Source organism: Peribacillus sp. FW305-BF15, from assembly GCF_058783805.1.
In genome coordinates this window covers 1-56997 of sequence record NZ_JBYSYV010000031.1, presented here as the reverse complement: position 1 = coordinate 56997, position 56997 = coordinate 1, and the positions used below count along the sequence as shown (strand labels likewise).

Sequence of the window (56997 nt, the reverse complement as noted above, 5' to 3'; positions counted from 1 at the left end):
AGTTGGGGGTTTCCCCCTGTGAGAGTAGGACGCCGCCAAGCCATTTAAAAAGATCAGCCATCCGGCTGGTCTTTTTTTTGCTTAATGCAAAGAAAAATCATTGGATATAAAGGGATTATCAATTATGGAAACTTTTATGAAGACATACACGTATTGAAATTCTTCATCATACATTGTTAAAAGCATCCCCGGGTTCTCTTAAACTATTTAAATCAATGTATGCGAACAATGGTTTTTGGGGAGAATGCAGGTATGGAGGTGGAGATGTTGGGGACAACAACAACCAAAACAACGGCAGGGGAAACGTGCGCGGTTTGTGAACAAGTAAAAGGGATGGGTATACATCTATATACGACTTTTATTTGTGAGGAATGCGAAAGGGATATGATCGGGACGGATACGAACGATCCCAAGTACCAATATTACTTAAAGAAATTAAGAAAAGTCACTAATCCTGAAATATTATCATGAAAAAATAGTTTGTGGAAAGTTAAAGAATCAGAGATAAAAGAAATGTGTGTTTCTTTAGTCTCTGATTCTTTTTTTGGTACTTTAGAAGAATGCTTGGCAACATGCTCCCATGTTTCTGTAAGTTCCCTCCAAACAGACTGTTCAGAGATGCATAATTGCCTTTCTGTCGACGCAATATGAGATAAAATTATACTTATTTGATAAAATGAAAAAATACTATGATATGAGGGAAGAGAAAAATGAATCAATCACAGACACCATTGTTCGATGCAATGAGTGCTTTTCATAAAAAAAGCTCCATATCCCTGCATGTCCCAGGGCATAAAAATGGACGGGTGTTTAATAAAAAGGGCCAAGCCTTATACAACCCCCTGCTTGGTATTGATGCCACGGAAATAAGCGGCTTAGATGACCTGCATGCTCCAGAGGGGGCCATTCTAAAGTCCGAGCAACTACTCGCTGATCTATATGGGGTAAAGCGGAGTTATTTTCTCGTTAATGGGTCCACAGTAGGCAACATTGCCATGATTCTTGCTGCCTGCCGGGAAGGTGATAAAGTCCTTGTCCAAAGAAACTGCCATAAATCAATTTTACATGGATTGATGTTAGCGAATGTACAACCGATCTTTTTGCAACCGGATTATTATGAGAAATGGGGCATTGCCGGCGGTGTGGGATCAAATTTAATTGAAGAAGCCTTGAGTGTACATCCAGATGCAAAAGCCATCATTATTACCTATCCTAATTATTATGGAATTGGTGAAGACTTGACGGAAATGGTAAGACTAGCACATCAAAGGGGGATCCCAGTGCTGGTGGACGAGGCACATGGCGCTCACTTTCAGTTAGGAAGTCCGTTTCCCAAGTCGGCTATTTTGGCAGGGGCAGACGCCGTTGTCCATTCAGCGCATAAAACACTGCCGGCCATGACGATGGGGTCATTTCTTCATGTGAATTCATCCTTAATTGATGTTGGCCAAGCATCATTCTATTTACAAATGCTTCAGTCCAGCAGTCCATCTTACCCAATTATGGGTTCGCTCGACTTGGCCAGGGCCTATTTAGCCGCTTATACATCAGAAGATAAAAAATTCCTTATTGAAAAGATATCGGACTTCAGAGGAAAACTGGGTGCCCTGCAGACAGTAAGGGTGTTGGAGGCGCCGCCAGGCACCTTGGCAGACCCGCTAAAAGTAGTCATTCAATCAACAAATGGTTTAAGTGGATTTGAGTTACAGCAGCTATGTGAAGCCAAAGGCATTTTTACGGAGTTGGCTGATCCTGATAATTTATTAATGATTTTACCCTTGTTAAAAAGGGGTACCGATTTTCCTTTTCATGAAATCATACAAACTATAAAAAGTGCCACTCAAGACAGAACTGGAAACAAGGAAGCAGATCTTCGGGTCCTCTGGCCTGATGGAAGGTCAATGGCAGGGCTTGAAATGCCCTACTCCGTCATGAAGCATAGCAAAGCAAGACCTGTCCCATTACGGAAAGCAGTCGGAGAGGTATCCGCCGAGATGGTCATTCCTTATCCGCCGGGCATCCCTTTAATTATGTCCGGGGAAATGATTACTCCTGAACATATATCCAATTTGCGGAGACTGCTGGAAATGGGATCAAGGTTTCATGGTGGTTCCTCCCTTTCAAATGGAGAATTAATCGTTTATGAAAGCGGGCAGACGGGTTAAAATGATATACTACATACAAAGAACCTTGGAGGTACATCGATGAAACGTGGTATTTTTATAACAATGGAAGGGCCAGAGGGTGCCGGGAAAACAACCATTACCCAAATGCTTGGCAAGGCTCTGCAACAAGAAGGCTATCAAGTTCTATTAACCCGTGAGCCAGGGGGAGTTCCCATTTCGGAGCAAATTAGGGAAGTGATCCTTAATAAAGATAATACAGCCATGGACTCGAGGACAGAGGCTTTATTATACGCAGCAGCAAGGCGTCAGCATTTAGTGGAAGTGGTCATGCCTGAGCTGGCACGAGGGGGAATTGTCCTCTGTGACCGGTTTATAGATAGCTCGTTAGCCTATCAGGGTCATGCAAGAGGTTTGGATATAGAAGAAGTTTACAATATCAATAAATTTGCAATTGGAGATATGATGCCAGATGCCACGCTCTTTTTTGATATCGACCCAGAAGAGGGATTGAGACGCATCCAGTCCAATGGGGAACGGGAAGTGAACCGGCTGGATCTTGAAGCCCTCGACTTTCATAAAAAAGTTTGTGAAGGGTATCAGTTCATTATAAATAGATGGAAAGAACGTTTCATTATCGTGGATGCAGGCCGGTCAATAGATGAAGTCTTTGAGGAAACGAAAGCCGGCCTATTGGATTTTTTAGCGAAGGCGGGAAACTGATTATATAGGTTTCCATATTATTCAACCAATACTATTTGATATAATGTAGTTAGTAAAAATTCAGAGTAACCGGAGGATGATGAGAATGAAAATGATCATTGCTGTCGTTCAAGACAAGGATAGTCATCGCCTGCTGAATCAATTAGTGGAAAATAATTTCGGAACGACCAAGCTAGCCAGCACTGGCGGGTTTTTAAAATCAGGTAATACGACTTTTATGATTGGAACAGAGGACGAACGTGTTGACCAAGCCATCCAGATCATCAAACAGAATTGTCAGTCACGATCCCAATTAGTTTCACCGGTTTCACCGATGGGCGGGAATGCCGAGTCATATGTACCTTACCCAGTGGAGATTCAAGTGGGCGGTGCGACCATTTTTGTTCTGCCGGTTGAAAACTTTTTACAATTTTAACGGTTAGTTTCAGGGAGGTTCATTATGAAAATCAACCATGATATCCCTATTAAGCCGGATAAATCGCGTCAGGATGCCAAACAGTTTCAAACCGGAAATGGAAGGTTTCAACAAATGGTCCAGACACAGGATCAAAAGATGCAAATCCAAACATTAAACCGTTTGATAGGCGATATTGAAGGGGCGGGTCAGCGTTTAGTAAGGTCACGTACTTTTAGGGAATTGGCAAAATATAAAGCATTGGTGAAACGATTTGTTAAAGAAGCGGTTGAATATGGACTGGAACTGAAGCAATCAACGAGCTGGAATGAATATGGACAGAGCCGGCCATTGAAAACCGTGGAAACGATAGATGCAAAATTAGTTGAGTTAAGCGAGGAAATTCTTAATAAAGAGAAAAGTTCGCTTGAAATATTGGAAATGATTGGTGAGATTAAAGGTCTTCTGATTAATTTATATACCTAAGTGAGTTGATGGTTTTGGATAAAACATGGCAGGACATGAGTGAAATTCAGCCGCAGGTAATGACGATGCTGCAAAATAGCATAACGAAGAACAGGGTGGCTCATGCGTATTTATTTGAAGGAGAAAAAGGGACAGGCAAGCAAGAGATAAGCTATGCCTTTGCCAAAAGCTTACTATGTGAAGCCCCGACAGCAGGTTATGAGCCATGCGAACTTTGTCGGAATTGCAAACGGATTTCAAGTGGGAATCATCCAGATGTCCATTTGATAGAAAAAGACGGTCTCTCAATAAAGAAAGAGCAAATCAAGGGGCTTCAGGAAGAATTTTCGAAAAAGAGCGTAGAGGCAGATCGGAAGGTTTATATGATTGCCGATGCTGACAAAATGTCGGTGGGGGCAGCCAACAGTCTATTGAAATTTTTAGAAGAACCTTCGGCTGATACTGTAGCAATATTGATGACCGAACAGCTTCAGAGGATTCTGCCGACTATATTATCAAGGTGCCAAGTGATTTCGTTCAAGCCATTATCTCCGGAGAATGTGAAACGGAAGTTGATAGAACAGGAGTTAGAACCACAGCTGGCCTCAGTTATTGCCCACATCACACAGAATGTGGAAGCTGGAATCGAGCTTAGCCATGATGAATGGTTTGTACAAGCTCAAAAAATAGTGGTAAAATTATATGAAGTGTTAAAACTTAATTCCTTGAAGGCAATGCTGTACCTTCAGACGGATTGGTTCACACACTTTAAAGAAAGAGAACAGGTTGACAGAGGTCTTGATTTGTTACTTCTTATATATAAGGATTTATTATACATTCAGTTGGACAAAAAGGACTTCGTTGTGTTCCAAAATAAACTGAAGGAATTTGAAACTCACGCTCTTCATCTTTCCCCAAGACGCCTTGCTGAACATATGGGTTGCATTTTGGAAGCAAAAAGGAAGCTGATGTCCAACACGAATCCACAGCTGTTGATGGAACAGCTTGTGCTGAATTTGCAGGAGGGATCATGATTTGTATGATGTTGTAGGTGTCCGTTTTAAAAAGGCGGGCAAAATATACTACTTCGATCCGGGTGAATTCGCAATTCCTAAGGACGATTTTGTAATAGTGGAGACTGTCCGCGGTGTTGAATTCGGTAAAGTCGTTACAGCCCGTAAACAAGTAGATGAAAACGATGTTGTCCTGCCATTGAAAAAAGTACTTCGGGTCGCTGATGCAAAAGATAAGCTGATTGTAGACGAGAATAAGGCGGCTGCAGAAGAGGCTTACACTATATGTTGTCAAAAGGTTGTGGAACATAAGCTGGATATGAAGCTGGTTGATGTGTCATATACTTTCGACAGAAATAAAGTCGTGTTTTATTTTACAGCGGATGGTCGCGTGGATTTCCGTGATTTAGTCAAAGATTTAGCTGCCATATTCAGAACTCGCATAGAACTGCGCCAAATCGGGGTAAGGGATGAGGCAAAGATGCTTGGTGGCATCGGACCTTGTGGCAGAATGCTTTGTTGCTCCACATTTCTTGGAGATTTTGAACCGGTTTCCATCAAAATGGCGAAGGATCAGAATTTATCATTAAACCCTACAAAAATCTCAGGTTTATGCGGTCGATTGATGTGCTGTCTGAAATATGAAAATGATGAGTATGAAAGTGCGAAGGAAATGCTTCCTGATTTAGGTGAAATGATTAATACGCCTGGTGGCAAAGGCAAGGTAGTGGGGCTTAATATTCTAGAACGCGTACTTCAGATTGAACTAATCGGGCAAGAAAGAGTATTAGAGTATACTCTAGATGAGATTCTAAAAGAGGGAGCCGTTTCTATTCAAGCCACAGATTATTAAGGTGGTGGGAGAGCGTGGATAAGAAAAATATTTTTGATTCGGTGACCAATATGGAAACCCAGATAGGCCAATTATATAAGCAGCTTGGAGAATTGAAGCAGAACTTAGCTGAAATCCTTGAGGAAAATCAGTCGGTCAAGCTGGAAAACGAGCATTTGCGCCATCGGTTGGGCCTTGTGGAAGTCGAAAGTGCGCCTGCTGCAGTTAAGGTCAAACAAAAAGTGAAAAACCGTACTCCAAGTGCGGAAAAGGTTATGGATATCGGGGAAGGCTATGATAACTTAGCCCGTATCTATCAAGAAGGCTTTCATATTTGCAATCTGCATTTTGGCAGTTTACGAAAAGAAGGGGATTGCCTGTTCTGTTTATCTTTTTTAAACAAGAAGTGATAATGGATAATATAAAAGATGTTCCATCTCTTTTACGTGATAGATAGACCGTTTACAATATATAGTGATTCGGGGTCTGACGCATACTATGAGTCAGGCCCCTTTTTGTACGACAGTAACTTAGAAGCATGGTCCCTAAACATGCTTTTTCATACATGATTAGGAGGGTAACAGCAATGGTAGAACTTAATGGAGATGAGCGCCTGGATTATCTTTTGGCTGAGAATTTAAGGATCATCCAGAGCCCATCGGTGTTCTCTTTTTCATTAGATGCCGTTTTATTATCAAGGTTCGTGAATGTACCGATTCAAAAAGGGAAAATCGTCGATCTTTGCTCAGGCAATGGGGTCATACCTTTGCTGCTGAGTACAAGAACAAAAGGGACAATTACCGGTGTTGAAATTCAAGAGCGGTTATATGACATGGCCCAGAGGAGCATGGACTATAATGGCGTGACCTCCCAAATCGAGATGATTCATGGAGATATAAAAGAAATTCCAAAGCAGATAGGGTATAGCAAATATGATGTCGTTACTTGCAATCCACCCTATTTCCCGACGCCATCCATCGAGGAAATTAACAAAAATGAGCACTTTGCAATTGCCCGACATGAAATCATGTGTAATCTTGAGGACGTCATGCGGGTTTCAAGCCAATTGCTGCGTCAAGGTGGGAAAGCTGCATTCGTTCATAGACCGGGCCGTCTTATGGATATCCTGCATTTCATGAGGATGTACAGAATTGAACCGAAGCGACTGCAATTCGTTTATCCTAAGAGTTCAAAAGAAGCAAATACGATTCTTATTGAAGGGATAAAGGACGGCAACCCTGATTTAAAGATTCTTCCCCCGCTTGTTGTATATAATGATCAAAATGAGTATAATCCCGAAATTAGAAGGATTCTATATGGAGAGGAATAAGCATTATTTTTATGTTTTAAAGTGCAGGGACGGCAGTTATTATGCTGGGTATACCAATGATTTGCACCGCAGGATTGATGTTCATAATCAAGGCAGGGGCGCTAAGTATACACGTGGCCGGACACCGGTTGAACTGATTTATCATGAAATATTCGAAACACGGACATTGGCCATGCAGGCTGAATATAAATTTAAGCAATTAACAAGAAAACAAAAGGAAAAGTGGATGGCAAAGGAGGATACATGATATGTGGCAGCAAAAGAGTTTTGAAAAAGAAGGATTGGAGCCGGCTCTATATCTGGTTCCTACACCAATAGGAAACCTTGAGGATATGAGTTTCCGGGCTTTAAGAATCTTAAAGGAAGCGGATGTCATTGCTGCTGAGGACACGCGAAATACGAAGAAATTATGTAACTACTTTGAAATTTCGACACCTATCGTCAGCTATCATGAACATAATAAGGAATATAGCGGGAAGCAAATGCTTGAGAGGCTTCGATCTGGAGAGGTCATCGCATTAGTAAGTGATGCTGGCTTGCCGACGATATCCGACCCGGGATACGAACTGGTCAAAGATGCCATTGCCGAACAGTTTAAAGTCATTCCGTTGCCGGGGGCAAATGCTGCATTAACTGCATTGATCGCATCTGGACTGGTTCCCCAGCCTTTTTACTTCTATGGTTTTTTACAAAGGGGAGCAAAAGAAAAAAAGCAGGAACTGGAAAAATTAAAAAAATTGGAATCAACTTGGATCGTTTATGAATCGCCACATCGATTGAAAGAAACATTGAAACATATGCATGAAATTTTAGGTGACCGTCGTATAGTATTATGCCGGGAGTTAACCAAGAAATTTGAAGAGTTCATTCGAGGGACTGTGAGTGAGGCCTTGACATGGGCGGTGGAGTCCGAAATTCGCGGTGAGTTCTGTCTAATAATAGAAGGCGGGCAATGGTCGGAGGATGAATCGGAAGAAGCTTGGTGGATGGCCCTAGATATCGTCGGTCATGTTAATCATTATATAGAATCCAAGCAGTTCACTTCAAAGGACGCAATCAAGCAGGTCGCAAAAGATCGCAATATGCAAAAACGCGATGTATATCAAGCGTTTCACATTGATATACAATAATAATAAGCATAAAAAAACTTCCGAAGAACGGAAGTTTTTTTATCATTTATTTAGAAGCAGTGAAGCTTTGTTGAATTTCTTGAATAAGTAATTCTGCACCTTCACGACTAAGAATCAATTTACCATTAGCAAGTGTAAGGTTGTTATCGGAAACTTCACCTGTAACTTGGCAAGTCATGTTTGGTTTGTATTTTTTCAAGATGATGCGCTCATCATCCACATAGATTTCAAGAGCGTCCTTCTCAGCGATACCCAATGTACGACGAAGTTCGATTGGAATAACCACCCGGCCTAACTCATCAACTTTACGAACAATACCTGTAGATTTCATTTAAAAAATTCTCCTCTCAGTTACAATCTAGTACCCTATTTCTATTTTTTTCGCCATTATTCGACAAATTTTTTTATAAATTTATAATACCAGCCATTCCCAAATTCGTCAATGATTTATTTTCATTTTTTTGTAAGAAATAGCAGGGCCCATTTCGTGTGACAAAATGGCTTTTAAAGAGAAAAAATCGGTTATGCCTTTAAAAGTAAAGAAATGCAGGATACAAAGAACTGCTCCCTTCACCACATTTCGACAAAGTATGCATAAGAAAACATACTTCCCTATTATATGATTAAATATATTTTAGTTTCAAAACAAAAGTTCTGAATTAAGGATAATTTTCTGAAAAAGTTTACGAATATGTGAGTTGTTGCACAAAAAAAGAAATTTAGGTATATTTTGTTGAGGTAAGAGGTAATGCTGACAGAAGGGAAGTACCCTTATTTTTAAGTTGAGTCTATTTATTATTTTTTTATTCTATTAACATGATGATTAGATTAGTGATTATTGTCGCACAGAATTGTATATAGCGTTAAAATAGAGATAATAGCTTAAATATATTCTTATGGCTTGGGCCAGTCCCATAGCCGGTTTTTCAAATGATGAGGAGGGAACGAAGTGCAAGATAAATTAAAAACATTCTATATCACGACACCCATATATTATCCGAGTGGCAATTTACATATAGGGCACGCGTATACGACAGTGGCAGGGGATGCCATGGCTCGTTATAAAAGGATGCGTGGCTTCGATGTCATGTATTTAACAGGAACTGATGAACATGGTCAAAAAATCCAGCGTAAAGCGGCTGAGGAAGGAATCACTCCACAGCAATATGTAGATAATATCGTATCAGGGATTAAAGAACTCTGGGAAAAGCTTGATATTTCATATGATGATTTCATCAGGACGACGGAAGATCGCCATAAAGAGGTCGTAGCCAAGATTTTCAAAAGGTTATTGGACCAGGGTGATATATATTTAGACCAATATGAAGGATTATATTGTACACCTTGCGAATCTTTCTTCACGGAACGTCAAGTCGAAGAGAGCAATGGAAACTGTCCTGATTGCGGCAGGCCTGTTGAAAAGGTGAAAGAGGAATCTTATTTCTTTAAGATGAGTAAATATGCGGATCGGTTACTTAAGTTTTATGAGGAAAACCCGGATTTCATTCAGCCGGAATCCCGCAAAAACGAAATGATCAATAACTTCATCAAGCCTGGATTGGAAGATCTGGCCGTTTCACGTACTACTTTCGATTGGGGCATCAAGGTGCCGGGAGATCCAAAGCATGTCATTTATGTATGGATAGATGCTTTGACCAATTATATAACGGCATTAGGGTATGGAACGGACAATGATTCTAAATACTTGAATTATTGGCCGGCAGATGTACATCTGGTCGGAAAGGAAATCGTTCGTTTCCATACAATTTATTGGCCGATCATGTTAATGGCTCTTGACGTGCCGCTTCCAAAGAAAGTCTTCGCCCACGGATGGCTTCTCATGAAAGATGGTAAAATGTCCAAATCAAAAGGAAATGTAGTGGATCCCGTTACATTGATCGATCGTTACGGTTTGGATTCTTTACGCTACTATTTATTGCGTGAAGTACCATTTGGTTCCGATGGGGTATTTACACCGGAAGGGTTTGTGGAACGGATCAATTTTGACCTGGCCAATGATTTAGGGAATTTATTAAATCGAACAGTTGCAATGGTCAATAAATATTTTGATGGTGTGATTCCAAATTACGAAGGATCCAATGGCGAATTCGAAAAAGCTTTGCTTGAAATGAACCAAGAAACGGTTGGCAAGTATGAGGAAGCAATGGAAAACATGGAATTTTCAGTTGCACTGACATCCATTTGGCAACTCGTGAGCAGAACAAATAAATTCATTGATGAGACCCAGCCATGGACTCTTGCTAAAGATGAATCAAAGAAACAAGACCTTGCGAGTGTCATGGTTCATTTGGCGGAATCATTACGCAGGACGGCAATCCTTTTGAAACCATTCTTGACGCAAACACCGGAAAAGATCTTTGCTCAGCTTAGCATCAAAGATGATGTGTTGAAATCCTGGGACAGTTTAGCAGAGTTCGGTCAAATTCCTGCTGAAACAAAAGTCTTGAAGGGAGACCCGATCTTCCCTCGTTTGGATATGGAAGAGGAAGTTTTATATATTAAAGAACAAATGCAGGGAGATGCCCCTAAGGCCGAGGAAAAAGTGGAAGAGACGATTCCCGAGGTTGATGAAATCACTATTGATGACTTTACAAAAGTGGAGCTGCGTGTTGCTGAGGTAATGGCAGTTGAGCCTGTAAAGAAGGCGGATAAGCTTCTTAAACTTCAGCTTGATTTGGGTTATGAGAAACGGCAAGTCGTATCAGGCATTGCACAGCACTATAAACCAGAAGATTTAGTAGGCAAAAAAGTGATATGTGTCACGAATTTGAAACCTGTTAAACTTCGTGGCGAGCTCTCTCAAGGAATGATTTTGGCGGGAAGCCAGGATGATGTGCTCTCAGTCGCTACAATAGATTCATCGATTCCAAATGGTTCAAAGGTGAAATAAACGGATGAAAACATAAAGGTGTTTCATATGAAACATTTTTATGTTTTTTTCTTTATGCTTTTGGAAAAAGTAACGTAATATAGGTTTAGTTTTTGGTTCTACATTTATTAATTGGGCATACTGCCTCTTTTGTAATCTGTTTGTTACCTAAATGTGAAACATAAAACTTTCATTTTTTTATAAAATAGTGCTAGAAAGGAAGAAAAATAATGTTATTTGACACACATGTACATGTTAATGCGGAACAATTCAACGAGGATCTCGAAGACGTAATAGAAAGAGCTAAGGAAGCAGGGGTCGATAATATGGTAGTCGTTGGTTTTGACCGGCCTACCATTATAAGGGCAATGGAATTAATAGAAACTTATGATTTCATGTATGCCGCAGTCGGATGGCATCCTGTGGATGCTATAGATATGACAGAAGACGACTTACAATGGATCGAGGAATTATCCAATCATCCAAAGGTTGTGGCCATTGGGGAGATGGGCCTGGATTATCATTGGGATAAATCTCCGAAAGATGTTCAAATGGAGGTGTTCAGGAAGCAGATTCGATTGGCCAAAAAGGTGGGGCTGCCCATTATCATCCATAATCGGGAAGCGACCGCGGATATCGTGAACATACTGAAGGAAGAAGAGGCATCAAGGGTTGGGGGCATCATGCATTGCTTTAGCGGAAGTGCAGAAACGGCTATGGAGTGCATCAATATGAATTTTTATATTTCATTGGGAGGCCCAGTGACCTTCAAGAATGCAAAAAAACCTAAGGAAGTGGCAGCAGCAGTACCTTTAGACCGTTTACTGATTGAGACCGATTGTCCATACTTGGCTCCACATCCATATAGAGGGAAGCGTAATGAACCATCATATGTGAAACTTGTCGCTGAACAAATTGCAGAAATCAAACAGCTTACAATAGAGGAAGTTTCCCAGGCAACAACGGAAAATGCCAAGAAATTATTCGGCATTAACTGACATTTTTTTTTACAATATCTCCCGGGGTTTGCTAGCTAAAATCGATTTTTTTAAGGTTTCAACAAATTTCACTCCAACTATAGGCTTATTATGTCGAGAAGTCGCCCTTTCCTTTTCAATATGGAATATGCATAATAGGTAGTAATTTCCTGAATGAGAAGTGAATGGGTTGACAGCTTGATAACTAAGTCTATATAATCACCGGGAGGAAGGAGGAGTTTTTCATTCTATTAAAAACTATGAAAAACCTTATTCCCAAACCTTTTGGGAAGAAGAGAATGGCAATGGCCATTTGCAGTGCTATTCTTGTTTCTACAGCATTGGGAATACTTATATATCAAGGAACAAAGGATACAGTAACAATCATGCTAGATGGAAAAAAAGAGGTAGTGCGTACACACGCGGCTACTGTAAATGATATGTTGGAAGATTTAGAGATTAAGGTTCAAGCCGCAGATTATGTCCACCCATCAAGAGCCACAAAGGTTGATGATGATTTGGAGGTGGTTTGGAAGCCTGCACAAAAAATCGTCATGGTACAGGATGGTAAGAAGAAGGAAGTCTGGTCCACCGCAGATACGGTAGATGAACTTTTAAAAGACCAAAATCTAAGTGTGAAGGAACAGGATAAGATCACCCCTTCAAAAAGTACGAAGCTGAAAGCGAATATGGAAGTTGCCATAGACAAAGCCTTTTCACTGAAATTAGTGGTGGGTGGAGACGAAAAGCAGGTATGGTCAACTTCGACTACTGTCGCTGACTTTTTAAAGCAACAAGGAGTAAAACTCAATGATTTGGATCGAGTTGAGCCAGAATTAACCGAAAAAGTTAAAGCTGAGAATACGGTAAACGTAGTTCGAATTGAAAAAGTCACCGATGTAGTGGAAGAACCAGTTGACTTTGCTGTCATAACTAAAAAAGATGACTCTTTATCAAAAGGGAAAGAGAAAATTGTCAAAGAAGGAAAAGACGGACTCGTTTCCAAGAAATATGAAGTTGTTAAAGAAAATGGCAAAGAGGTCAAAAGAGAATTACTTTCAGAAAAAGTAGTTAATAAAAAGCAGGATAAAGTTGTAACGGTCGGAACTCGAACGACGGTTGCGCAGGCATCACGGGGAGTAACTAACGTTAGTTCTTCAAGTGGAAAGGAAATATACGTATCTTCAACAGCTTATACTGCCAGTTGTAAGGGCTGTTCCGGAGTCACGTCCACAGGAGTAGACCTAAAGAGTAATCCAGGTGCGAAAATCATTGCTGTCGATCCAAGCGTAATTCCCATGGGGTCGAAAGTATATGTAGAGGGATATGGCTATGCTGTAGCAGCTGATAAAGGCGGAGCAATAAAGGGAAATAGGATTGACGTCTTCTTTTCTTCAAAAAACAATGCCTATCGCTGGGGTGTAAAGAGAGTAAAGATTCGCGTATTGGACTAATAAGGTTTCTCTCGCAGGAGATGAATTCGTCTCCTGTTTTTTGCGTTTTATTTTCCATTTGTTGAAAAACCCCATGTAAAACTGTTTTAATAAGATAGACGTCTCACCATTCCATAAGATTTCAATATATGCGTGTAAACTTTCATAAATGATCTTCTCTACCCAAAAAAGTTTTTTACGGGGGACCGGTTACGTTTATCCAAGAGCTAATCAAAGCGCTTGCGCTTTTCTGTATGGAGGAAACCATGAAAAAGATTAAAGAAATTATTATTGTAGAAGGAAAAGACGATACGGTGGCGATAAAAAGGGCTGTTAATGCTGATACAATAGAAACCAACGGATCAGCGGTTAATGAGTCCTGTATTGAACAGGTGAGGCTTGCACAAAAGACACGTGGAGCCATCATTTTCACTGACCCTGATTTTCCTGGTCAAAAAATCAGGAATATCATTTCAGAACAAGTAAAAGGGTGTAAACACGCCTTTTTAACGAAGAAGGAAGCCCTTCCTAAGTCAGGTAGAGGAATTGGTGTGGAACATGCTTCTCCTGAGGCAATTCGTAATGCTTTAAAGGATGCCCAAATAATGGATGAAGAGGCTTCAGAAGAGATTTCACAGCAGGATTTAATAGATGCAGGTTTAATCGGGGGATCCGGTGCCAAGGAACGAAGGGAAAAACTTGGATCTATATTAAAAATCGGGTTTACCAATGGTAAACAGTTATATAAGAGACTAAAAATGTTCCAAATATCAACTGAGGCTTTTGAAAAAGCGATGGTACAGATAATTCAGGAGGAAAAAAATGAATAAGGATATTGCAACCCCTGTCAGAACGAAAGAAATATTAAAGAAGTACGGATTCTCCTTTAAAAAAAGCTTAGGCCAAAACTTTTTAATCGATACGAATATCTTGAAACGTATTGTCGAACATGCCAATTTGACAGAGGAAAGCGGCGCCATCGAAATTGGGCCGGGAATCGGGGCATTGACGGAACAACTGGCGAAAAGCAGCAAAAAGGTTGCGGCCTTTGAGATTGATCAGCGTCTACTGCCCATTTTATCGGATACACTGTCTCCCTATAACAATGTAAACATCATTCACGGGGATGTTCTTAAGGCTGATGTCAAGAAGGTCATCGAGGATGAATTTGCTGGATTCTCGGACTTGATGGTTGTTGCAAACCTGCCATACTATGTCACGACACCGATCATTTTAAAGCTATTGTCCGAGGACTTGCCCATTAGAGGCATCGTGTGCATGCTGCAAAAAGAAGTGGCTGACCGAATTGCCGCAAAACCTGGGACAAAGGAATATGGTTCTTTATCCATTGCCATTCAATATTATACAGAAGCCGAAACAGTGATGATCGTACCAAAAACGGTATTCATGCCTCAGCCTAATGTTGATTCAGCTGTAATCCGCCTTACTAGGCGTGTGAAGCCAATCGTCGAGGTCCTGGATGAGGATTTCTTATTCACTGTGACCCGGGCGTGCTTTGCACAGCGTCGGAAAACGATTTTAAATAACTTGACCAGTCAGATGCCAGATGGTAAATCAAAAAAGGAACACATACTTGCCGCTCTCGAAGCCGCGGAAGTGGATCCTTCCAGACGGGGCGAAACATTGAGCATCAAAGAATTTGGCCGCTTAAGTGATGCGTTATTGCCGAACTTTAAATAAAGAAAATGTGAAAGATTCAAGTCGGAATGGGGTCACTCCCAGCTTCCGGCTTTTTTTGTTTTGAAATTGCTCCATCATGATGGAACATACCCGAAAATGTAACCAATCTCCACCTTTCACCATTCAAGATTGATTCGCATAACTTAAGAATGAAAATAAACTAGGGCGGGCTGAAAATAAGTCTTCTCATGGGGTGGGGCCATGAATATTCAAATAAACGATATTGTTGGTCGGGTTTCTTATAAATGCGACGTGTTGTTCCGGGTAATTGATATCCGCGATATTGACGGAAGGCGTGAAGCTATTCTTTATGGGGAAGATATCCGACTGATTGCAGATGCACCTTTTCAAGATTTAATGATTATTAATGATAATGAAAGAAATGATCGACAAAGGTCGAATGAGGTACTACAAGAACAATCTGACCGCTTATTAACGCAAGATCTAGAGCTGCAACAACAAAAAAACGGCTATCAATCCAGTAATGGCTATCGGTATAGCGGTGAATATTTCCAAATACCAGGGAGGGTGCTCCATGTTGATGGGGATGCATCTTACTTAAGGAAATGCATGGATCTATATCAGAAATTCGGTATTCCGGTCAATGGCATCTATTGCAATGAAAAGGAAATGCCCCAAAGGATTGGGGGGTTGCTGGATCATTATCGGCCGGACATTCTTGTTGTCACCGGTCATGATGCCTATTCAAAATCAAAAGGACCGATGTCCGATATTAATGCCTACCGTCACTCAAAGGATTTTGTACAGACAGTTAGAGAAGCGAGAAGGAGGGTTTCTCATTTAGACCAACTGATTATATTTGCCGGGGCTTGTCAGTCGCATTTTGAATCGCTGATCCAAGCGGGTGCAAATTTCGCAAGTTCTCCTTCCCGAGTTAATATACATGCTCTTGATCCGGTATATATCGTCGGAAAGATAAGCTTTACGCCTTTTTCCGATCATATTCATGTATGGGATGTCCTTCGGAATACATTAACGGGAGAGAAGGGGCTGGGGGGAATTGAGACAAAAGGGGTGTTACGGACCGGGTTGCCTTTCAAGCCATTTCAGGAAGAATGAACGAGCTGCATTTTGAAAGAATGCAGCTTGCTTTTGGCAGGGGGAGAATTCGGGTATCCTCACAAAAAAATGGGTTATTTGTGGAGCGATGTTCGTAGGCAATGATTTAATTACGAAAATTCGGCTTAATAAATAATGGAATAGTTCGTTTACATAATTTTTCATTTCCCAGGATATAATAAAATTGTTCGCGATTTTGCCGAATTTCAGATAAAAATATATTGACTACATTTTTAAGTGCTGATATAATTTATTATTTTGTTTGCGTATATTTCTAAATTGTGATATACTTAACTTAGTGAGGTGGACCGAAAATGCCAAAAACTCTAGCTGATATTAAAACTGCACTTGATTCAAACCTGGGTAAAAGATTGCTCTTAAAAGCAAACGGTGGAAGAAGAAAGACTGTAGAACGATTTGGAACTTTGGCGGAAACTTATCCGGCTGTTTTTGTAATTGAGCTCGACCAAGATGAAAATGCGTTTGAAAGAGTATCTTACAGCTATGCGGATGTTTTAACGGAAACCGTAGAACTAACATTTTTAAACAAACAACAAGAGATGTAACTTAGACGAAGCAGCTAACAATTTTGTTTGCTGCTTTTTGTTTTGAATAAAATATCCTATGAGTCCCAATAAAGGCTTAAAAAGGATGTAATGAAATAGAGTATGTTGCAAACACTAGGCATGTGACGGCATGTGAAAGGGGTTGCTTCGCTTGAGCAGGAAAAAAGGGATTATGTCAAATGATCTTAAAGAGGAATTGGCTAAGGAACTTGGATTTTACGATGTTGTCCAGAAAGAAGGCTGGGGAGGAATCCGGGCCAGGGATGCAGGAAACATGGTAAAACTTGCGATCGAAAAAGCACAACGTCAATTGGTGAACAAAGAGTAAGATAAAACACTTAATTGTATCATGCCGTCATGTTGATGGAAGCCGGACTCTTTATACAATGTATAGCTCTATTCATTTTTGCTTACATTGTAGTTAAGGAGTCTGGTTTTTTTATGTATCGGTGAATGCTATATGGATATGTAGCAAGTCTTTTGGGATGCAGGAAGTGGCTGCTCCCCAATGTGCCTACATGTGTCTATTCTCCTCTAAGGGCCAATCTTGGTTTCATTACATTGAAATTACGATGAAAAAACCTTTAGAATATAAACAAATATGATAGAATAGGACAAGAACTTTTAAGAACGTTAAAGTAGGTGGACATATTGAAGCTTATGGAAAAAGCCCCGGCTAAAATTAATTTGGCTTTGGATGTGCTTTTCAAACGGCCTGATGGGTATCATGAGGTGGAAATGATCATGACGACAGTCGACCTTGCCGATAGAATTGAACTAAAGGAAATAACGGGAAATCATATTCAAATTCTATCCCATAATCGATTTGTTCCGGATGATCATCGGAATTTGGCTTATCAAGCTGCATTTATTCTAAAGGAACGTTTTGGGATCAATAAAGGTGTTTCCATAACTATAGAGAAAAATATACCTGTAGCCGCAGGGCTTGCTGGTGGCAGCAGTGATGCCGCAGCAACCTTAAGAGGCTTAAATAGACTGTGGAAGCTTGGTCTTTCCATGGATGAACTTGCGGAAATCGGAGCTGAAATTGGCTCTGATGTTTCATTTTGTGTATATGGAGGTACGGCATTGGCCAGAGGGCGCGGGGAAAAAATCACACATCTTCCTGCACCGCCAAAGTGCTGGGTCATCTTGGCAAAACCGACGATCGGCGTTTCGACTGCCGATATATACAAAAGGCTCCAAACTTCAAAAATGGAGCATCCGGATGTACCTGGAATGATTTCGGCTATTATGGAAAACAATTATCACGATGTATGTGAAGGGTTGGGGAATGTTCTTGAACAAGTGACATTGCAGTTATACCCGGAGGTTGCGAACATTAAAGATCAAATGAAGACATTTGGAGCAGATTCGGTCTTGATGAGCGGAAGCGGTCCGACCGTTTTTGGTTTGGTGGAACATGATTCGCGAATGCAGAGGATTTACAATGGTCTTCGTGGATTTTGTGATCAAGTCTATGCGGTCCGTTTGTTAGGTGATCGAAACAATCTTGAATAGAAACGTACATTAATGGTATAGTTGCTATATAATATTCGGAATTCACAAAGGGGGTGTCTCAATGAAATTTCGTCGCAGCGAGAGGCTAGTCGATATGACCAATTATTTATTAGAACATCCAGGGGAACTTGTTTCGCTGACTTATTTTGCGGAAAGATATAGTTCGGCAAAGTCCTCGATCAGTGAAGATTTGACAATCATCAAAGATACCTTTGAACAACGCGGGATAGGTTCTTTGACAACCGTTCCAGGTGCGGCCGGTGGAGTGAAATATATTGTTTCCATCAAGGAAGAAGAAGTCAATGCCTTCATTGACGGATTATGCGATACGATCGCTAGTCCCGAAAGGCTACTTCCTGGCGGTTATCTATATATGACAGACATTTTAGGACATCCGCAAACCGTGAATAAGGTTGGAAGGATAATCGCCTCAATGTATGCCAAGAAAAATGTCTCAGTCATCATGACAATGGCAACCAAAGGGATATCATTGGCATACGCCGTGGCAAATTATTTGAATGTTCCAGTTGTCATTGTAAGCAGGAATAATAAAGTAACGGAAGGTTCTACAGTGAGCATCAATTATGTTTCAGGCTCTTCAAAGAGGATCCAGACTATGGTACTCTCTAAGAGAAGCTTGGTTGAAGGTTCGAATGTATTGATTGTAGACGATTTCATGAAGGCTGGGGGTACCATTAACGGTATGGTCAGTCTATTGGATGAATTCAAGGCAACGGTTGCCGGAATTGCGGTGCTGGTCGAATCCGAACATACGGAGGAGTGCCTTGTCGAGGACTATGTTTCTTTAATCAAGTTGACACAGGTGGTCGAAAGAGACAAGGAAATCAAGGTCAGCCGTGGGAATTATTTTACGAAAAAGGAATAGGGGGAATCATTTCATGAAAACGATACATACGGATGAAGCACCGGCAGCGATCGGACCATATTCACAAGGCGTGATCGTGGATACGTTATTTTTCAGTTCGGGACAGATCCCGCTTACTGCTTCTGGTGAGATGGTGACAGGGGATGTCAAGGAACAAACACACCAGGTCTTTAAGAATCTCCAAGCTGTATTGAAAGAAGCCGGGGCTTCATTGGAAACTGTCATTAAGGCTACAGTATTCATTAAAAGTATGGACGATTTCGGTTCGATTAATGAAATATACGGAGAATACTTTTCTGCTCACAAACCTGCCCGCTCTTGTGTCGAGGTTGCTCGCCTTCCTAAAGATGCACTAGTGGAAATAGAAGTGGTAGCGCTCGTTAAATAAACGGGCGTTTTTTTTATTTTTCAGGGCATTCGTAATGGGTAATTATCCTGCAATATATGGGTGATTTTTAATATTTTTAAAAACTAGGCTGAATTTTCTAAAAAAATTACAGATAATAGAAGGAGTTCACGTTTTTTTGTTGAATATGTACTTTAAGTTTTAACAACAACAAAAAGGGATGGTGAGCTTAAATGGAAGTAACTGACGTAAGATTACGCCGTGTGAATACGGATGGTCGTATGAGAGCTATCGCATCAATTACACTGGATAATGAATTTGTGGTTCATGATATTCGTGTGATCGACGGAAACAATGGTTTATTTGTAGCAATGCCAAGTAAACGAACTCCAGATGGAGAATTCCGGGATATCGCTCATCCAATCAATTCCTCGACACGCGGGAAAATTCAAGAAGCTGTCTTGACAGAATATCATCGATTGGGAGAACTTGAAACTGAATTAGAGGAAGCTGGAGCAGGTGCTTCTTAAAATAACCTTACTTTTAAACTTTAAATTTATAAGTCGTGCATCTAGAGCCTACTTCATAAGTAGTGCTCTTTTTTATTTATTCAAAAACAGATAAGTTTAGAACTTATCCACTTATCATACACATTTGCTTAAATGAATTGTAAAACTTACGTGTTATCTAAAGTTTAAGTACCCATCCTTTTTATTTTTAAAACCTTTTTGTTCAACGGAAATTGAAATTCCTGTAAGGGGATCTCTCTAATGACCTGAATCGGTAACCTGATCTCGGAATGGGAGTAAACAACGGGTGCAGTGCTGCCAGATGGCTTGTACATAGGCATGGCGCGGTCGCGGCGGTGTTTTGGGATAAAGGGGAGGAAACATGTTTCTGTACATTGACCGGGCATATATCATTCATTTCATGATGCCAAATAATGCCCCAAGGTCCAATGCTGGCATTTGTAAGCTGTCGGATAACGGAAATTTTTCACCCGATTGGTTGACAATTATATGTACTTTTAATTGTTACCTTGAAAAGAATCACTATTTGAGATAATATTTTTAGTGGATAAAAAGGTGAAAATGGAGGCCTGTTATGAGTAATCGCTATGCAATAATATTGGCCGCTGGGCAAGGTACTAGGATGAAATCTAAGCTTTATAAGGTTTTGCACCCTGTTTGCGGGAAACCAATGGTACAACATGTTATCGATCAAGTCAATCAACTTCAAATAGAAGATATTGTAACAGTCATCGGCCATGGTGCTGAAAAGGTTCAAGATCAACTTGGTGATTCATGCAAGTATGCCTTACAAGAACAGCAATTAGGTACGGCACATGCTGTAATGCAAGCGGAAAGCGTTTTATCCGCAAAAAGTGGCACGACCCTTGTTATTTGCGGTGATACGCCTCTGATTAAAGCGGAAACAATGAAAGAGCTTATAGCCTTGCATGAGCAAAGTCAGGCTAAAGCAACAATCTTAACAGCATATGCAGATAATCCTGCTGGCTATGGAAGGGTCCTTCGCGGTGAAGGCGGACTTGTAGAAAAGATCGTCGAGCATAAGGATGCTTCGGAAGAAGAAAGATATGTTAAGGAAATAAATACCGGTACATATTGCTTCGACAACCAAGCATTATTCAGCGCGCTGAAAAAGGTTTCGAATGAAAATGTCCAGGGAGAATATTACTTACCGGATGTTATTGAAATCTTAAAAGAAGAAGGCGAAGTGGTGACGGCTTTCCAATCCAGTGAATTCGAGGAGACATTGGGTGTGAATGACCGTGTGGCTTTATCGCAGGCTGAGCAAATTTTACGGAAACGCATCAATGAAAAGCATATGAGGAACGGTGTAACGATCATCGACCCGCTTACAACTTTCATTGAAGCGGATGTGCAAATCGGACAGGATACAGTCATTAACCCTGGGTCATTCATTAAAGGAAAAAGTATTATCGGGCAGGACTGCTTGATTGGCCCGAATACGGAAATCAGTAATTGTGAAATTGGTGATGGAACGGAAGTCCTCCAATCGGTTGTGCACGAAAGCAGTATTGGAAGTTTTGTTAAAATCGGTCCATTCGCACATGTTAGACCTCAATCAGATATTAAGGATTCCGTTAAGATCGGTAATTTTGTCGAAATCAAAAAAACCGTTTTTGGCAAAGGAAGCAAGGCCTCACATTTGAGTTATATTGGTGATGCAGAGGTTGGGGAGAATGTTAATATAGGCTGTGGATCTATTACCGTGAATTACGACGGGAAAAATAAATATTTGACGAAGATTGAAGACAATGTCTTCATAGGCTGCAATTCTAATCTGGTTGCACCTGTGACAGTAGGAGAAGGGGCATATGTAGCTGCTGGTTCAACCATCACGGAAGATGTACCGCAGCAAGCCCTATCCGTTGCCCGGGCTCGTCAAGTTAACAAAGAAGATTATGTCAAGAATTTGAAATTTAATAAATAACCGACGGAGGTCATCATGTCAAATCAGTATTTAGATCCTAATTTAAAAGTATTCTCTTTAAATTCAAACTTCGATTTAGCTCAGGAAATTGCTGCAGCAATCGGTGTTGAACTTGGAAAATGTAGCGTAACAAGTTTCAGTGACGGTGAAGTTCAAATTAATATTGAAGAAAGTATTCGTGGCTGTGACGTATACGTAATCCAATCAACAAGCCAACCAGTCAATGAAAATTTAATGGAACTTTTAATTATGATCGATGCTCTTAAACGTGCTTCAGCTAAAACGATCAATATTGTAATGCCATATTACGGTTATGCCCGCCAAGATCGTAAAGCGCGTGCGCGTGAACCAATTACAGCTAAACTTGTCGCAAATCTTTTAGAAACGGCTGGTGCCCACCGTGTAATCACATTAGATCTTCACGCACCTCAAATTCAAGGTTTCTTCGATATTCTGATCGATCACCTTGTTGCTGTTCCGATTTTAGCTGATTTCTTCAAGGAAAAAGATTTAAGTGATATCGTCATCGTTTCCCCAGATCATGGCGGTGTAACACGTGCCCGTAAAATGGCCGATCGCCTAAAAGCGCCGATCGCCATTATCGATAAGCGCCGTCCAAGACCGAACGTGGCTGAAGTCATGAACATCATTGGTAATATTGAAGGGAAGACAGCAATACTGATTGATGACATCATCGATACTGCAGGAACGATTACACTAGCTGCCAATGCCCTTGTGGAGAATGGCGCTAAAGCGGTGTATGCTTGTTGTACACACCCAGTCCTTTCAGGTCCTGCCATCGAAAGGATTCAAAATTCAACGATCAAGGAATTGGTCGTGACTAACTCGATTGCCCTATCTGAAGATAAGAAAATCGATAAAATCACTGGACTTTCTGTAGCACCTTTGATTGCAGAGGCAATCATTCGCGTGCATGAGGAACAATCAGTCAGTACATTATTCGATTGATAACAAAATAAAAAGAAACACGGCGGGCCTTTCGGGCTCGCCGTGTTTTCGTTTAAAAGTTTCAGAAAATATTTAATTCTTAGTTGACAGATGAGAATAGTAATAATAAAATAACCATACAAAATACAATTCATCTTCATGGAATGAAAAACTGTACTATGCAAGTGCATACTGGTTAATGCCGATCGGACTACCGAAGGCTCCTTTTCACTTACCATTGAACATTAGGCATCATTTTGCCCTATTGTCCAATTGGTGAAGGAAAGGAGCCTTTTATTTTTATATAAAAAGTTTAAGAAGGGTGTGCAGAATATGAAGAAAAAACGAAAGATATGGCTGCTGTCCATCTTCAGCATCTTCATGCTGATAGTGAGTGCATGTGGGCAGGAAAAGAACAGCTCCACAAGTGCTGATGCAAAAGAATCGGATAAGACCATCCAAATCGGTTATCAAAAATTCGGGACATTAAATATTTTAAAATCAAAAGGGGATCTGGAAACACGTTTAAAAGAAGTGGGATATACCGTCGATTGGACTGAATTCCCTGCAGGACCTCAGCTGCTTGAAGCCTTGAATGTCGGCAGCATTGATTTTGGGCATACAGGGGAGGCACCGCCGATATTTGCACAAGCAGCCAAGGCACCACTTGTCTATATTGCAAATCAACCGGCAAACCCATCAGGAGAGGCTATAGTCGTACAAAAGGATTCACCCATTAAAAATGTGAAAGAGTTAAAGGGAAAAAAGGTTGGCTTGAATAAAGGTTCAAATGTTCATTACCTATTGGTCAAAGCGTTAGAGGAAGCAGGTCTTACTCTTGATGACATTCAGCCCGTCTACTTGCCACCGGCTGATGCGAGGGCTGCTTTTGAAGGAAACCAAATCGATGCCTGGGTAATATGGGATCCATTTTTATCAGCGGCGGAATTGGAGCTTGAAACGAAAACGATCCGAGATGGAGAAGGACTGGTTGCGAATCGGGAATTCTTCTTGGCAACTGATTCATTTGCCGGGAATGAAGAGGCGTTGAAGATCATCAAAGAAGAACTGATAAAAGTTGATAAATGGATTGAAGAAAACCCAAGCGATGTCGCTGAGTTTTTATCTCCGGAAATTGGAATGAGTGTGGAGGCATTGGAAAAAACATTAAATAGAAAAGAATACGGACTTGAGGAGATTTCCAGTACGGTTTTGGATGATCAACAAAATATTGCCGATACATTTTACAATCTTAAATTAATTCCAAGCAAAATTAATGTTCTAGATGCATCTGCAGATGTTAATAAAAATTAAGGGGGAAATAAAATGAAAGTATTTTGGTTTTTGCCATCACATGGGGAAAGTCGCTATTTAGGATCGACAAAGGGAGGGAGAGCGATTACACTTCCTTATTTAAAACAAATTGCGCAGGCGGTTGATCATTTGGGATTTGAAGGGGCTTTGCTTCCAACGGGACGATCCTGTGAGGATGCTTGGGTAGTTGGTTCTTCATTGATTTCCGCAACGGAAAGAATGAAATTTTTAGTTGCTATCCGTCCAGGTTTAATGTCGCCAACCTTGGCTGCGCGTATGGCTTCAAGCTTCGACAGGTTGTCGAATGGCCGTCTTTTGATCAATGTTGTAACTGGGGGAGACCCGGTCGAATTGGCAGGTGATGGCGTATTTCTGAATCATAAGGAACGGTATGGGCAAACAGATGAATTCCTTGATATCTGGAGAAAGGAAATGTCCGGGGATAAAGTGGACTTTGAAGGGAAGCACCTAAAGGTTGAGGGCGGGAATATCCTGTTGCCGCCTGTACAAAAACCGTATCCACCACTCTATTTCGGAGGTTCTTCCGACCCGGCCATCGATATATCAGGAAAGCATATAGATGTGTACTTGACTTGGGGTGAGCCCGTGGTGCAAGTGGCTGAGAAAATTGAAAAGGTGCGTAAAAAGGCAGCTGAATATGGACGTGAGGTCAGATTTGGCATACGAATGCATGTCATTGTAAGAGAAACGGAAGAAGAAGCTTGGCAGGCAGCGGACGACCTCATTAAATATGTGGATGATGAAATGATTGAAAATTCACAAAAGATTTTTGAACGATTTGATTCAGTGGGTCAGAAGAGGATGTCGCAACTTCATAAAGGAAGCAGGGATTCACTCGAAATCAGTCCAAACTTATGGGCGGGTGTTGGTCTAGTGCGCGGGGGCGCCGGTACGGCACTGGTAGGGAGTGCAGAAAATGTTGCTGCCAGAATGAAGGAATATGAAGAAATCGGAATAGAATCCTTTGTTTTATCTGGATACCCTCATCTTGAAGAAGCGTATAGAGTTGCGGAATTATTATTCCCCTTACTCCCTGTTGAAAGGCTGCAAGGACCCGTTTCAAAAGCTACGAGCCCATTCGGGGAAATATTGGCTAATGACCACTACCCTACAAAAGGAAGTGAAGTTGAAGATGAAGTTAAACAAAAAGTTCAATAGTTTGTACCTCATATCATGGATTGTGCCCATTCTTCTTTTGGTAACTTGGCAGCTGCTGTCCTTGTGGGGGATTTTATCGGATAGGATATTGCCTGCTCCGACTGAAGTGTTTCAAGCAGGTGTCGCTTTACTGGGGACGGGTGAACTTATCGATTATATCGGTATCAGTGCTCAGCGAGCCTTCATCGGCTTTTTAATAGGTGGAATCATTGGTTTTGTACTAGGTTTATTAAATGGATTATCATCCATTGCTGAAACCTTATTCGATACCTCGCTTCAGATGTTGCGTAATATTCCGCATTTAGCTTTAATACCGCTCGTGATTCTATGGTTTGGTATAGAAGAAGAAGCGAAAATCTTCCTTGTCGCTTTAGGGGTTCTATTTCCTATCTATTTAAATACATTTCATGGTGTGAAATCGGTGGATAAGGGATTAATCGAAGCGGCGAGGGTTTATGGGTTAAGTGGTTTTTCTTTATTCTGGAATGTGATTCTCCCTGCGGCCTTTCCATCAATTTTGGTGGGTATCCGCTTCTCCCTTGGAATCATGTGGGTCACATTAATTGTCGCAGAAACAATATCCGCTAATTCCGGAATTGGATATATGGCTATGAATGCCCGTGAATTCATGAGGATGGATATTGTTGTTCTTAGTATTCTCTTATATGCCTTATTAGGAAAAATATCGGACGTTGCGGCCAAATTAATTGAAAAAAGATGCTTAAAGTGGCATCCGTCATACCAATGAGGAGGTCATTAACATGAAAAATGGAAATTCGTTGGAGTTGCAGGGTGTAAGAAAGGATTTTGGGGAGTTTGAAGTATTAAAGGGGCTGGACCTGACATTTAAAAAGGGAGAATTCATAGCCATTGTCGGTAAGAGTGGATGTGGAAAGAGCACCTTGCTTCGTCTTGTGGCAGGACTGGAAAGGCCGACGGGCGGGCAGATACTGGTGAATGGAAAGCCATTGAATGGGCTAAATAAATCATCACGTACGATGTTTCAGGATGGCAGGCTTTTTCCTTGGAAAAAAATCCTTCAAAATATTGGCGTAGGCTTGAAAGGGGATTGGAAGTCAAACGCTATGGAATTACTGGAGCAAGTGGGCCTTGCAGATCGAGCAAATGATTGGCCGTCCGTTTTATCTGGGGGGCAAAAACAAAGGGTTGCATTAGCGAGGGCATTGGTGAACCAACCTGACATTCTCCTCTTGGATGAGCCGCTAGGGGCATTGGATGCTTTAACGAGGATTGGCATGCAAAGGCTGATTGAAGAACTATGGAGGAAAAGGGACTTTACTGCCTTACTCGTTACACATGATGTTGAAGAAGCCGTAATGCTTGCCGACCGTGTCATATTAATCGAAGAAGGCAAAGTCGTCATGAATAAGGAAATCAATCTGCCGAGACCAAGGAAAAAGGATAGTATTCAATACTCATCACTAGCAGCCCAAATCCTTGACCGAGTGATGCAAGTTGAGGGACAAATGGAAAAAAAAGCGATTCACGCTTGAATTAGAGAAAAAAAATGAAAAAAGATTTTGCAGGGAATTCCTAAGTTTACCATATGTTTATCGCCTTCTTGCTCCCATCGGATTTTACCTTTCATGTTTAATGATTCACCATTTAGGGAAATGTTAAATATAGAGAAACTTGTAATTCATATTAGGAAGGCGGAGGATGTATGAGTAATATATTAGCTGCAAAGGAACGTACGGATTCAAAACACTCTAATTTGAGGAATTTGAGGGAAAGCGGCGAAATCCCAGCGATAGTATATGGCAATAAAAATGACAGTACGGCCATTTCCGTCAATAATATCGAGCTTCAAAAGACAATCAAGGAAATAGGCCGTAATGGGATCATTTCTTTGGACTTGGAAGGTAAGAGTTATAAAGTCATGCTCTCTGACTATCAAAAGGATCCACTAAAAAACTCCATTTATCATGCAGACTTTTTAATTGTGGATATGTCCGCTCAATTACAGGCACAAGTTCGCATCAACCTTGTCGGTGTGTGTAAAGGCGTGAAAGACGGTGGGGTCCTCCAGCAGTCTCTTCATGAAGTGACGGTCACGGCTAAACCTAATGACATTCCTGACTCCATCGATGTTGACGTTACCGAACTTCAGGTAGGGGATACAATCTACATATCGGATATCCAAACGAATAAGCAAGTTACAATCGGCCACGATGGTGAAGAAGTTGTTGCATCTGTTTTGGCTCCTCGCCAGGAAGAGGAAATAAGTACAGGTGAACAGCAGGATGGCGGTATCCCTGAAAATGAAGAAGGCAGGGAAACCAAGGCATCACCAGAGTCATGATGCCGGGATTAAACAAGTGAATCGTGATATAATAGGCGTAGCTCTTAACGAGTTACGTCTTTTCAATCTCTGGATGCATTCATTTAAATCGGACAGATTTTTTTTCATAATGGAATCCTTTAATTTGGATTTTACCTAATTAGTTCTCCGGTCGCTTGCAGTCCAGCTTGAAATTAGGGTACTATTTTTCTAAGGTCAATGGATCTTGGAAAAACTTCGTCCCATTGTAACTCCCTAAATAACCGTAATGACGGAGTGTGAATCATGAAAATTATTGTAGGGTTAGGGAACCCCGGTAAACAATATGAAAAAACCCGGCATAACGTCGGATTTGAAGTAATAGATGAGTTATCCAGGAGATGGTCGATCCCTCTTGATCAAGCAAAACATAAGGGGATATATGGTTCAGGAATGGTAAAGGGAGAAAAAGTTTTATTGCTTAAACCTTTAACCTATATGAATTTGTCAGGAGAATCCATTTCGGCTGTCATGCATTTCTTTAAGGTGGATATCGCGGATGTGGTCATAATATATGATGACCTTGATTTGCCTCCAGGAAAGCTTCGCCTTCGTCAAAAAGGAAGTGCAGGCGGTCATAACGGGATAAAATCTTCAATTGCCCATTTGGGTACACAGGAATTCAATCGAATCAGAATAGGCATTGGCCGCCCGATTGGCCGCATTCCGGTATCTGACTATGTATTAGGGCGTTTTTCGCCTGAAGAATGGGATCATGTCGGAGCAACGATCGAAAAAAGCGCAGCATCATGTGAAGCCTGGTTGGAAAAACCATTTATACAGGTCATGAACGAATATAACCAATAAGCAGAGAGTAGATATAAGTAAAGAATAATATCTTCCTGTTTCGCTGAATAAAAACCCTCTACTTTTGTACATACTAACACTATTACAAAAATAGGGGGTTACCAAATGGCTCTCCATTATCGATGCCGACATTGCGGAACTAAGCTGGGCTCAATCGAGGCACACTCACTGAGTACGGAGCAGTTAGGTTTTAATCAACTTACCGATGAAGAGCGACAAGAGATGATCGTTTATGATTCTGAAGGGGATATGCATGTAAGGGCGATATGTGAAGATTGCCATGAAACGCTGCAAAGAAACCCTGATTTATATGAAAACGATTATATTATTCATTAGCGGGAGAGGGCTTTGGACAAAATCCAAAGCATTTTTCCGTTTGTCTGGAATACCAGGGCAATAAAAGTTGCCGTTAATAAAGAGGATCTTGGTGATGGCCAAGTTCAAATACAGCAAATGGTTTTTCGCACGTTAAAGAGAGGGGGGAAAGAAAATGAATGGATTGCAGAACTTGTTCTCCAAACAAGATGATGTTCATTCGTTAATAGCCGGCATCGATGAAGGGCTTAAGGAGCAAATCGTCTCTGGTCTCACAGGTTCCTCGAGATCGCTATTGCTGGCTTCCGTATATGAAAAGACGAATAGGCCTATTTTATTGGTTACCCATAATTTATTGCAAGCACAAAAATTCCATGAGGACTTATCAAGTTTCATTCCTGAGGAAGAATTATATATATATCCAGCCAATGAATTGATTGCGGCTGATTTGAGTGTTGCAAGCCCGGAATTAAGGGCCCAACGTGTTGAGGCATTGAATTTTTGGGCAGAGGGAAAGAAAGGGATTGTCATTGCCCCGATTCCTGGGGTGCGTCGTGTGCTTCCTCCAAAGGATATTTGGAAGAGGCATCAGCTTATCTTTAATCTAGGGGAAGACATCGAGCTTGAACCAACGCTTAATAAATTCATTGCCATGGGTTATAACCGGTCTGAAATGGTTGCTTCTCCAGGTGAATTCAGTATCAGGGGCGGTATCATCGATATTTACCCGATTACCGAACCTAATCCAATACGAATTGAATTATTCGATACCGAAATAGATTCAATAAGGACTTTTTCAAGTGAAGATCAGCGATCCATCGAAAAACTCAAGAAAGTGACGATCGGTCCCGTCAGTGAGGCTTTGCTAGAGACGGAGCATATCGAAAGAATCATAACTAGGCTCGAGAGCGGATTAAGTAAAAGCTTGAAGAAACTTAAGGACGAGAAAACCAAGGAACAGCTGGTCCAAACGATCAGTTATGAACTTGAACAGCTGAAAATGGGGGATATACCCGACAAAATCTTTAAATACTTAAGTTTAGCGTATGAAGATCCAGCTAGTTTAATAGATTATTTACCGGTAAATGGTTTGGTTTTCTTAGATGAAATCAGTAGAATCCAGGAAATCAATGATTCTTTGGAAAAGGAAGAGGCTGGTTGGTACACGGACCTTTTAAGTCAGGGACAAATTATCCATGACATTAAATTGGCTCATCCCATGCAGGAATTAATAATGAAATCCAGCAGGCCGTTTGTATACCTTTCATTGTTTTTACGGCATGTACCGCATACGAATCCTCAGAATATCCTGAATTTTGCCAGTAAACAAATGCAAAATTTCCATGGACAGATGAATGTGTTCAAAGCTGAACTGGAACGTTGGAAAAAAGGGAAATATACAGTCGTCATACTTGGACAGGATGAAGAACGGGTAAAAAAGCTGCATTCGGTTTTAGCCGACTATGATATAGAGGCAGCAGAACTGTTTAATGCTGACAGCATCCTTCCAGGTAAAGTACAGATTTTACGCGGCAGCCTGAACAGCGGCTTTGAATTGCCTATGCAAAAATTCAGTATCATCACGGAAACGGAATTGTTTAATAAGAAGTCAAAGAAATCGGTACGGAGACAGAAACTATCGAATGCAGAACGAATCAAGAGTTATTCCGAACTGAAGATCGGTGACTATGTCGTTCATGTTAACCACGGTATCGGTAAATACTTGGGTATTGAAACCCTTACAATAAATGGGGTCCATAAAGATTACCTGAATATTCGTTATCAAGCGGATGACAAATTGTATGTTCCTGTCGACCAAATTGATCTTGTCCAAAAATATGTCGGTTCTGAAGGAAAAGAGCCGAAGCTTTATAAGCTAGGCGGTACGGAATGGAAACGTGTCAAAAGCAAGGTTCAATCATCCGTTGAGAACATTGCCGATGATTTAATCAAGTTATACGCAGAAAGAGAAGCGGCAAAGGGCTATGCCTTTTCACCTGATGGTGATATGCAGAGGGAATTCGAAACATCATTCGCTTATAACGAAACGGAAGATCAATTACGTTCCATAGTCGAAATCAAAAAGGATATGGAACGGGAACGGCCGATGGATCGTTTATTATGCGGCGATGTTGGTTATGGGAAGACAGAGGTGGCGATCCGGGCCGCTTTTAAAGCCATAATGGATGGAAAGCAGGTTGCGTTTCTAGTTCCGACCACAATCCTTGCCCAGCAGCATTATGAAACATTAAGGGAGCGTTTTCAGGATTATCCGATTTCGATTGGCCATATGAGCCGCTTCCGGACTAAAAAGCAGCAAACGGAGACGATAAAAGGATTGAAGGCCGGCACGGTGGATATTGTGGTTGGCACGCATAGGATTTTATCCAAAGATATCGTGTACCGCGATTTGGGATTGCTTATCATTGATGAAGAACAGCGCTTTGGCGTTACACATAAGGAAAAGATCAAACGGTTAAAAACTAATGTGGATGTACTGACTTTGACTGCCACACCGATTCCGAGGACCCTTCATATGTCGATGTTGGGCGTGAGGGATCTGTCCGTCATCGAAACTCCGCCTGAGAACCGGTTTCCGATCCAAACTTATGTCATGGAGTATAATGGCTCATTGGTAACGGAAGCGATAGAACGGGAATTGGCCAGGGGCGGTCAGGTTTATTTCCTTTACAATCGGGTAGAGGATATAGCAAGAAAAGCAGAAGAAATTTCCATGCTTGTGCCCGATGCCCGTGTTACCTATGCTCATGGGCAAATGACAGAGCAAGAACTGGAAGCCGTCATGTTCGGCTTTTTGGAAGGCGAATATGATGTTTTGGTAAGTACAACCATTATAGAAACGGGTGTTGATATCCCGAATGTAAATACGCTTATCGTGAATGAAGCGGATAGAATGGGACTTTCACAGCTCTATCAGCTGCGTGGCCGTGTAGGTCGATCCAATCGGGTGGCATATGCATTCTTCACTTATAGGAAAGATAAAGTGTTGACGGAAGTGGCAGAAAAGCGTCTTCAATCCATTAAGGAATTTACAGAATTGGGTTCAGGGTTCAAAATCGCGATGCGTGATTTATCCATCAGGGGAGCTGGAAACATTCTAGGGGCTCAACAACATGGCTTCATCGATTCGGTTGGTTTTGATCTGTATTCACAAATGCTGAAAGAAGCGGTGGATGCGAAACGTAATGACCAACCAGCTGAAGAGAAGAACACACTGGAAATTGACGTTGAAGTGGATGCTTATATCCCTGATGCCTACATAATGGATGGACATCAGAAAATAGAAATGTATAAAAGGTTCAGAGGTATCGCTTCACTTGAAGAAGTGGAAGAATTACAGGATGAAATGATCGATCGTTTCGGAGAGTATCCAGAAGAGGTTTCCTATTTATTCATGATTGCCGAAATGAAGGTATATGCTGAAAAGGCCGGAATTGAAAGCATTAAACAATTAAAGCAGGAAATCAGCATTCTCCTTAGGGAAAAGGTCAGCAGCGATGTGGATGGACAAAAAGTGTTCGAGCTGGGATCGAAGTATGGCCGTATGGTGGGCTTCGGCATGGACGGCAATCGAATGAAGCTGGTCCTGCACATAAAAGGCGTGGAACAAAGCAAATGGCTCAATATCTTATTTGAGATGGCCAAGGGGTTACAGTATGTAAAAAAAGAGACGCAAGCCACTAAAAACTAGAATTGATGATTGTCCTCTTGAAGAAATTTTTTTAGGTACCATGGTAAAAAAATGCAACAAAAAGAAAAATTTTTTCAAAGTGCATAGAACTTACCATTAGAAAAATACTAAGTACAATAGCTGGTGATGATTTTGTTACAAAATGAGGATTTATCAAATCAATTAGATGAAAGTGAGGCAACATTAGATGAAAGCAACTGGTATCGTTCGCCGAATTGATGATTTAGGAAGAGTCGTCATCCCGAAAGAAATCCGCAGGACCCTCCGTATTCGTGAAGGAGATCCACTGGAAATATTTGTGGATAGAGATGGAGAAGTCATCCTAAAGAAATACTCACCTATCAGTGAATTAGGCGATTTTGCAAGGGAATATGCAGAAGCACTATATGATAGCCTTGGAAACCCAGTTATGATTTGTGACAGGGATACTTACATTGCAGTGGCAGGCGGCTCCAAAAAAGAATACTTAAATAAAAGCGTTAGTGAACTAGTGGAAAAAATCATGGAAGAAAGAAATCCTGTCCTGGAGTCTCCAAATGGACAAATTTCATTCGTTGATTCCAATGATGAAGAGGTCCAATCTTATACTGCAGCTCCGATCATTGCGAGTGGCGACCCGATTGGTGCCGTCTTGATTTTCTCTAAAGACAGCACCATTGGTGAAGTGGAACAGAAATCGGTTGAAACAGCAGCAAGCTTCCTAGCTAGACAAATGGAACAGTAACCTTGGACATGCATTTATATCTTAAAAGATGGAAAGGGCAGCATTCGCGCTGTCCTTTTTGCACTTTCTAAAAAAGAAACGGATATGGAAAATAATTAACAGTATGGATGGGATTGAAAAATAACCATTAGAATTATGCTATAATAACTACCACATATGAGTGAAAAGGGGAAAAAGAATGGCTGAAAAGCCTAATAAAACATCAAATGAACTTTTTCGAGGTGCGCTGATTTTGAGCGCTGCAGCGATTATCGTAAAAGTTTTGAGCGCGGCCTATCGCATACCATATCAGAACATTGCGGGTGACATCGGGTTTTATATCTATCAACAGGTTTATCCCTTCTACGGTGTTGCTTTTACATTATCGACAATCGGCTTTCCGGTAGTCATATCCAAACTTATTGCAGAACGGGAGTCTTCCAAAAATAACTTTGCGGTCAAGGATATATTGGTGACATCATTCGTCGTCTTAAGTTCGATAAGTGTCATGATGTTTGCTGCACTATTCCTTGGCGCCGATTGGATTGCAGGATGGATGAAGGATCCGCATTTAGCCGGTCTGCTGAGAATCGTTGCCTATTCCTATTTATTAATGCCCATTTCTTCTCTATTAAGAGGCTATTTTCAAGGAATAAACGACATGTTACCGACGGCAAGTTCACAGGTCGCTGAACAATGCATCCGGGTATTGACGATACTGGTCCTTTCCACAATATTCGTGCATCAGGGCTACTCTGATTATGTTGTCGGCAAGGGGGCGGTCCTCGGTTCGATAACAGGCGGCATTACTGGCCTGGTACTGCTTATTGCTTTCGTTATTTTAAGAGAAGAATGGAAGCTTTTTTTACGAATTAGAATCAAACCGGTGAATTTCATCAAAATTTCCAAAGCCTTGGTTTTCCAAGGGTTGGCCTTTTGCATTACTGGTTTGATCCTTATCTTGTTTCAGTTTGTCGATTCACTGCACCTGTACTCCCTGCTAAGGGAAACGGGGATGGGGGAAAGGGAAGCCAAAGAATGGAAAGGGGTATATGATCGAGGACAGCCTTTGCTTCAGCTTGGTACAGTCGTGGCTAATTCTTTTGCATTGGCGCTGGTACCTGTCATATCCGGATTCGTTCAGAGTAAAAGTCAATTTGAATTATTGAATAAGATCAAATTGGCGCTTCGTGTAAGTGCGACGATCGGGGTCGCTGCTGCGATCGGGCTGGTGGTGACGATGAAGCCTGTCAATCATATGCTGTTCACTGATGTTAAAGGGACGATTACTTTAGCAATTTTCTCTTTATCGATTTTATTCACATCCCTCATAATGGCGGAAGCGGCAGTGATTCAAAGTTTAGGCCATTCTTTCGTGCCGGTGATCATCACGATTGTGGGGGTGGGCAGCAAGTGGGCTTTGAACCTTGTCCTGGTACCGCATTACAAAATCGCGGGGGCAGCCTCGGCAACAGTACTTGCGTATATGATCATGACGGTATTATTTTATGTGGTATTGAGAGTACATATCAAAAAGACATTAATTGAAAAGCGACATGTGCTAATAATCTTGAAGAGTACGGTGTACATGGGTACGGCGGTTGTTTTATTCAATTGTTTATTCGAATGGATGACCTCAGGCGAGAGCCGGTTGTTAGCTACGGTCCAAGCTTTGACCGGTGTAGGGATCGGTGCAGCCGTGTTTGTGATGACCGCCATTCGTGCAGGCTTATTTGGTGAAGAAGAACTTTCACTTATACCTGCAGGTTCAAAGCTTAAACGATTAATAATAACGAATAGGAGTATACGAAATCATGAATGAGATTACGATAATAGGCCTTGGTGCTGGGGATTTAGAGCAGCTTCCACTAGGGATTTATAAAAAATTGATTCAAACGGGACAATGCTATGTCAGAACGGCTGATCATCCGGTAATCGGGGATTTGAAAAGGGAAGGAATAAATTTCACGGCGTTTGACGGGATATATGAAAAGCACGACCAATTTGAAGACGTATATGAAGAAATTGCCGAAACATTATTAGACGAGGCCTCGAACCGTTCCGTTTTATACGCAGTTCCGGGGCATCCGATGGTTGCGGAAAAAACGGTACAGCTTTTGCTTGAAAAGGGTCCGGCTCTTGGAATAGCCATTAAGCTCGAAGGCGGGCAAAGTTTCCTTGACCCATTGTTTCAGGCTGTTAGGATCGATCCAATTGAAGGGTTTCAGCTTTTGGATGGAACAGATCTTTCACCGGATGATTTACACATTACCCAGCATATGATAATCGGACAGGTGTATGACGCATTCAGTGCATCCGATGTGAAGCTGACTTTGATGGAAAAGCTACCGGATGACTACGAGGTATATATCGTAACTGCGGCAGGCAGCAGTCAGGAAAAAGTGACAAAATGCGCCCTCTTCGAACTCGACCGTCAGATGGAGTTAAGTAACTTGACGAGTGTTTATGTTCCGCCCGTTAAAGATGAAGCTTTACGGTATAGGGAGTTTACTAAGCTGCGGCAGGTCATCGCAGAACTTAGAGGTCCTGACGGATGTCCGTGGGATAAGAAACAAACTCATGAAAGCTTGAAGAAATATCTAATAGAAGAAGCATATGAGCTGATTGATTCCATCGATGAAGGTGACGATGAGGGTATGGTTGGTGAACTTGGGGATGTCCTGCTTCAGGTGATGCTTCATTCACAAATCGGTGAAGATGAGGGCATGTTCACGATAGATGATGTGATTGAAGGCATTACGGCAAAAATGATTCGGCGCCACCCTCATGTATTCGGAGATGTTGAAGTGAACGGTGAGGAAGATGTATTGGTGAACTGGCAAAAAATCAAAGAAGGTGAAAAGGGGGGCGAATCAAAAGCTCTGAAATCCATACTGGATGGTATTGAGAAATCGCTGCCAAACTTACTTCGGGCCGAAGAGTATCAAAAAAGGGCTGCGAAGGTTGGATTTGATTGGGATGAGGTTTCCGAAGCCTGGAAGAAGGTCAGGGAAGAAGTGCAGGAATTGGAAGAGGAAATATTAAGTCCGAACAGGGATGCCGAAAGAATAAAATCAGAGCTGGGCGACCTCTTTTTTGCGCTTGTCAACATTTCACGTTATTATGACATACAAGCGGAAGAAGCCGTCTACAAAGCAAACCAGAAATTCCACCAGCGTTTTACATATATAGAAGAGTGCATTCAAAGGGCAGACAAAAAATTTGAGGATTATACATTGGAAGAATTGGATTCATATTGGGATGAAGCAAAAGCAAAAGGACTTTAATTAAGGGAGAGATTTGAATGTCGATGAGATTGGATAAATTCCTAAAGGTTTCAAGATTGATCAAGCGCCGCACACTTGCTAAAGAAGTTGCGGATAAAGGGAGAATCACGATTAACGGACAACAGGCCAAAGCAAGTTCGAATGTAAAAGATGGCGATGAGCTGACAGTAAGATTCGGTCAAAAGCTTGTTACGGTACGTGTCGATAAAATTCAAGAAACGACGAAAAAAGAAGCGGCTGCAGATATGTATACCATCGTAAAGGAAGAAAAGCTAGCGGAGGAGTAAGGACAGGCTTGGTTCTAATTCCACTCTTACGGACATACACTTGTACAAAATCAGTGGTACTGTGAGGGATGATAAAATGAGCCAATATATTGATCCGAATGCTGGTTACACAAAGGGAACGACCCAAGAGCATGATGTAACGATGAAAGGCCGCCGTTTACTTGATATTACTGGTGTCAAACAAGTCGAAAGCTTTGATAATGAAGAGTTTCTGCTCGAAACGTCAATGGGATTCTTATCTATCCGGGGCCAAAACTTGCAAATGAAGAATTTGGATGTTGATAAAGGCATCGTTTCCATTAAGGGAAAGATTTTCGACCTTGTTTATTTAGATGAGCAATCAGGGGAGAAAGCTAAAGGATTCTTTGGCAAGTTGTTCAAATGACCTTAACGATCCAATTTTATACGTTGCTTGCGATGATAGGCATGGGCAGTGGCTTTGGAGCTGCCCTGGATACGTATAGCCGGTTCCTGAATCGTTCAGAAAGGAAAAGGTGGATTGTATTCATCCATGACTTCCTTTTCTGGATCATTCAGGGTCTCCTTATTTTTTATGTTTTGTTTTTAGTGAATGAGGGAGAGTTTCGCTTCTATTTATTTTTGGCCTTATTATGCGGTTTTTCAGCTTATCAAGCACTTTTCAAAGGATTCTATCAACGTTTTTTGGAGTTTTTGATAATACTTGTGATAAAGTTGGCGAGATTTATAGCGAATTCGGTTCACATGCTGATATTTCTACCGATAAAATGGGTAATAGTATCCATATTGGCCATCATCATCGGGATAGGTAAGTTCGTTTTGGCCTTATTAAAATGGGCGGGGAAAATACTTCTCTTTATTTTGAATATATTCTGGAGACCATTAAAATGGATTCTGACTTATATATGGAATTTATTGCCGGTTTTTGTTACGAAAAACGTCGGGAAGTTTTATAATAAAGGAAAAGGTATTTTATTGAAAATAAAGAATTCTATATTTAGAACGCTAAATGGATGGAGAAATAAAAAGAAATGAGGAGCGATAAAAAATGAGTAGCCTGCGTAAAAGGAAAGTGGCAAAAATAGAAAATCCCTACGTCGCTCAACAAGAGAAAAAAGTACAAACCGTAGAAAAAAAGAAGCGTGGTCTAATGCGTAGATTAACCCTTTACTCAGTTTTCGCCGCTGTCTTTTTGATTTTTGCCGTTTCCACCCTCATAACGCAAAATGTTGCACTGGATGAGAAAGTTCAGCAAAAGCAAGAATTGAAGGGAAAGTTAGCTGAATTGAAAAAAGACGAGACCCTTCTTAAAGAAGAAATCGTAAAGCTTAATGATGACGACTATATAGCAAAAATAGCAAGACGGGATTATTTCTTGTCTGAAAAAGGTGAAATCATTTTTACCCTTCCAAAAGGGAAGGAAGATAGTGACTAATATTGACACTGTTTTTTTACTTTCGTTATAATATAGGGTGAAGAGATTTTTTTAACATTTCTAAGGAGGAACATTTTTTTTATGTCAATCGAAGTAGGCAGCAAGTTACAAGGTAAAGTAACAGGCATAACTAATTTTGGTGCATTTGTAGAGCTACCTCAAGGTTCAACCGGTCTTGTCCATATCAGTGAAGTGGCTGATAACTATGTCAAGGATATCAATGATCATTTAAAAGTGGGCGATACAGTTGAGGTGAAAGTCATCAACGTTAAAGATGGCAAGATTGGCTTGTCCATAAAAAAAGCGATAGACCGTCCTGAAGTTGAACAAAAACCTGCATACACACCACGTCCGCGCCAAGGTAGAGGGAATGACAGCCGTTCCAAAGACTTCCGCTCGAAAGGAAATGGTTTCCAACCGAAAGAAAACTTTGAGCAAAAAATGGCTAAATTCTTAAAAGATAGCGAAGACCGCTTAACGACCCTAAAACGTAGCACCGAAACGAAACGGGGAGGTCGAGGAGGAAGACGCGGATAAAACTGCTGCTGAAAAATAATAGTTTAGCAACTTTTCCTGTGAAATTATTCATAGTGTAGATAAAGGCAAGCTTGCCGGCTTGTCTTCTTTTATTATAGTACGACATGAAAAAAGCGCCTCTGTACACTTACTGATATAAGTGTGCAGAGGCGCTTTTGGTATTTGATGACCCGTACGGGATTCGAACCCGTGTTACCGCCGTGAAAGGGCGGTGTCTTAACCGCTTGACCAACGGGCCAAAAAGTTTCATGATAAAAGATAGCGGCAGAGGGGATCGAACCCCCGACCTCACGGGTATGAACCGTACGCTCTAGCCAGCTGAGCTACGCCGCCATAATGGTAAGTGCTACTGAAGCACAAGTTATATCTTACATTCGTGAAGAAAAAATGTCAACAAAAATATTAAAGTTTGTCGGTTTCCATTTCCTGATTATTTATTCGGGTTATTTTCCGCAAAAATAACCTAAAAACTTTGCTTTTCTTCAAAAAAAAAAGAACACCCGTTTCTGTATTGGAAAAAATGGCACAAAAACCTGTATACAAATGATTATTCAAGAAGAATTTCGTCGAACGTTTTTCTTATCCGCTTATAAAATTCTGACAAAAAAATAGACAAGCCCTCTTTATAATAAAAATCACTAATACGAATGGGGTGTTGAAATGGAAAAAGTGGAAAGACCTATGATGGAACCTCTTGGAGATGTTCAGTTAAAAGAAGCGAAGGCAGGGGCCATCAATTGGATCCAACAACTGCAAATGAAGAGTGAAGACATATTCATAAAAAAAGGTATCTCTTTAGCAATCATCGGTTTTTTATTAGGAAGGGCTCTAATTCTTTCGCAGCTGGCACCATTTGGACTTCCGTTTTTCGCAGCCGTTTTTCTCATGAGACGTGATAGGGCTCCACTGGCTTTATTCGGATTAATTGCAGGTGGGCTGACCGTTCACTATTCGAATAGTTTAGTCATCTTTGCATCGGCGTTCCTGCTCCTGTTATTTCATAAGATCAAGAAGCCCGCCGTGGAAGGACAATTCAAGACGATGTCGATGTACGTCTTCGCTTCACTATTCCTGGTCAACCTGGCCGAGCAATATCTGGTATTTCGAACGATTCAGCTGTACGACTTGATGATGATAGGAGTAGAGGCGGGACTCGCGATGATTTTAACTTTAATCTTCATACAGTCCATCCCGATGCTGACCGTTAGGACAAAGTCCCAGTCATTAAAGACGGAGGAAATTGTCAGCATCATCATCTTGCTGGCTTCGGTGATGACCGGAACGATCGGCTGGATGATATACGATTTATCACTCGACCATATATTCTCACGATACCTGGTCCTCCTCTTCGGGCTGGCGGGAGGGGCCGCCATAGGCTCCACTGTAGGTGTAGTTACTGGATTGATATTCAGCTTGGCGAGTATTGCCAGTCTATATCAAATGAGCCTTCTCGCATTTTCAGGGCTTCTGGGCGGACTGTTGAAGGAGGGAAGGAAGATAGGGGTTGCTAGCGGCCTCTTGATTGCTACATTACTGATAGGTTTATACGGTGAGGGCACCAATAATATTATGGTGACCCTTTATGAATCACTTATAGCTGTGGCCCTATTTATATTGACACCGTCATCCATCATCAACAAAATAGCGAAACATATACCGGGAACAGTCGAGAATTCTGATGAACAGCAGCAGTATGCCCGAAAAGTGAGGGATGTCACCGCTCAAAGGGTGGAGCAATTCTCACATGTATTTGAGGCGCTCTCTAATAGCTTTTCCCAAGTGGATGAAAGGGGAAGATTGGAGGAAGATGAGAAAGAATTCGACTACTTCTTAAGTAATGTAACGGAAAAGACGTGCCAGCTTTGTTTTAAAAAGGAACAATGCTGGTCCAAGAACTTTAATACAACCTATGACGGCATGCAGGAAATTATGCTTCAATTAAGTGAAAATAATGGTCAGCTCCCCCAAAAAACTTCGAAAGAATGGGGGAAATATTGCAGTCGCGGGCCTCAGGTGATTGGGGCGATATCACAGGAGCTCACTTATTTTGAAGCTAACCAAAAATTAAAAAGGCAGGTGAAGGAAAGTCGGAAGCTAGTGGCGGATCAACTGCGGGGCGTTTCGGCAGTAATGGATGATTTTGCAAAAGAAATACAAAGGGAAAGGAAGAATCATCATGTACATGAAGAATCCATTTTGGAAGCCATCCAGGATTTTGGCCTGCACATAGGCCATGTGGAAATATACAGTCTAGAACAAGGAAATGTTGATATAGAGATGAGTGTCCCATACTGCCAGGGCAGAGGGGAATGTGAAAAGTTGATTGCACCTATGCTTTCAGACATTTTAGGGGAAACGATAGTCGTACATTCAGAAGAGTGTGCAACGTATCCAAGCGGGCAATGTGAGGTGATATTTAGGTCAGCAAAAAAATTCACGGTCGAAACGGGTGTGGCTCATGCTGCCAAGGGGGGAGGGCTTGTATCAGGAGATAGTTTTACGACCATGGAAATTGGCTGCGGCAAATTCGCAATAGCCATCAGTGATGGAATGGGAAATGGGGAAAGGGCCCATTTTGAAAGTACAGAAACATTGAAGCTGCTACAAAAATTTTTACAATCGGGAATAGAAGAAAAAATAGCCATTAAATCCGTAAACTCCGTATTATCTCTACGCACTACCGATGAAATATTTTCGACTCTTGATTTGGCAATGATTGATCTTCAGGACGCAAGGGCTAAGTTTTTAAAAATCTGTTCGATACCGAGTTTCATTAAAAGGGGGGATAGGATAATAAAAATTGAATCAAGTAACCTCCCTATGGGAATCATCCAGGATTTCGATGTTGATGTAGTATCAGAAGAGCTGAAGGCAGGGGATATATTAATCATGATGAGCGATGGAGTGTTCGATGGCCCCTCACATGTCGAAAATATCGAGTTCTGGCTAAAACGAAAAATCAAGGAAATGGAAACTGACGATCCGCAGGAAATCTCTGATTTAATATTGGAAGAGGTCATCCGAACGAAAGGCATCATAGATGATGACATGACAGTGGTAACATCGAAAATTAAGCATAACACACCGAAATGGGCATCCATTCCCGTTTCCCCAAAACGCAAAAAGGCCCAGTAGGGGCCGTTTATATATAAAATAAATAAAACCCAAAATGAGGTGGTGTAAATGGAAGAAGGATAAAAGGTAAAGGGATGAACTCTTTTCAATCATTACGCTCCATGATATGACTTGATGTAATGTCTTTTGCGTATAATTTCCCTTTTTTTAGTCAATTATGGTAACAAATTGATAGGAAGGGAGAGCAAAACATGAAAGCAGGAACATTAAGACAGATTTTGCTTATAACCGACGGATGTTCAAATCATGGTGAGGAGCCGTCTGCCATGGCTGAATTAGCAAGGGAGCAAGGCATAACCATCAATGTCATAGGTGTAATGGAAAATGATGTGATAGATGAAAAGGGACTTAAGGAAATCGAGAAGATTGCTGGTTCAGGAGGTGGCGTAAGTCAAGTAGTCTATTCGCAGCAGTTGTCCCAAACCGTCCAGATGGTGACACAAAAGGCGATGACTCAAACGATACAGGGAGTTATCAATCGCGAACTTCAACAAATACTAGGAGATTCAAAAACGATGGAGGATCTTCCGCCGGATAAACGGGGAGAGGTGATGGAGGTGGTCGATGAGCTTGGGGAAACAAGCAAGCTCGAAGTACTGATTCTTGTTGATACCAGTGCAAGCATGAAACATAAACTGCCTACAGTAAAAGATTCCTTATTAGATCTTTCCCTTAGTATGAATGCAAGGATGGGTGACAGCCGTTTTTCCGTATTCGTATTTCCTGGGAAAAGAAATGACGTTGAAAAGTTGCTGGATTGGACCCCGAACCTCGAAGCCTTGACGGCAACTTTTCTTAAGCTCAGTACAGGGGGACTCACTCCGACAGGTCCAGCCATTCGTGAAGCTTTAACTCATTTCAATAAAAAACGTTCATTGAGGGGATTGTTATCACATGATGATGAACAATACTTTGAGGAATCAATGTAAACTTCTGCCTGGCAGTTTGGTCACTGGAAAATGGAATAAAAACCAGTACAAAATAATTAAGGAATTGGGGTGTGGAGCGAACGGGATCGTTTATTTGGTTGAAAGCGGAAATCGTCATTATGCTTTAAAGCTCAGTGATAATGGGACGTCCATTATTTCGGAGATGAATATCCTAAAATCCTTTTCAAAGGTCCAGGGGTCTACCCTTGGACCTTCCTTTTTGGAAGCGGATGATTTCATGAAAACAGGAAAGCAGCTCCCTTTTTATGTCATGGAATATATCCATGGACACGATTTTTTGCGTTTCATTGATAAGAAAGGGTCGTCATGGATTGGAGTCTTGATGCTTCAGCTCTTAACAAGCTTGTCTGCCTTGCATTCCAATGGCTGGGTGTTCGGTGATTTGAAACCCGAGAATTTGATCGTGACATCACCAGCATATAAGGTACGGTGCGTGGATGTTGGCGGAACCACCTTGATCGGGCGGTCTGTTAAAGAATTCACCGAGTTTTTTGACAGGGGGTACTGGGGACTTGGATCAAGAAAGGCCGATCCGCAATATGACTTGTTCGCTGTAGCAATGATTATAATCAATTCTGCCTATCCCGGACGTTTCCAGAAGAAAGGGGAGGGGTATAAACAGCTTAACGACTTAATTAAGCAGAAAAAGGAATTGCATCCATACAGGAAGATGTTGGATAAGGCGCTCCGCGGACAGTATGACTCAGCCATCCAAATGCGGGAGGATCTGGTAACGGTGCTAAGTAAGCAAAATCATTCGAAGAAAAAGGGCCCGAACCAGACAGCGACGGGTCAGCAGCAAACCGTGCAGCCTTCAACAAGGCAAGCAAGAAGGTCCCAAAACCAACCAAAAAAGAAAAGCGGCGGTTTTTTTGAAACGTTTTTGCTGGTTGCCATCATATCGATGCTCTATGTTCTTTACATATATGAACAGTTGTTATGATATAGTTATTAGGTGAATGCCACGAAATGGTTGAAACCATTTCAGGATTCAATCGTATAAAACTAATGCCTGTCCATAAAGAAGGAAGATTGTATGTTAAAGGAAAAAGTTCTGAGCACCATTTATAGAAACGAATTGATTAAGGAAAACTCGAAGTTGCTAATAGGCGTTTCCGGAGGACCGGACTCGCTGGTGCTTCTCCATATCCTTAAGGAAATTCAACCTCTTTTTCATTACGAGATGATCGTAGCAAGTGTTGACCATATGTTTCGTGGTGAAGAATCCTATGGGGATTATAAATATGTCGAGCATATTTGTGAACGGTGGGGCATTACATTTGAAGGAAAAAGGATCGATGTTCCTGCCCGGATGGAACAGACGGGGGAAAGTTCACAAATAACGTCAAGAAAGCTGCGTTTTGCTTTCTATGAGGAAGTGATGGATAAGCATCAAGCCTCCACGCTTGTCCTGGGGCATCATGGAGATGATCAAATAGAAACGATGCTCATGCGTTTAACAAGAGGGGCGACAGGCAAGGCAAGAGCGGGTATTCCTATAAAGAGACGTTTTCATACAGGGGATCTGATCAGGCCTTTTCTTGAAATCACGAAAAGCCAAATAATCGAATATGCGGGCCTTCATGATATTGAACCAAGGTTTGATCCGAGCAATGAAACGGGTGTCTATGCAAGAAATCGTTTTAGACATGAAGTTCTTCCGTTTTTAAAGAAAGAAAATAGAAAGGTTCATGAGCATTTTCAACGATTCAGTGAAGAGCTATATGAAGATGAAGAGTTTTTTTTGAACCTGGTTTCAAGCAAAATGTCCGAGGTTTGGATCCAGCAGGATAAAGATCAAGCGGTTATTCAGATTGATAAGGTTCTCGCGATGCCTAAACCTTTACAAAGAAGGGCGATTCAACTAATATTAAACTATCTTTATTTGGAGAGACCTTCATCGCTTTCGGCATTACATATTGACCAACTTTTAGTTTTGTTTTTGAATCCTCAACCATCTGCAGAATTGCATCTTCCGGAGGGCCTTATTGCGGAAAAATCATATCAAACTTGCACGTTTAGATTTTTTCGGCAAAAAAGCCGTGAATATTCCCTAAAATTACAAATTCCCGGTGAGACTATTCTTCCGAATGGATATAAGATTAAAGCGCACTATATAAAAGAAGAAATTCCGGTACTTAGGGGAAATCATTCTTTTATTCTTCCCGAATCAGCTGTTCAGTTTCCGCTTACAGTCCGAACCAGGAATAAAGGCGAACGGATGGCCGTCAAGGGATTAGGTGGAACTAAAAAGTTAAAGGATATTTTTATTAATGAAAAGATCCCGATGCTAGAAAGAAATGTGTGGCCGGTCATCATCGATCAAACGGGAACGGCGATTTGGCTGCCCGGTTTAAAGAAGTCGAATGTCGAGCCGGATATAATTTCTGATGAAAAATCTTTAATTTACTTAGAATATAAAAAAGCTTAATTCTTCATGGGGGGCAATTAATTACAATGACCATGCAAAACGACATTGAAAAAGTTTTAATATCAGAGGAAGAACTTCAATTGAAAATAAGGGAATTGGGTGCGCAGCTAGAAGCTGATTACCAAGGTAAGTTCCCGTTGGCCATCGGAGTGCTGAAAGGCGCCATGCCATTTATGTCAGACTTACTGAAACGTGTGGATACACATCTTGAAATGGACTTTATGGATGTTTCAAGCTATGGTAACTCCACTGTATCGTCCGGTGAAGTGAAAATCATCAAGGACCTTGATACATCGGTTGAAGGCCGGGATATTTTAATCATCGAAGATATTATCGACAGCGGTTTGACTCTTAGCTATCTTGCGGAACTTTTCCGTTATCGAAAAGCAAAATCAATTAAAATCGTTACCTTATTGGATAAACCAACAGGCAGGAAAGTGGATATCACTCCGGACTATGCCGGGTTCATCGTCCCGGATGCATTTGTTGTCGGATATGGTCTTGATTTTGCGGAAAAGTATCGTAATCTCCCGTATATTGGCATATTGAAGCCTGAAATTTACTCGAATTAATCGTACAAGTTTGAAAGGGAAGACCAGATAAAAACAGCGGTGTTAAATTATTGTAATTCATTAATTTTATATGATAGTATTTACTATAGTTTGTTTACCCGTGGGAGGAGGTAAGGGATGAATCGGATCTTCCGTAATACCATATTTTATTTACTGATCTTTTTGGTCATCATTGGGATTGTAAGCATTTTTAATAATAACAATGAACCAACGGAGAAAATGACCCAAGATGAATTCTATAAGCATTTGGAGAATGGGGACGTTACTGCACTGACGATGCAGCCCGAAAGCAGTGTATTTGAAATCACAGGAAAGCTCAAAGGTTATGAGGAAAACAAATTCTTTGTGACGTACGTGCCTTTCAGTGAATATTCGCAAAGTCGGATAAATGATGCCGTAACCAAGTTGGGTAAGGACATCATCACTGTGGAACCTCCAGAAAAAACAAGTGGCTGGGTGACATTTTTCACTTCCATCATTCCATTTGTAATCATTTTTATCCTCTTCTTCTTTTTACTTAACCAAGCTCAGGGCGGCGGCGGTGGCCGTGTCATGAACTTCGGGAAAAGTAAGGCGAAATTGTATAATGATGATAAGAAAAAAGTTCGCTTCAATGATGTTGCCGGGGCGGACGAAGAAAAGCAGGAACTTGTCGAGGTCGTTGAATTCTTGAAAGATCCTCGCAAATATGCCGAGCTTGGAGCCCGTATTCCTAAAGGGGTACTTTTAGTCGGGCCTCCTGGTACAGGTAAAACTTTACTTGCACGAGCAGTAGCTGGTGAAGCCGGAACTCCTTTCTTCTCAATCAGTGGTTCTGATTTTGTTGAAATGTTTGTGGGTGTCGGTGCATCCCGTGTTCGTGATTTGTTTGAAAATGCTAAGAAGAATGCACCATGTATCATCTTCATCGATGAAATTGATGCAGTCGGTCGTCAACGTGGCGCAGGTCTAGGTGGCGGTCACGATGAACGTGAACAGACATTGAACCAATTACTGGTGGAAATGGACGGTTTCGGTGGTAATGAAGGAATCATCATCATCGCTGCGACTAACCGTGCTGATGTATTGGATCCGGCACTATTGCGTCCGGGACGTTTTGACCGTCAAATAACGGTAGGCCGCCCTGATGTTAAAGGCCGTGAAGAAGTGCTGAAAGTGCATGCACGCAATAAACCATTAGCGGAAACAGTCGATTTGAAAGCGATCGCTCAGCGCACTCCAGGATTTTCTGGTGCAGATCTTGAAAACTTACTGAATGAAGCGGCGCTTGTTGCTGCCCGTCAAGATAAGAAGAAGATCGACATGTCCGATTTGGATGAAGCTTCGGATCGCGTTATCGCCGGACCTGCCAAGAAAAACCGTGTCATTTCCAAAAAGGAAAGAAATATCGTAGCGTGGCATGAAGCAGGCCATACCATTATTGGGCTGGTTCTGGATGATGCCGAAATCGTTCATAAAGTTACGATTGTCCCTCGTGGTCAAGCCGGCGGTTATGCAGTTATGCTGCCGAAAGAAGATCGTTTCTTCATGACGGAACCTGAGCTAAAAGATAAAATCGTAGGACTATTGGGTGGCCGTGTTGCCGAAGAAGTTACATTCGGAGAAGTGAGTACCGGTGCGCATAACGACTTCCAGCGTGCAACGGGCATAGCTCGTAGCATGGTTATGGAATATGGAATGAGCAAGCTCGGACCGCTTCAATTCGGTAATTCTCAAGGTCAGGTCTTCCTAGGCCGCGATTTCAACAATGATCAAAACTATTCAGATGCAATAGCATATGAAATCGATCTTGAAATTCAACGTATCATCAAGGAAGCTTACGAAAGATGTAAGAAAATCCTTACTGAAAATCGTGAAAAACTTGATTTGGTTGCAAAAACCCTGCTTGAAGTGGAAACACTTGATGCGGAACAAATCAAAGGTTTATTCCATAATGGTAAATTGCCAGATCGGGATTATACGGCCCTGAATGGGAATCTAACCACTGATGAGAATGTCAAGGTGAACATCAATAAGAAGAAGGAAGAAAAAGAGGCCCTATTAGATCCATTGGATAAAAGAGGACCTGAGGACCTTGAAATAACGGAGGAAGGATTGAATACTCCTCCAATCAAAGAAGGTGCACCTCAAGATCAGCCGCTTTCCTTCCCGAATGAAGACGACAATAAAAAGTCTTAATCGACTAAATTCAAAAGGGTATTTCCGCCTCGGAAATACCCTTTTCTTAACTCTTAAATTAATTATGATAAAGTTCCTGGGATACCTTCCGAAAAGTGCGACTAATAGCGTGGGAAATAACAGTGTGGTATGATGTTGGAGAATAATTTACCGGAGTGATGAAACGATGATTTTTGTATTGGATGTTGGGAATACGAATACCGTATTAGGCGTATACGATGAAGATATTTTAAAATATCATTGGCGAATTGAGACTAACCGTCACAAGACAGAAGATGAGTATGGAATGATCATAAAGTCTTTGCTTCAGCATGAAAGTCTTGCGTTTGATCAATTTGATGGAATCATTATTTCTTCGGTAGTTCCGCCAATTATGTTTGCGCTTGAACGCATGTGCAAAAAATACTTTGGAATTAAACCGCTTATAGTTGGACCTGGAATAAAAACTGGATTGAATATTAAATACGAAAATCCCCGTGAGGTGGGAGCGGACCGAATCGTTAATGCTGTTGCTGGCATTCAGGAATATGGAAGCCCTCTCATTATCGTGGATTTTGGAACGGCAACTACATATTGCTACATAAATGAGGATAAACAATACATGGGCGGAGCCATTGCCCCGGGTATAAATATTTCTACCGAGGCACTTTATTCAAAGGCAGCCAAACTTCCGAGAATAGAAATCAGCCGTCCGGAAGGGATTATTGGGAAAAATACGGTGTCCGCCATGCAGGCTGGCATTTTGTATGGGTATGTTGGGCAGGTAGAAGGAATCGTTAATCGAATTAAAGCGCAAAGTAATCTAGAACCAACGGTAATAGCGACAGGCGGACTGGCTACCTTAATTGCAAATGAGTCTACTGTTATTGACGTTGTGGAGCCATTTTTGACCTTGAAGGGTTTGCAGCTGATTTATAAACGTAATCGTGAGCAAGTGAAGAAGTAACACAAAGCATGAAAGGAGCAATATAAATGAAGGATTATCTAATAAAGGCGTTAGGTTATGAAGGACAGGTTCGTGCATATGCTGTTTCAACAACAGACACCGTAGGAGAAGCTCAGCGACGCCATTATACATGGCCCACTGCTTCGGCTGCCCTTGGACGGGCTATGACGGCAGGCGTTATGATGGGTGGAATGTTAAAAGGTGAAGAAAAGCTGACGATTAAAATCGAGGGCGGTGGTCCGATTGGATCCATCCTGGTCGACAGCAATGCAAAGGGGGAAGTCCGCGGATATGTCACACATCCGCAAACCCACTTTGATTTGAATGAGCAAGGTAAGCTGGATGTCAGGAAAGCGGTGGGTACCGATGGTTTGTTGACTGTTGTGAAAGATATTGGTCTTCGTGATTACTTTTCAGGGCAAGTACCGCTTGTATCTGGAGAACTGGGTGAAGATTTCACTTATTACTTTGTTACTTCCGAACAGGTGCCTTCATCAGTGGGGGTTGGGGTCCTGGTGAATCCGGATAATTCAATCCTTGCAGCGGGCGGATTTATCATTCAGTTGATGCCGGGTACATCCGAAGATACGATTTCGAAAATCGAAAAAAGACTAAGCACGATTACTCCTGTTTCCAAGATGATTCAAAACGGCATGACTCCTGAAGAAATCCTAACCGAAATTTTAGGTGAGGGCAATGTGAATATATTAGAAAAAATGGATGTCCAATTCTCCTGTCAATGTTCAAGGGAAAGAATTGCGACTGCATTGATCAGCCTGGGGCAGGCTGAGATTCGGGATATTATTGATACAGACGGACAAGCGGAGGCGCATTGTCATTTTTGTAATCAGACCTACCAATTCTCTAAGGAAGAACTTGAGGAACTGGAAGCGGAAACCAAAAAATAATGTACGGGGGATAAGGGTTTGCCAAAACACAAGCTTCGGGCGATTATTGCTGGCCTTGCCTTGTTGAACCTATTGACTATCATTATCTTTGTCATAAAACCACTAATCATTTCAAAAACCGTCATTGGGGAAGAAACGGCCGCGAAGGTCGGGTCGAAGGATATTTCCCGGGACGCATGGATGAATGAGCTCGAAAAAAGATATGGGGAAGATGTACTTGAGGAAATGGTCGATAAAGAGGTAGTTAAACAGGCAGCTGAAAAATACAAAGTGAAAATTTCGGATGAAGAGCTAGATCGTGAACTTAAAATGATGAAAACGATGTATGGGACTGCCGGTCAGAACCTTAATAAAAGTAACGATCAATTGAGGCAGGAAATTCAGTCGAGTCTCCTCCTCGAGAAGCTCCTCACCAAGGACGTTTCGGTTTCCAAAACGGCAATGCGGAATTATTATGATAATAATAAGGATATCTATAGAATCCCTACTGCTTTCCATATTTCCCATATTACCACGTCTACAAAAAAGCAGGCAGACCAAGTCATACGTGAACTGGAGAAAGGTGTCTCCTTTGAAGTCTTGGCGATGGAAAAGTCCCTTGATGAATTTACTGCCAATCAAGGGGGCGACATGGGTTATATATCACAGGATAACGAGCAAGTATCCAAGGAATACATTACCGCTGCCGAGAAATTGAAGGTTAAAAAGTGGAGTGATGCAATCCAAACGGAGGATGGCTGGGCCGTTCTCTACCTGCATGAAAGAATAGAGGGCAAGCAATATGAATATGATGAAGTTAAAGACAAGATTCGCCGCCAAATAGCTCTTGAACAGATTCAGGCACCGGTCTCAGGGAAAATTTTCTGGGACGAATTTGATGTAGAATGGTTTTATGGATTGAAGGAAGAAAAGTAGGTCAATGGTTGTGTGAGAAAATTTAGAATATAGTATATAATCATTGACAATGAACTATTAAAACTGGTAACTTTAAAATTATAAAACCAATAAACATACTCGGTATTGAAATGATAAGGGAGTGGAGAAAATGGCACGTATAGCTAATTCTGTAATCGATTTAATTGGACAAACACCTATTGTTAAGTTAAACAAGCTTCAAAATGAAAACAGTGCAGATATTTATTTGAAACTTGAGTATTTTAACCCAGGCAGCAGTGTAAAAGACCGTATCGCCTTTGCGATGATCGAAGCGGCAGAAAAAAATGGTACCCTTAAACCAGGTGATACGATCATTGAACCTACAAGCGGAAATACTGGAATAGGCCTGGCGATGGTAGCTGCGGCAAAGGGCTATAAATCAATTCTGGTTATGCCGGAGACGATGAGCTTGGAACGCCGTAACTTGCTTCGCGCTTATGGCGCAGAATTAGTTCTTACTCCTGGGCCAGAAGGAATGAAGGGTGCAATCGCAAAGGCGACTGAGCTTTCTAAAGAAAAAGGTTACTTCATTCCACAGCAATTCGAAAACGAAGCCAACCCTGAAGTACATCGGAACACAACAGGCCCTGAAATCGTTGAAGCCTTTGGAGATGAAGGCCTGGATGCATTCGTTGCCGGAATCGGTACTGGCGGAACCATTACAGGTGCCGGTGAAGTCCTGCGTGAGAAATTCCCTGACATTAAAATTTACGCTGTTGAACCTGCGGATTCCCCAGTATTATCAGGAGGGACTCCAGGACCTCATAAAATCCAAGGAATCGGAGCAGGCTTCATTCCAACTATATTGAATACAGATCTCTATGACGAAATCATTCAAGTCAATACAGAGGAATCCTTTGATTATGCACGCCGCGCAGCAAAAGAAGAAGGAATCCTTGGCGGAATTTCTTCTGGAGGTGCAATCGCAGCTGCCGTTAAAGTGGCTGACAAACTGGGAAAAGGCAAAAAGGTACTTGCCATCATACCAAGTAATGGTGAACGCTACTTAAGTACGCCATTATATAACTTTGAGTAAGACAAGACACTAAAAGTGAGAAGCGAAGTTCCTTAGGGGCTTTGCTTTTCTTTTTGCAGTAATGTTTGCAGAAGTGTTCCGAATCTTCATGGAGCTTGCACTATGCCTGTGTAAATGGGTAAACTCGTATATATAGATTTCTTTAAGTGAAGGAGAAAGTTGGATGTCATTAGCTGGAGCGTCAAAAATAAAGTGCGGTTCATTTGATTTGGATTACAGCAATAAAACCTTAATTATGGGGATTTTGAATGTTACGCCGGACTCCTTTTCGGATGGCGGGAAATATAATCGGATAGATGCTGCTTTGAAGCATGCCGAACGGATGGTCAACGATGGAGCGGATATATTGGATGTAGGCGGAGAGTCCACCCGACCTAATTATGAGAGGATATCGGAGGAAGAGGAAATAGAGAGAGTCGCCCCGATTATAGAGGCCATATCCCGTAATATTGAGGTTCCAATATCGGTCGATACGTATAAATCAAGAGTGGCGGAAGCGGCGGTAAAAGCAGGAGCCCATATATTAAATGACATTTGGGGAGGTAAAGCCGATTCCTTGATGCCGAAGGTTGCTGCGGAATATAAGGTGCCGATCATCTTGATGCATAACAGGGGTAATATGGAATATGGACATTTTGTTCGAGATGTACTTCAAGATTTATTCGAAAGCATCATGTTGGTGAAGGATGCAGGTGTCAAGGATGAAAACATCATACTCGATCCAGGAATTGGCTTTGCGAAAGATTTAAAGTTAAATTTAGAAATGATGAGGAATCTTGATAAGCTGGTATCGTTAGGTTATCCAGTTCTGTTAGCCACATCAAGAAAGTCCATGATTGGACATGTTCTGGACCTGCCGCCTAGTGAGCGAATGGAAGGAACGGCCGCCACAATCTGTCATGGCATTCAACAAGGCTGTCAAATGGTTCGCGTACATGATGTGAAGGAAATGGCACGGACTGCAAAGATGATGGATGCTCTATTAGGAAAAGGTGAATGATATGGATAAGATATATGTGAATAAAATGGAGTTTTACGGTTATCATGGAGTTTTTCCGGAAGAAACGAAGCTTGGTCAGCGATTTAAAGTGGATTTAATCGTCCAGACTGATTTAGCCAAGGCAGGAAAGAGTGACAACCTTGAAGACTCAATCAACTATGGCGAGTTATATGAAGTGTGTAAAAATATTGTTGAGGGAGAACCTTTTAAGTTAGTGGAAGCTGTCGCTGAAAAAATCGCCTCTGAACTGCTTAATAAATATTCTTCCATCGAGACATGCACCGTTAAGGTTTATAAACCAGATCCTCCAATAGCAGGTCACTATGATTCGGTTGCTATAGAGATTGTAAGGGGACGCTGATTGTGAGAAATATTGCTTACCTTTCAATAGGGTCGAACTTAGGTGATCGCCTTGAAACATTCCGAAAGGCTTTCCAATTATTGTCTGAAAGCCCGCATATCAAATTGGTGTCATGCTCCTCTTTATATGAAACGGATCCGATAGGATATGAAGACCAGGACTGTTTTTTAAATGCTGTCCTTAAAGTGAAAACCGATTTAGAACCCGAACAATTACTTCACGCTTGTATGAAAATTGAACAGGATTTAGGGAGAAAAAGGGAAATCAGGTGGGGTCCTCGTACTTTGGACCTTGACATTTTGTTATATAATCATGAAAATATTGAGACAGAGATTCTTTCAGTCCCGCACCCTCGTATGCGCGAGAGGGCTTTTGTTATCGTGCCTTTAATGGAAGTGGACCCAGATATATCACTTCCGCAAATGCGTGCACCTTTGAGCGACCTGCTTGAACAGATTTCGGATAAAGAAGGAGTTCGATTATGGAAGGTGAAAAATGGGGAAGGCGTATTCGCGCTTTTCGAAAGTTAAAGGGTTATACCCAGGAAGGGTTTGCGAGGGAGATAGGTGTTTCCGTTTCCTTGCTGGGAGAAGTTGAACGAGGGAACCGTAACCCTTCAGAAGCATTTTTACTGGAAGTGGCGGAAATTCTTCATATTTCCATTGAGGAGCTTCAGCCACCTGAGGATAAATGAAAGAATGTTATAGGGGGTCACAATGTGTTAAGAATAGGCGATATAGAAATGAAGAACCAGGTAGTGCTGGCCCCGATGGCGGGAGTCTGTAACTCGGCATTCCGCTTGACTGTCAAGGAATTTGGTGCTGGTCTTGTTTGTGCGGAGATGGTCAGTGACAAGGGAATCGTTCTTAAAAATGCTAGAACGATGAATATGCTTTATATAGATGAAAGAGAAAAGCCGTTAAGTTTGCAAATCTTTGGCGGTGAGAAGAAATCTTTGGTTGAAGCTGCGCAATTTGTAGATAAAAATACAACAGCTGACATCATTGATATCAACATGGGCTGCCCTGTCCCTAAAATCACTAAATGTGATGCGGGTGCGAAGTGGCTTCTCGATCCAAACAAAATTTATGAGATGGTTTCAGCGGTGGTTGATGCTGTTGAAAAGCCGGTAACGGTAAAAATGCGCATAGGCTGGGATGATGAACACGTTTTTGCGATTCAAAATGCTCAGGCTGTTGAACGCGCAGGTGGTAAAGCTGTTTCCATGCATGGCAGAACACGTGTTCAAATGTATGAAGGAAAAGCTAACTGGGACATCATCCGTGAAGTGAAGAAATCAATTAATATTCCCCTTATCGGTAACGGTGATGTGGAAACTCCACAGGATGCGGAAAGAATGCTGAAGGAAACGGGTGTTGATGGAGTCATGATCGGCCGTGCAGCTCTAGGTAACCCGTGGATGATTTACCGGACTGTAAAATATCTTGAAACCGGTCAACTGATGGATGAGCCTTCAGTTCGTGAAAAGATGGATGTTTGCGTGCTTCATATGGATCGTCTGATTGCGTTGAAAAATGAAAATGTCGCCGTTCGTGAAATGCGTAAGCATGCTTCTTGGTATTTAAAGGGTGTTAAAGGGAATGCTACGGCACGCAAAGGAATTAATGATTGTGAAACAAGGGAAGATGTTGTGAAGCTTCTCTATGGACTTGTTGATGATATTGAAGCGAAGCAACAAAATATCCAAATGGTCTGATGTTTGACATTACCTTCCTATTTTCCTATAATACGCTTATCTTAAACTGCCAGTAATCCTGGCAGTTTTTATATGTACATAAACAATGTTTTATGATAAAAAGCTGTTGAATTCCTTTACTTTATGTAAGAATAAATATGTATGCAAAAGAATTTCTGATTAATTATATAAGGCATTTATTAATAAAGATGGAGATGATTTTCGTGAGTCATGAAGAATTGAATGACCAACTGCAGGTAAGACGCGATAAAATGCAAGCGATGATGGATAATGGACTAGACCCTTTCGGGAGCAGATTCGAGCGCACACATAACACGCAAGAGTTAATCAGTGCTTATGGTGAATTAGAAAAAGAAGATCTTGAAGAAAAAGAAATTGAAGTTACGATCGCTGGCCGTGTCATGACGAAGCGCGGAAAAGGAAAAGCGGGATTTGCCCATATCCAGGATATTAGCGGCCAAATCCAAATCTACGTCCGTTTGGATAACATAGGGGAAGATTCTTACCAAATTTTCAATCAAACGGACCTTGGTGATCTTGTAGGGGTAACTGGCGTTATTTTCAAAACGAAAGTCGGGGAACTTTCCATTAAAGCTAAAGAATATGTTTTCCTTGCTAAAGCGCTTCGCCCGTTGCCTGATAAATTTCATGGCTTGAAGGATGTTGAAGAGCGTTACAGGAAACGCTATGTCGATTTAATTACAAATGAAGAAAGCAAAAATACGTTGATCATGCGCAGTCGCATTGTACAAGCCATGAGAAGGTATTTGGATGATCATGGATACCTTGAAGTGGAGACGCCGCTATTGCACTCTGTTGCTGGTGGAGCAGCTGCACGACCTTTCCTTACTCACCATAATGCTTTGGATATGCCTTTGAATTTAAGGATTGCCATTGAACTTCATCTAAAACGCTTGATCGTTGGCGGATTGGAGAAAGTTTATGAAATTGGCCGGGTTTTCAGAAATGAAGGGGTGTCCACAAGGCATAATCCTGAATTCACATTGATCGAATTGTACGAAGCTTATGCGGATTACCAAGATATCATGAGCTTAACGGAAAACTTGATTGCCCATATAGCTCAAGAAGTTCTTGGGACGACTACCATCCAGTATGGGGAGTATGAGATAGAGTTAAAACCGGAATGGAAACGACTTCACATGGTTGACGCTGTAAAAGAATATACCGGTGTGGACTTCTGGACTGAAATGAGTAAAGAAGAAGCCCAGCAGCTTGCTAAAGAAAATGGGATTGAAGTTAAGGAATCCATGGAGTTCGGCCATATCGTAAATGAATTCTTTGAACAAAAGGTCGAAGATAAGTTAATTCAACCTACATTCATCTATGGGCATCCAGTGGAAATCTCTCCTTTAGCAAAGAAAAATCCGGAAGATTCCCGTTTCACAGATCGTTTTGAGTTATTCATAGTAGGTAGGGAGCACGCAAATGCCTTCACTGAACTTAATGATCCTATTGATCAACGTCAACGCTTTGAAGCTCAATTGAAAGAACGAGAGCAAGGTAATGATGAAGCTCATGAAATGGATGAAGATTTCTTGGAGGCATTAGAATACGGAATGCCGCCGACTGGCGGACTTGGAATTGGTGTTGACCGTTTGGTTATGCTATTGACCAATTCTCCTTCCATACGTGACGTCCTGTTATTCCCTTTAATGAGACATCGCTAAATATAAGCAAAATGAGTTTTGATTGCAGGGCCGAATTCGGATGGCTGGGATCATGGGCGTAGCTCCTGATCCTGGTAAGTCCAATTCGGTTTTTGTTTTTTAATTATAATTTCATGCCTTTCAATAGAGTGGATTCTAGGGTTTAAAAGAAAAACAACATTATCTCAAAAAAACTTTATAAAAGGTATTGCACAGTTAACGTAATGGTGTTATATTTATATCTGTCGTTACGAACGAGTTGCAAACAGATTACAAACTTTAAAAAGTTTTAAAAAAGTTGTTGACTTGCAGTAATGAAAATGTTATTATAAATAAGGTGTTCCGAAAGACATTGCTCTTTGAAAACTGAACAAAACAAAGCGCCAACGTTAAATTTTAAGTGAGCACACACTATCAAAAAAGCAAAT

The 56997-nt window shown here is 41.4% G+C and carries 59 protein-coding genes and 2 tRNA genes; 58 read left to right on the top strand and 3 right to left on the bottom strand.

The features are described from left to right. Positions 1-252: 252 nt before the first annotated feature. From AC3WLU_RS24065 to rsmI, 11 genes are all read left to right on the top strand, one after another. A complete protein-coding gene (locus tag AC3WLU_RS24065; protein WP_082609258.1) occupies positions 253-471 on the top strand; it encodes a sigma factor G inhibitor Gin in 219 nt (72 codons plus the stop codon). A 239-nt stretch (positions 472-710) separates the two neighbouring features. Beyond that, on the top strand, positions 711-2165 hold the full coding sequence (locus tag AC3WLU_RS24060) for an aminotransferase class I/II-fold pyridoxal phosphate-dependent enzyme (RefSeq protein ID WP_492598046.1): 1455 nt from the start codon (positions 711-713) through the stop codon (positions 2163-2165). A gap of 39 nt (positions 2166-2204) precedes the next feature. Then, positions 2205-2846, top strand: coding sequence for a dTMP kinase (gene tmk, locus AC3WLU_RS24055; protein ID WP_440440013.1), 642 nt, complete (start codon positions 2205-2207; stop codon positions 2844-2846). 85 nt (positions 2847-2931) lie between these two features. Beyond that, positions 2932-3261: a cyclic di-AMP receptor DarA gene (darA, locus tag AC3WLU_RS24050; protein WP_034316369.1), complete on the top strand. Its 330-nt coding sequence runs from the start codon at positions 2932-2934 to the stop codon at positions 3259-3261. Between the two features lie 24 nt (positions 3262-3285). Then, the gene (locus AC3WLU_RS24045) at positions 3286-3726 is read left to right on the top strand and encodes a YaaR family protein (protein WP_057276486.1); all 441 of its coding nucleotides are present in this window, start codon (positions 3286-3288) and stop codon (positions 3724-3726) included. An 8-nt stretch (positions 3727-3734) separates the two neighbouring features. Then, entirely contained in the window at positions 3735-4739 is a 1005-nt protein-coding gene (gene holB, locus AC3WLU_RS24040; RefSeq protein ID WP_141236117.1) for a DNA polymerase III subunit delta', read from the top strand. 1 nt (position 4740) lies between these two features. Next, complete coding sequence (locus tag AC3WLU_RS24035) at positions 4741-5571, top strand: PSP1 domain-containing protein (protein ID WP_048689969.1); 831 nt, start codon at positions 4741-4743, stop codon at positions 5569-5571. Between the two features lie 14 nt (positions 5572-5585). After that, positions 5586-5960 (top strand): DNA replication initiation control protein YabA, encoded by a 375-nt coding sequence (gene yabA / locus AC3WLU_RS24030; protein ID WP_034316364.1) that lies wholly within the window; start codon positions 5586-5588, stop codon positions 5958-5960. A 176-nt stretch (positions 5961-6136) separates the two neighbouring features. Continuing rightward, a complete protein-coding gene (locus tag AC3WLU_RS24025; protein WP_034316362.1) occupies positions 6137-6880 on the top strand; it encodes a tRNA1(Val) (adenine(37)-N6)-methyltransferase in 744 nt (247 codons plus the stop codon). Then, a complete protein-coding gene (locus AC3WLU_RS24020; RefSeq protein WP_034316360.1) occupies positions 6867-7127 on the top strand; it encodes a GIY-YIG nuclease family protein in 261 nt (86 codons plus the stop codon). Before AC3WLU_RS24025 ends, AC3WLU_RS24020 begins: the two co-directional genes overlap by 14 nt. 1 nt (position 7128) lies before the next feature. Beyond that, the gene (gene rsmI, locus AC3WLU_RS24015; RefSeq protein ID WP_403191474.1) at positions 7129-8010 is read left to right on the top strand and encodes a 16S rRNA (cytidine(1402)-2'-O)-methyltransferase; all 882 of its coding nucleotides are present in this window, start codon (positions 7129-7131) and stop codon (positions 8008-8010) included. 46 nt (positions 8011-8056) lie between these two features. Here the strand turns inward: rsmI and abrB are convergent, their stop codons facing one another. Beyond that, positions 8057-8341 carry a transition state genes transcriptional regulator AbrB gene (gene abrB, locus AC3WLU_RS24010; protein WP_034316356.1) on the bottom strand — a complete coding sequence of 95 codons (285 nt, stop codon included), beginning with the start codon at positions 8339-8341 and terminating at the stop codon, positions 8057-8059. A 618-nt stretch (positions 8342-8959) separates the two neighbouring features. On the opposite strand from abrB, the gene metG reads away from it, so the two are divergent. From metG to AC3WLU_RS23855, 31 genes are all read left to right on the top strand, one after another. After that, positions 8960-10921, top strand: coding sequence for a methionine--tRNA ligase (metG, locus tag AC3WLU_RS24005; protein WP_095679967.1), 1962 nt, complete (start codon positions 8960-8962; stop codon positions 10919-10921). 209 nt (positions 10922-11130) lie between these two features. Then, on the top strand, positions 11131-11898 hold the full coding sequence (locus AC3WLU_RS24000; RefSeq protein WP_057276490.1) for a TatD family hydrolase: 768 nt from the start codon (positions 11131-11133) through the stop codon (positions 11896-11898). A 278-nt stretch (positions 11899-12176) separates the two neighbouring features. Next, positions 12177-13331, top strand: a complete 1155-nt coding sequence (locus AC3WLU_RS23995) for a ubiquitin-like domain-containing protein (protein ID WP_492598045.1) — start codon at positions 12177-12179, stop codon at positions 13329-13331. Positions 13332-13576: 245 nt separating this feature from the next. Then, positions 13577-14140, top strand: coding sequence for a ribonuclease M5 (gene rnmV, locus AC3WLU_RS23990; RefSeq protein WP_034316348.1), 564 nt, complete (start codon positions 13577-13579; stop codon positions 14138-14140). Next, the gene (rsmA, locus tag AC3WLU_RS23985) at positions 14133-15011 is read left to right on the top strand and encodes a 16S rRNA (adenine(1518)-N(6)/adenine(1519)-N(6))-dimethyltransferase RsmA (protein WP_034316346.1); all 879 of its coding nucleotides are present in this window, start codon (positions 14133-14135) and stop codon (positions 15009-15011) included. Before rnmV ends, rsmA begins: the two co-directional genes overlap by 8 nt. A 201-nt stretch (positions 15012-15212) precedes the next feature. Beyond that, positions 15213-16091 carry a sporulation peptidase YabG gene (gene yabG / locus AC3WLU_RS23980; protein WP_048689999.1) on the top strand — a complete coding sequence of 293 codons (879 nt, stop codon included), beginning with the start codon at positions 15213-15215 and terminating at the stop codon, positions 16089-16091. Positions 16092-16405: 314 nt separating this feature from the next. Then, positions 16406-16657 (top strand): biofilm formation stimulator Veg, encoded by a 252-nt coding sequence (gene veg / locus AC3WLU_RS23975; protein ID WP_034316343.1) that lies wholly within the window; start codon positions 16406-16408, stop codon positions 16655-16657. A 151-nt stretch (positions 16658-16808) separates the two neighbouring features. Further along, positions 16809-16985: a small, acid-soluble spore protein, alpha/beta type gene (locus AC3WLU_RS23970; protein WP_034316340.1), complete on the top strand. Its 177-nt coding sequence runs from the start codon at positions 16809-16811 to the stop codon at positions 16983-16985. Between the two features lie 323 nt (positions 16986-17308). Then, a complete protein-coding gene (gene ispE / locus AC3WLU_RS23965) occupies positions 17309-18178 on the top strand; it encodes a 4-(cytidine 5'-diphospho)-2-C-methyl-D-erythritol kinase (RefSeq protein ID WP_034316338.1) in 870 nt (289 codons plus the stop codon). A 61-nt stretch (positions 18179-18239) separates the two neighbouring features. Continuing rightward, positions 18240-19064: a pur operon repressor gene (gene purR / locus AC3WLU_RS23960; RefSeq protein WP_057276492.1), complete on the top strand. Its 825-nt coding sequence runs from the start codon at positions 18240-18242 to the stop codon at positions 19062-19064. A gap of 13 nt (positions 19065-19077) precedes the next feature. Continuing rightward, the gene (locus tag AC3WLU_RS23955; RefSeq protein WP_034316334.1) at positions 19078-19452 is read left to right on the top strand and encodes a RidA family protein; all 375 of its coding nucleotides are present in this window, start codon (positions 19078-19080) and stop codon (positions 19450-19452) included. Between the two features lie 191 nt (positions 19453-19643). Beyond that, a complete protein-coding gene (gene spoVG / locus AC3WLU_RS23950; RefSeq protein ID WP_034316332.1) occupies positions 19644-19940 on the top strand; it encodes a septation regulator SpoVG in 297 nt (98 codons plus the stop codon). A 574-nt stretch (positions 19941-20514) separates the two neighbouring features. Continuing rightward, positions 20515-21888, top strand: a complete 1374-nt coding sequence (glmU, locus tag AC3WLU_RS23945) for a bifunctional UDP-N-acetylglucosamine diphosphorylase/glucosamine-1-phosphate N-acetyltransferase GlmU (RefSeq protein ID WP_057276494.1) — start codon at positions 20515-20517, stop codon at positions 21886-21888. 15 nt (positions 21889-21903) lie between these two features. Continuing rightward, the gene (locus AC3WLU_RS23940; protein ID WP_057276495.1) at positions 21904-22857 is read left to right on the top strand and encodes a ribose-phosphate diphosphokinase; all 954 of its coding nucleotides are present in this window, start codon (positions 21904-21906) and stop codon (positions 22855-22857) included. A 312-nt stretch (positions 22858-23169) separates the two neighbouring features. After that, the gene (locus AC3WLU_RS23935) at positions 23170-24150 is read left to right on the top strand and encodes a sulfonate ABC transporter substrate-binding protein (RefSeq protein WP_411739332.1); all 981 of its coding nucleotides are present in this window, start codon (positions 23170-23172) and stop codon (positions 24148-24150) included. Between the two features lie 12 nt (positions 24151-24162). After that, positions 24163-25329 (top strand): FMNH2-dependent alkanesulfonate monooxygenase, encoded by a 1167-nt coding sequence (gene ssuD / locus AC3WLU_RS23930; RefSeq protein WP_413004054.1) that lies wholly within the window; start codon positions 24163-24165, stop codon positions 25327-25329. Continuing rightward, positions 25304-26077 (top strand): aliphatic sulfonate ABC transporter permease SsuC, encoded by a 774-nt coding sequence (gene ssuC / locus AC3WLU_RS23925; RefSeq protein ID WP_082854482.1) that lies wholly within the window; start codon positions 25304-25306, stop codon positions 26075-26077. The genes ssuD and ssuC overlap by 26 nt, the downstream gene beginning before the upstream one ends. A 13-nt stretch (positions 26078-26090) precedes the next feature. Then, positions 26091-26843 carry an ATP-binding cassette domain-containing protein gene (locus tag AC3WLU_RS23920; RefSeq protein ID WP_413004057.1) on the top strand — a complete coding sequence of 251 codons (753 nt, stop codon included), beginning with the start codon at positions 26091-26093 and terminating at the stop codon, positions 26841-26843. A 170-nt stretch (positions 26844-27013) separates the two neighbouring features. Then, on the top strand, positions 27014-27652 hold the full coding sequence (locus AC3WLU_RS23915; protein ID WP_034316323.1) for a 50S ribosomal protein L25/general stress protein Ctc: 639 nt from the start codon (positions 27014-27016) through the stop codon (positions 27650-27652). A gap of 264 nt (positions 27653-27916) precedes the next feature. Further along, positions 27917-28477 (top strand): aminoacyl-tRNA hydrolase, encoded by a 561-nt coding sequence (gene pth / locus AC3WLU_RS23910; RefSeq protein WP_034316321.1) that lies wholly within the window; start codon positions 27917-27919, stop codon positions 28475-28477. 105 nt (positions 28478-28582) lie between these two features. Then, entirely contained in the window at positions 28583-28813 is a 231-nt protein-coding gene (gene fin / locus AC3WLU_RS23905) for an anti-sigma-F factor Fin (RefSeq protein ID WP_063574553.1), read from the top strand. Between the two features lie 12 nt (positions 28814-28825). Then, positions 28826-29005: a hypothetical protein gene (locus AC3WLU_RS23900; RefSeq protein WP_063574552.1), complete on the top strand. Its 180-nt coding sequence runs from the start codon at positions 28826-28828 to the stop codon at positions 29003-29005. Continuing rightward, positions 28968-32504, top strand: coding sequence for a transcription-repair coupling factor (gene mfd, locus AC3WLU_RS23895; protein ID WP_145507069.1), 3537 nt, complete (start codon positions 28968-28970; stop codon positions 32502-32504). The genes AC3WLU_RS23900 and mfd overlap by 38 nt, the downstream gene beginning before the upstream one ends. Positions 32505-32691: 187 nt before the next feature. Continuing rightward, positions 32692-33228 (top strand): stage V sporulation protein T, encoded by a 537-nt coding sequence (gene spoVT / locus AC3WLU_RS23890; RefSeq protein WP_063235918.1) that lies wholly within the window; start codon positions 32692-32694, stop codon positions 33226-33228. A gap of 178 nt (positions 33229-33406) precedes the next feature. Beyond that, positions 33407-35029, top strand: a complete 1623-nt coding sequence (locus AC3WLU_RS23885; RefSeq protein ID WP_106028248.1) for a putative polysaccharide biosynthesis protein — start codon at positions 33407-33409, stop codon at positions 35027-35029. Further along, a complete protein-coding gene (gene yabN / locus AC3WLU_RS23880; protein WP_492598044.1) occupies positions 35022-36494 on the top strand; it encodes a bifunctional methyltransferase/pyrophosphohydrolase YabN in 1473 nt (490 codons plus the stop codon). The genes AC3WLU_RS23885 and yabN overlap by 8 nt, the downstream gene beginning before the upstream one ends. A 23-nt stretch (positions 36495-36517) precedes the next feature. Further along, positions 36518-36781 carry an RNA-binding S4 domain-containing protein gene (locus AC3WLU_RS23875; protein WP_034316386.1) on the top strand — a complete coding sequence of 88 codons (264 nt, stop codon included), beginning with the start codon at positions 36518-36520 and terminating at the stop codon, positions 36779-36781. A 76-nt stretch (positions 36782-36857) separates the two neighbouring features. After that, the gene (gene yabP / locus AC3WLU_RS23870; RefSeq protein WP_034316308.1) at positions 36858-37166 is read left to right on the top strand and encodes a sporulation protein YabP; all 309 of its coding nucleotides are present in this window, start codon (positions 36858-36860) and stop codon (positions 37164-37166) included. Beyond that, positions 37163-37795 (top strand): spore cortex biosynthesis protein YabQ, encoded by a 633-nt coding sequence (yabQ, locus tag AC3WLU_RS23865; protein ID WP_063574547.1) that lies wholly within the window; start codon positions 37163-37165, stop codon positions 37793-37795. The genes yabP and yabQ overlap by 4 nt, the downstream gene beginning before the upstream one ends. A gap of 13 nt (positions 37796-37808) precedes the next feature. Beyond that, positions 37809-38195: an FtsB family cell division protein gene (locus tag AC3WLU_RS23860; protein WP_034316305.1), complete on the top strand. Its 387-nt coding sequence runs from the start codon at positions 37809-37811 to the stop codon at positions 38193-38195. Positions 38196-38276: 81 nt separating this feature from the next. Continuing rightward, positions 38277-38732, top strand: coding sequence for a S1 domain-containing RNA-binding protein (locus AC3WLU_RS23855; RefSeq protein WP_034316303.1), 456 nt, complete (start codon positions 38277-38279; stop codon positions 38730-38732). 166 nt (positions 38733-38898) lie between these two features. Here AC3WLU_RS23855 and AC3WLU_RS23850 read toward each other — a convergent pair. Together AC3WLU_RS23850 and AC3WLU_RS23845 are read right to left on the bottom strand one after the other, a co-directional pair. Further along, positions 38899-38970, bottom strand: a tRNA-Glu gene (locus tag AC3WLU_RS23850). A 21-nt stretch (positions 38971-38991) separates the two neighbouring features. Then, positions 38992-39065 (bottom strand) — tRNA-Met (locus AC3WLU_RS23845). Positions 39066-39392: 327 nt separating this feature from the next. Here AC3WLU_RS23845 and spoIIE point away from each other — a divergent pair. The 16 genes from spoIIE to lysS all read left to right on the top strand — a co-directional run bounded on the left by spoIIE (position 39393) and on the right by lysS (position 56590). Beyond that, a complete protein-coding gene (gene spoIIE, locus AC3WLU_RS23840) occupies positions 39393-41867 on the top strand; it encodes a stage II sporulation protein E (protein ID WP_034316302.1) in 2475 nt (824 codons plus the stop codon). Between the two features lie 191 nt (positions 41868-42058). Then, on the top strand, positions 42059-42796 hold the full coding sequence (locus AC3WLU_RS23835) for a VWA domain-containing protein (protein WP_330501939.1): 738 nt from the start codon (positions 42059-42061) through the stop codon (positions 42794-42796). After that, positions 42762-43760 (top strand): serine/threonine protein kinase PrkT, encoded by a 999-nt coding sequence (gene prkT, locus AC3WLU_RS23830; RefSeq protein ID WP_413004066.1) that lies wholly within the window; start codon positions 42762-42764, stop codon positions 43758-43760. Before AC3WLU_RS23835 ends, prkT begins: the two co-directional genes overlap by 35 nt. Before the next feature lie 93 nt (positions 43761-43853). Beyond that, positions 43854-45248, top strand: coding sequence for a tRNA lysidine(34) synthetase TilS (tilS, locus tag AC3WLU_RS23825; RefSeq protein ID WP_328119162.1), 1395 nt, complete (start codon positions 43854-43856; stop codon positions 45246-45248). Positions 45249-45280: 32 nt separating this feature from the next. Continuing rightward, positions 45281-45820, top strand: coding sequence for a hypoxanthine phosphoribosyltransferase (gene hpt / locus AC3WLU_RS23820; protein ID WP_034316382.1), 540 nt, complete (start codon positions 45281-45283; stop codon positions 45818-45820). A 117-nt stretch (positions 45821-45937) separates the two neighbouring features. Further along, a complete protein-coding gene (gene ftsH / locus AC3WLU_RS23815; protein WP_082854481.1) occupies positions 45938-47998 on the top strand; it encodes an ATP-dependent zinc metalloprotease FtsH in 2061 nt (686 codons plus the stop codon). Positions 47999-48164: 166 nt separating this feature from the next. Further along, positions 48165-48944 carry a type III pantothenate kinase gene (locus AC3WLU_RS23810; RefSeq protein ID WP_034316297.1) on the top strand — a complete coding sequence of 260 codons (780 nt, stop codon included), beginning with the start codon at positions 48165-48167 and terminating at the stop codon, positions 48942-48944. Positions 48945-48970: 26 nt separating this feature from the next. Further along, the gene (gene hslO / locus AC3WLU_RS23805; protein ID WP_057276509.1) at positions 48971-49852 is read left to right on the top strand and encodes an Hsp33 family molecular chaperone HslO; all 882 of its coding nucleotides are present in this window, start codon (positions 48971-48973) and stop codon (positions 49850-49852) included. 18 nt (positions 49853-49870) lie between these two features. Further along, positions 49871-50767: a peptidyl-prolyl cis-trans isomerase gene (locus AC3WLU_RS23800; RefSeq protein ID WP_095679959.1), complete on the top strand. Its 897-nt coding sequence runs from the start codon at positions 49871-49873 to the stop codon at positions 50765-50767. Between the two features lie 130 nt (positions 50768-50897). Then, entirely contained in the window at positions 50898-51824 is a 927-nt protein-coding gene (gene cysK / locus AC3WLU_RS23795) for a cysteine synthase A (protein ID WP_492598043.1), read from the top strand. A gap of 163 nt (positions 51825-51987) precedes the next feature. Further along, positions 51988-52824: a dihydropteroate synthase gene (gene folP / locus AC3WLU_RS23790; RefSeq protein WP_095679958.1), complete on the top strand. Its 837-nt coding sequence runs from the start codon at positions 51988-51990 to the stop codon at positions 52822-52824. A gap of 1 nt (position 52825) precedes the next feature. Further along, complete coding sequence (folB, locus tag AC3WLU_RS23785) at positions 52826-53185, top strand: dihydroneopterin aldolase (RefSeq protein ID WP_492598042.1); 360 nt, start codon at positions 52826-52828, stop codon at positions 53183-53185. Between the two features lie 2 nt (positions 53186-53187). Further along, entirely contained in the window at positions 53188-53715 is a 528-nt protein-coding gene (gene folK, locus AC3WLU_RS23780) for a 2-amino-4-hydroxy-6-hydroxymethyldihydropteridine diphosphokinase (RefSeq protein ID WP_034316285.1), read from the top strand. Then, positions 53667-53879: a helix-turn-helix domain-containing protein gene (locus tag AC3WLU_RS23775; protein ID WP_034316283.1), complete on the top strand. Its 213-nt coding sequence runs from the start codon at positions 53667-53669 to the stop codon at positions 53877-53879. The genes folK and AC3WLU_RS23775 overlap by 49 nt, the downstream gene beginning before the upstream one ends. A 24-nt stretch (positions 53880-53903) precedes the next feature. Further along, positions 53904-54902: a tRNA dihydrouridine synthase DusB gene (gene dusB, locus AC3WLU_RS23770; RefSeq protein ID WP_034316281.1), complete on the top strand. Its 999-nt coding sequence runs from the start codon at positions 53904-53906 to the stop codon at positions 54900-54902. A gap of 188 nt (positions 54903-55090) precedes the next feature. Next, positions 55091-56590, top strand: a complete 1500-nt coding sequence (gene lysS / locus AC3WLU_RS23765; protein ID WP_170946992.1) for a lysine--tRNA ligase — start codon at positions 55091-55093, stop codon at positions 56588-56590. Positions 56591-56997 lie beyond the last annotated feature (407 nt).

Coding starts and splice junctions, on each gene's coding strand:
- AC3WLU_RS24065 (WP_082609258.1), top strand. CDS start 253: ATGGAGGTGGAGATGTTGGGGACAACAACAACCAAAACAACGGCAGGG.
- AC3WLU_RS24060 (WP_492598046.1), top strand. CDS start 711: ATGAATCAATCACAGACACCATTGTTCGATGCAATGAGTGCTTTTCAT.
- tmk (WP_440440013.1), top strand. CDS start 2,205: ATGAAACGTGGTATTTTTATAACAATGGAAGGGCCAGAGGGTGCCGGG.
- darA (WP_034316369.1), top strand. CDS start 2,932: ATGAAAATGATCATTGCTGTCGTTCAAGACAAGGATAGTCATCGCCTG.
- AC3WLU_RS24045 (WP_057276486.1), top strand. CDS start 3,286: ATGAAAATCAACCATGATATCCCTATTAAGCCGGATAAATCGCGTCAG.
- holB (WP_141236117.1), top strand. CDS start 3,735: ATGGTTTTGGATAAAACATGGCAGGACATGAGTGAAATTCAGCCGCAG.
- AC3WLU_RS24025 (WP_034316362.1), top strand. CDS start 6,137: ATGGTAGAACTTAATGGAGATGAGCGCCTGGATTATCTTTTGGCTGAG.
- AC3WLU_RS24020 (WP_034316360.1), top strand. CDS start 6,867: ATGGAGAGGAATAAGCATTATTTTTATGTTTTAAAGTGCAGGGACGGC.
- rsmI (WP_403191474.1), top strand. CDS start 7,129: ATGTGGCAGCAAAAGAGTTTTGAAAAAGAAGGATTGGAGCCGGCTCTA.
- abrB (WP_034316356.1), bottom strand. CDS start 8,341: ATGAAATCTACAGGTATTGTTCGTAAAGTTGATGAGTTAGGCCGGGTG.
- AC3WLU_RS24000 (WP_057276490.1), top strand. CDS start 11,131: ATGTTATTTGACACACATGTACATGTTAATGCGGAACAATTCAACGAG.
- AC3WLU_RS23995 (WP_492598045.1), top strand. CDS start 12,177: ATGGCAATGGCCATTTGCAGTGCTATTCTTGTTTCTACAGCATTGGGA.
- rnmV (WP_034316348.1), top strand. CDS start 13,577: ATGAAAAAGATTAAAGAAATTATTATTGTAGAAGGAAAAGACGATACG.
- rsmA (WP_034316346.1), top strand. CDS start 14,133: ATGAATAAGGATATTGCAACCCCTGTCAGAACGAAAGAAATATTAAAG.
- yabG (WP_048689999.1), top strand. CDS start 15,213: ATGAATATTCAAATAAACGATATTGTTGGTCGGGTTTCTTATAAATGC.
- veg (WP_034316343.1), top strand. CDS start 16,406: ATGCCAAAAACTCTAGCTGATATTAAAACTGCACTTGATTCAAACCTG.
- purR (WP_057276492.1), top strand. CDS start 18,240: ATGAAATTTCGTCGCAGCGAGAGGCTAGTCGATATGACCAATTATTTA.
- AC3WLU_RS23955 (WP_034316334.1), top strand. CDS start 19,078: ATGAAAACGATACATACGGATGAAGCACCGGCAGCGATCGGACCATAT.
- spoVG (WP_034316332.1), top strand. CDS start 19,644: ATGGAAGTAACTGACGTAAGATTACGCCGTGTGAATACGGATGGTCGT.
- glmU (WP_057276494.1), top strand. CDS start 20,515: ATGAGTAATCGCTATGCAATAATATTGGCCGCTGGGCAAGGTACTAGG.
- AC3WLU_RS23940 (WP_057276495.1), top strand. CDS start 21,904: ATGTCAAATCAGTATTTAGATCCTAATTTAAAAGTATTCTCTTTAAAT.
- AC3WLU_RS23935 (WP_411739332.1), top strand. CDS start 23,170: ATGAAGAAAAAACGAAAGATATGGCTGCTGTCCATCTTCAGCATCTTC.
- ssuD (WP_413004054.1), top strand. CDS start 24,163: ATGAAAGTATTTTGGTTTTTGCCATCACATGGGGAAAGTCGCTATTTA.
- ssuC (WP_082854482.1), top strand. CDS start 25,304: ATGAAGTTAAACAAAAAGTTCAATAGTTTGTACCTCATATCATGGATT.
- AC3WLU_RS23920 (WP_413004057.1), top strand. CDS start 26,091: ATGAAAAATGGAAATTCGTTGGAGTTGCAGGGTGTAAGAAAGGATTTT.
- AC3WLU_RS23915 (WP_034316323.1), top strand. CDS start 27,014: ATGAGTAATATATTAGCTGCAAAGGAACGTACGGATTCAAAACACTCT.
- pth (WP_034316321.1), top strand. CDS start 27,917: ATGAAAATTATTGTAGGGTTAGGGAACCCCGGTAAACAATATGAAAAA.
- fin (WP_063574553.1), top strand. CDS start 28,583: ATGGCTCTCCATTATCGATGCCGACATTGCGGAACTAAGCTGGGCTCA.
- mfd (WP_145507069.1), top strand. CDS start 28,968: ATGAATGGATTGCAGAACTTGTTCTCCAAACAAGATGATGTTCATTCG.
- spoVT (WP_063235918.1), top strand. CDS start 32,692: ATGAAAGCAACTGGTATCGTTCGCCGAATTGATGATTTAGGAAGAGTC.
- AC3WLU_RS23885 (WP_106028248.1), top strand. CDS start 33,407: ATGGCTGAAAAGCCTAATAAAACATCAAATGAACTTTTTCGAGGTGCG.
- yabN (WP_492598044.1), top strand. CDS start 35,022: ATGAATGAGATTACGATAATAGGCCTTGGTGCTGGGGATTTAGAGCAG.
- AC3WLU_RS23875 (WP_034316386.1), top strand. CDS start 36,518: ATGAGATTGGATAAATTCCTAAAGGTTTCAAGATTGATCAAGCGCCGC.
- yabP (WP_034316308.1), top strand. CDS start 36,858: ATGAGCCAATATATTGATCCGAATGCTGGTTACACAAAGGGAACGACC.
- yabQ (WP_063574547.1), top strand. CDS start 37,163: ATGACCTTAACGATCCAATTTTATACGTTGCTTGCGATGATAGGCATG.
- AC3WLU_RS23860 (WP_034316305.1), top strand. CDS start 37,809: ATGAGTAGCCTGCGTAAAAGGAAAGTGGCAAAAATAGAAAATCCCTAC.
- AC3WLU_RS23855 (WP_034316303.1), top strand. CDS start 38,277: ATGTCAATCGAAGTAGGCAGCAAGTTACAAGGTAAAGTAACAGGCATA.
- spoIIE (WP_034316302.1), top strand. CDS start 39,393: ATGGAAAAAGTGGAAAGACCTATGATGGAACCTCTTGGAGATGTTCAG.
- AC3WLU_RS23835 (WP_330501939.1), top strand. CDS start 42,059: ATGAAAGCAGGAACATTAAGACAGATTTTGCTTATAACCGACGGATGT.
- prkT (WP_413004066.1), top strand. CDS start 42,762: ATGATGATGAACAATACTTTGAGGAATCAATGTAAACTTCTGCCTGGC.
- tilS (WP_328119162.1), top strand. CDS start 43,854: ATGTTAAAGGAAAAAGTTCTGAGCACCATTTATAGAAACGAATTGATT.
- hpt (WP_034316382.1), top strand. CDS start 45,281: ATGCAAAACGACATTGAAAAAGTTTTAATATCAGAGGAAGAACTTCAA.
- ftsH (WP_082854481.1), top strand. CDS start 45,938: ATGAATCGGATCTTCCGTAATACCATATTTTATTTACTGATCTTTTTG.
- AC3WLU_RS23810 (WP_034316297.1), top strand. CDS start 48,165: ATGATTTTTGTATTGGATGTTGGGAATACGAATACCGTATTAGGCGTA.
- hslO (WP_057276509.1), top strand. CDS start 48,971: ATGAAGGATTATCTAATAAAGGCGTTAGGTTATGAAGGACAGGTTCGT.
- cysK (WP_492598043.1), top strand. CDS start 50,898: ATGGCACGTATAGCTAATTCTGTAATCGATTTAATTGGACAAACACCT.
- folP (WP_095679958.1), top strand. CDS start 51,988: ATGTCATTAGCTGGAGCGTCAAAAATAAAGTGCGGTTCATTTGATTTG.
- folB (WP_492598042.1), top strand. CDS start 52,826: ATGGATAAGATATATGTGAATAAAATGGAGTTTTACGGTTATCATGGA.
- AC3WLU_RS23775 (WP_034316283.1), top strand. CDS start 53,667: ATGGAAGGTGAAAAATGGGGAAGGCGTATTCGCGCTTTTCGAAAGTTA.
- lysS (WP_170946992.1), top strand. CDS start 55,091: ATGGAGATGATTTTCGTGAGTCATGAAGAATTGAATGACCAACTGCAG.